Genomic DNA, 57,021 nt, shown 5'->3' with positions numbered 1-57,021 from the left:
AATCCTGCTGTGGCGTTACACCGTCGGGGCTGGTATGCAGGTGCGCGTGCACATCTATCAGGCCGGGTATAATGGTTTTGCCGGCCATATCGTAAACCTTAGCGTCGGCAGGTACGGCAACATCGGCAGCCTTACCTACCGCGGTTATTTTATTATTTACTACAATAAGGTTGCCTTTCGCAATTACCTCCTCACCCTTCATGGTAATAATGCGGGCATTGGTAAAGGCTATCTTTCCGGTTGGTAGATCGCCTTTCAGTTTCAGGCCGATATCGGCAGTCGCATTGGTATCAAGTGCCGGTGCCTTATCAGGATTGGCGTCTGAATACGGGAAAGCGTTTTTGATATCGCGGGCGTAATACTTTGGCCCTAACGTCCACATCAGTTTTTGGCTGTCCTTGCTCCAATGCAGGTAAGTACCTGCATCGCGGGTTAGTCTGTTCAACGGTAAAGCCTTGTTTCCTGCCGATAGATCCTGCGGACTACCGGTTTGCGTCATCGGTGTAATGTAGCAGTTAAACAGTTCAGTAAAGGCCATCCATTTACCATCAGGACTTGGATTGAACTGCGTGGCATAAGTTGAGGTATACAGCGTATGCTGATTACCGCCAAACAGATCCATCACCTTAAAGGCCTTTTTGCCGCCCTCGCTGCTTTGGTAATATATCTTTTGATCATCAGGCGAAAACTGCGGGCGGATACCATTATCCAACACCAGCCTTGGTGTACCACCGGCCGCTGCCATAACATATATACCGGGATTGATACCAAAGGCATATCCCAGATCCTGATTACCCTCGCCCTTGCGGAACACAATTACATCGCCTTTGTTATTAAACTTAGGCGAATAGTAAAAGCCCTTTTCAATGGTTAGGCGGGTAACTATTTTAGTAGCCAGATCAATTTTGTTGATGCCACCTTTCAATTCATCCGTCCAGCTTACATAAACCAAAGTTTTACCATCCGGGCTAAAACTGGGTTCATATTCCATATCAGCCGTAGTGGTTATGCGTTGCGGTTTTCCGCTTGGTAATTCCTTTATGTAGATGTGCCCCGCCGCGTTAAATGCCACCAGTTTTCCATCAGGCGATGTGGTGAGCTGGCGTATCATTTTGGCAGTGAACTCCTCCTGAAATACCTTTTGCGGAAAATGCAATGACTCCGATACTACCTGCTGCGTAGTTACCTCAAATGGTATCTGCACGGCGTTAAGCGTCGTCAGGTCAAGGTTCCATATTTTACCTTTGGCATAAAACACAATACCCTTACCATCAGGGGTAAAGCTAAAGCTGGGGTAAACGCCAAATATGGCCCATGTTTCCTGCTGATCGTGCGAGAGGCTATCATAAACCGGCCACTCCTCGCCTGTTTCCAGGTTACGCAGGTACAATACCGATTTTAAACGCACACGCTTAACAAAGGCCAGCAACTTACCATCGGGCGATAACTCCGGGCGACAAGCGCCACCTGCATCACCGGTAACGGTTTCAATGTCGCCGGTTTGGCGGTTAAGGCGTTTAATGGCGTATATACCCGGATATGGGTCTTTATTATACTGAAAGAACGGGCCGGGTGTAATATCCTCGCTCCAGTAAACATATTTACCATCGGGCGATATTACAGGTTCACCCGCATCCTGCTGGTCATTTTTACGTTTGGTAAGTTGTACACCCTCGCCACCTGTGCGGTAGTACAGCCACATTTCGCCCGCGCCTAATGACCGGCTTGCTGTAAAGTGCTTACGGGCTACCAAATAGTTACCATCAGGCGACCATGAAGCGTTATTCAATAATCTGAAATTCTCTTTGGTGATAGAATGCTTGTTATTGCCATCAGCATTCATTATCCATATGTTATCGCCCCCCTCCTTATCGCTGGTGTACGAAATAAAGTTACCATCCGGACTAAAGCGGGGTTGTACCTCCCAGGCTCTGCCACCGGCCAGTATGGTTGCACGGCCTCCGGTAATGGGCATGCTATAAATATCGCCTAATAAATCAAAAACTATAGTTTTGCCGTCGGGACTAATGTCAACATTCATCCAGGTACCTTCATCGGTGGTGATATTCACCTTTTTAGGCTGGCCCGATGTATTTTCAACGTTCCATTTTTGTGCGCTGGCCGATAGGTTTAACAGGATAAGCAGAAGAAAGGGGTAAACTTTTTTCATAAGGTCAAATTATTGAAGCCACGAATTTAATTATATTGAAACGATTTACTGTTTTTAGCTTTGCCATATTTGCATGACAATCCACACCATACTACAACAATACTGGAAACATGATACCTTTCGGCCTATGCAGGAGGATATCATCAATTCGGTAATGGCGGGTAATGATACGCTCGCGCTGTTGCCCACCGGTGGTGGTAAGTCGGTATGTTTCCAGGTGCCTGCTATGGCTATGGAGGGTATCTGCATTGTGGTATCGCCGCTGATAGCGCTGATGAAAGATCAGGTAGAGAACCTGAAGGCCAAAGGTATTGAAGCGGTGGCCATAGTATCGGGCATGGGTAAGCGGGAAATAGATATCGCGCTTGATAATTGTATTTACGGTAAGGTAAAGTTTCTATACCTATCGCCTGAAAGGCTGTTATCAGAGTTAGTTCGTGAGCGGGTATCGTACATGAAAGTGAACCTGATCGCTATTGACGAGGCGCACTGTATATCGCAATGGGGTTATGATTTTCGTCCGCCCTATTTGCACATTGCCGATCTGCGCGATATTAAACCCGAAGTACCCGTATTAGCCCTTACGGCAACAGCCACTGCCGATGTCAAGGACGATATAAAGGAACGCCTGCTTTTTAAACCCGGCTGCAAGGTATTTCAGCAAAGTTTTGAACGGCCCAACATCAGCTATGTGGTACAGCAAACTGAGGATAAGCTGCGCAAACTGCTCAGCATTGCCAATGGTGTTAATGGTACCGGTATTGTATACGTACGCAGCCGGAAGGAAACTGTTGAGCTTACCCGTTTTTTTAATGATAACGGTATATCTGCCGCTAACTACCATGCCGGTATGCCGATGGACCAGCGTGCTCTGCATCAGCAGGAATGGAAGGATAATCGCATACGTGTTATTGTTGCCACCAGCGCTTTCGGGATGGGTATTGATAAGCCCGATGTTAGGTTTGTAGTACACAAGGATGCACCCGAAAGCCTCGAAGCTTATTACCAGGAAGCCGGGCGTGCCGGGCGAGATGGACAAAAAGCCTACGGCGTGTTGCTCTACAATAATAACGACCGTTACAAGCAGGAGCGCAAGTTTGAAACCAGCTTTCCATCTGTTGATGAAATAAAGCTGGTTTATCATCAGTTAGCCAATCAGTACCAGATAGCTTACAGCGCGGGCGCGGGTTTAAGTTTTGATTTTGATATAACCGATTTTTGTAATCGCTTTAAGCTCGATATTTTTAAAACGCTTAATGCTCTTAAGTTTTTAGAGCAGGATGAATATATTTCATTCAACGAGAGTGTATACCTGCCCTCTCGCTACCGCTTTATTGTTGACCATAGCACGCTTTACAGTTTCCAGATAGCAAACCAGGGTTGGGATGCCTTTATAAAAACATTGCTCAGATCGTACGGTGGTTCGTTTGATAATTACGTGCGTGTAAAGGAGTTTGAAATGGCCCGCCGTACCAACATGAGTGTACAACAGGTTATTGAGGGCTTAAAGCAACTTCAGGAATACAAGATCATCAATTACCTGCAACAAACTGATCAGCCGCAAATAACTTATTTGAAGCCCCGCCTGCAAGCTGCCGAATTGTACATTAACCGCGCTTATATTGAGGAGCGTAAAAAGATATATCGTAATAAAGTAGAGGCTGTTTTAGCCTATGCCACCCACAAAAAATGCCGCAGCCAAATGTTGCTGGGTTATTTTGATGAGGATGATGCCCGCAAATGCGGCGTATGCGATGTATGCCTCGAAGAAAAACGTAAGCACGATAACGAAAACATTGGCGAAGTGCTTGCAGACGAGATATTACAACTGGTAAGTATTGAACCTCTGACCCTTAATACCCTAATATCATCCCTAAAAAAAGGAAACGATAACCAAAAGATAGGTGCCTTGCGCGAGTTGCTGGACTCCGGGCGTATTAAGGCAGACGGAGAACGGTATTACGTATAAAAAGTAAAGCCGGCTTATAGGCCGGCTTTACATATCTGTATTTAAAGTTATTAGCGTTTTTCAAGCTCAACAAAAGCTCTGTCGGTTTCGCCAACGTATATTTGGCGAGGGCGGCCGATAGGTTCTTTGTTCTCTTTCATTTCTTTCCACTGCGCTATCCATCCCGGTAAACGGCCAAGTGCGAATAATACAGTGAACATATCAGTAGGGAAACCTAATGCACGGTAGATGATGCCTGAGTAGAAATCCACATTCGGGTAAAGCTTACGCTCAACAAAGTATGGATCTTTCAAGGCTACTTCTTCCAGTTTCTTGGCAATTTCGAGCACCTCATCGTTAATACCCAGTTTCTCTAACAGATCGTCGCATGCTTTTTTGATGATCTTGGCGCGTGGGTCAAAGTTTTTGTACACACGGTGACCAAAACCCATCAAACGGAACGGATCGTTCTTATCTTTTGCCTTGGCTATCCATTTATCGGTATCGCCACCATCCTGTTGTATTTTTTCAAGCATCTCGATAACCGCCTGGTTAGCGCCACCATGCAGCGGGCCCCAAAGCGCGGAGATACCGGCTGAGATAGAAGCATAGATATTTGAATCTGACGAACCTACGATACGTACTGTTGATGTTGAACAGTTTTGCTCATGATCGGCATGCAGAATAAGCAGCTTGTTCATGGCGCTTACAATTACCGGATCGATCTCCACCTGTTCGGTACGCTGCCCGAAGGTCATGTGCAGGTAGTTGGTAACGTAATCGTATTTGTTTTGAGGATAGATATACGGATGGCCTAATGACTTTTTGTAGATCCATGATACCAGGGTTGACATTTTAGCCAGCATTTTAACAATGCTCAGGTTAACCTCCTCGGTAGTTTGATTTGATTTTAATGATTCAGGATAAAAAGCCGACATGGCGCATACCAATGATGACAATTGGCCCATTGGGTGCGAACGCTGAGGGAAGCCGTCAAAAAACTTCTTCATATCCTCGTGCACCAGTGTGTGGCGGCTTAGCTGATATTGAAAATCGTTAAGTTGAGTAGTAGTTGGCAACTCGCCGTATATCAACAGGTAAGCAACCTCAATAAAGGTTGATTTTTCGGCAAGTTCTTCAATTGAATAACCACGATATTTAAGTATCCCTTTCTCCCCATCTAAAAAAGTAATGGCGCTTTTTGTGGCGCCAGTGTTTTTATACCCAATATCAAGTGTTACATATCCGCTTTGATCGCGAAGCTTCGAGATATCGATTGCCTTCTCTCCTTCAGAGCCCGTTATTACCGGTAGGTCGTGCGTTTTATCGCCTATAATTAGTTGTGCTATTTCTGACATAGAAAAAAATGTAAGTGCAGCAAATGTAAATAAATCTGTGTATTATTATCGGCTATAAGGGTTATGTAATGTAATTTTTATGTTTAATTAACAAACTCATAAACCCGCATTTTATATTTTAAGTTTAAGTTTTTTACCCGTTAACTGACCAATGTCGCTCAATAGCAGGCTTGTATTATTGATACATAATGACAGGAGCATATACCGGCTTTTGTTGCTGGTTTTGTGCATTGCCAGCCCTGCCCTTTACTTCCTTTGTCATAAGGATTATGCTGACCCGCTGTATATCAGGATGATTGGCAGCGCGACCTGTATAGCCGCCATTGGACTATCCTTTGTTAAAAGCAAAATTTATTTCAGGCTGAGCCTTTACGTCACCATCATAACGCATTTAGTTGTCAATAATTATTTGTTGTTAAGTTCTACGCAGTTTAGTCCGTTATACATATTTGGTTCGCTGGTAATATTTATGGGGCTGGCCTTTTTGTGTATTAAGCAATACGAGTTTGTTGCCATTACAGCCATTAACCTCGCACTGGTACTTACGGCATACATTAACACGCCTAACCATAACATAACCACACTGTGGTTAAGCGGGTTACTGGCTATATTTACAGCATCGGGTTATATTATTTTCATCGTGCGGATGGTGTACCGCCTACGGTTTAAAAAGGCGGTTGATAATCTCACCAAAACCAATAACTCACTTAAATTAAGCGAACAAAAACTGCGCGATAGCCGCAACCAATTGCATTCGCTCATTAACTCCATTAACGATATTGTTTTTGAGATACACGAGGATGGCCACATGCTTAATGTATGGTACAACGAGCAAAAAACATTGCACTTTGACCCAAAAGTATTTTTTCAGAACAAGCTGACCGATGTGGTCAACAGTGAAAAGGCAGCCCCGCTGATAGAAGTTATAACACATGTGATCAATGATCATCAACCTAAAACCATTGAATTTCGATCGATATTTGGTGTTGATAAATGGTTTTCGGCCAAGATTACCCCGGTGCACGACAGGCAGGGAAAATACACCAAACGCGTATCGGTAGCGGTTACTGATATTACCAACCAAAAAAACTACGAACAGGCACTACAAAATAATCAGGATCTGCTTTTAGAGGCGCAGAGCATAGCCAAAATGGCCAACTGGTGGTTCGATGCCAACCTTAATGAAACCTATTGGTCGCCCAACGCATACAAAATGCTGGAGATAAAGGGCATTCCTGATGGTTTAACTCATGAGGAATACTATCAGTCACGTGTTCACCCTGATGATCTTACCATCACCAAAAACTTTATACAAAACCTGGGACTTGATGGCCGCAAAACCTTTGAGCATAAAATTGTAACCGCCAAGGGAAATTTAAAGTATATCAAGATAATTTGTGGCGAAACCAGTCTTAATGATGATGGCAGCCTTAAACGGGTATCAGGTATTATCCAGGATATTACGGAAATTCGCTTGTCCGAAAAATCGGCCAAGATAAGCCGTGCCGAACTGATAGAAGCACAAACCATAGCCAAAATTGGCAACTGGAAAAACGAGCAGGCCCTTGACCGTTTTTCATGGTCTGACGAGATAGCCAACATATACGAGATAGAGAAAAAGCACGTAGCGCTCAAAAACTTTGTACGGTTGTTCTTTAAACACGTACATCCTGATGATCGTGAGCTGCTTCACAAGCTTTTAAAAACACCGTCGTCGGCAGTTGGGCGCTCGTTTGAGTACCGCATAATTGGTACTGACGGCACTATTAAACACCTAAGCCTCATAATAGGTAAAGTAATGCGCCGCGATGGTGTCCTGCGTAAAATTATAGGCACTTTACAGGATGTAACCGAGCGTAAAAAGGCTGAACTTGAATTTGAACGCACTAAAAACAAGTATCAATTGGTGCTTGAGGGTATAAAACTGGTTGCATTAACTGTTGACAGAAATGGCATTGTTACTTTTTGTAACAGCCATTTGGCAGGCATACTGGGCTGTACCCCTGCCGATGTTGTTGGCCTTAACTGGATAAACACCTTTGTGCCCGAGCAATTCAGAAACACGCTGAACGTTTGGCTGGATGGTACCAATTACGAAAGCCATTATATTAACCCAATAATTTGTAAGGATGGTAAAGAAGCCATAATAAGCTGGCAAAACACCATGAGCTTTGATGAACATGGCGCATTGATAGAGATAACATCACTTGGTGAGGATATTACCGACAGGCAGAAAGCCACGCAGGAACTGATAACGGCCAAGGAAGATGCCGAACGTTCGTCAAAATTCCAGTCGGATTTCCTGTCGACCATGAGCCATGAGATACGCACACCGATGAATGCCGTGATAGGTATCACCAACCTGCTTTTGGCCGATAGCCCAAGGCCGGAACAATTGGAGTATCTGCACACGCTCAAATTTTCGGGCGATAACCTGCTGGCCATTATTAATGATATACTTGATTATAACAAGATAGAGGCCGGTAAATTCGAACTGATCAAACACCCGGTAAACTTAAAGCAACTTACACAAAACATCTGGCAAACCTTTTTACCAAGGGCGGCACAACAAGGCATCGAACTGAAGCTTATAACGGATAGTGAGATTCCCGGTCTTATTATGGCCGATCAGGTGCGTTTGAGCCAGATACTGAACAACCTGATAGGTAATAGTATAAAGTTCACCCATAAGGGTAACGTAACCATCAAAGTTGATAAAACTACTGAGGATGACAACACAACAGGCATCCGTTTTACCATAAGCGATACCGGTATTGGCATAGCCCCGAAAAGCCTGCCCGATATTTTCGATCCGTTTGTACAGGATATGCACCATCAAAATACTTTTGGCGGTACCGGCCTTGGCCTCGCTATTACCAAACGCCTGGTAAACCTGCATAACGGCAGTATTGATGTAGTGAGCGAACTTAACTCAGGCACTAAATTCACTATCGACATTGTATTTGAAGCGGTTGCTGATACCGGGCATGACGCACAAAACAAACCGGCTCCTGCCCCATCGCAGGATTTGAGCGATATACACATTTTGGTGGTTGACGATAACAAGATGAACCTGCTTATCGCCTCAAAATTCCTTAAAAAGTGGAAGGCTAATGTTGATGAGGCTATTAACGGCCAAATGGCGGTGGACCTGACAAACACCAAGGCCTACAGCATGATCATTATGGATTTGCAAATGCCGGTTATGGATGGCTTTGAGGCAACGCGTATTATTAAGCGTACGCATCCGCATATACCAATTATCGCGCTTACTGCCGATGCTATGCCCGATACATACAACAAAGCGTTTGAGGCCGGAATGGATGATTATTTAACCAAACCCTTCCTGCCCGAAACGCTTTTTGAAAAAGTATCAAAACACCGCAACATGCGCGGTGTAAGTAACTGATGTTATTTTAGTTCTTCTTTAACCTCGCCACACTCCAGCATATCATCGCCATAGTATGGGTTTTTGATCTCCTTAGCTTCTGATAGCCAATAGCCGCCTTTACCCTCATTAGCCATAGGGCAAAACGCCACGAATGATGGCTTACCGGTTTTGATGCCCTTCGCCAGTGTGATAACATCCTTACTCAATGTTAAAAATGCCTTACGCTGATCGGCTATCTTATCAGTAGCGGCAATATCGCCGGCCAGTGTCGCGGCCTCTGAGCAGCCTTTAACCTCAATAAGCTCCTGCTGCAACTTGGTCGCGCTTTTTTGGCTCGCGGCAGCATCCGATTTTACAAGGTCGTTTTTTAGAGCGATGTAGGAGGCCAGCACTTCGCTCACATTATTCTTATCCGGGTCGGTAGCATTTGCAGCTACGGCGGTAGTGTCGGTAGTTGTTGTTTCTTCGGTGCTTTTTGAGGCCGGTTGGTTACAGGCAGCAGCCATGAACATAGCAGCCACAGCGGCTGTAATAAAATATCTTTTCATTGGGGTTGAGTTTATCAGCCTTAAATTAGTTTGAACGTATGGCATCAACAGGGTTTAGCCTTGCCGCGCTCAGTGCTGGTACTATGCCCGATATTACACCGATAGCTAATGAGCCTAAAACTCCTATCAATATATTTTTCATACCGATCACCACTTCAAAACCAGTTAAGCCAACAAGTAACGATAGCAGATACACCAACATCAAACCTATTATACCCCCCATAAGGCAAAGGGCCAAGGCTTCAATTAAAAACTGCAATAATATGAAATAGTTTTTAGCACCCAATGATTTCTGTATGCCTATGATGTTGGTACGCTCTTTCACCGATACGAACATGATATTAGCGATACCAAATCCCCCTACTAAAATAGAAAAGCAACCAACAAATAAACCTACCTTGTTAAGCACACCAAAAAGCGAATCTAACTGGTTTGACAACAGGGTTGATTTATTAAGCGCGAAGTTATCCTCCTTACCCGGGGCTATACGCCTGATAGAACGCATCACCCCCTGAAGCTCGCTTTCTACCTCGGCCTCGGCTACACCTTCCTTGCCTTTTACCACGATCTGCGGTTGATATTTTTCGGCTTTGATATCAATCAGATTGCGCACCATATTCATGGGCAACAGCACCTCCTTATCTGCCGAGATACCCAGCATATCATCACCCTCTTTTTTAAATACCCCGATAACGGTAACATATCGCCCCATTATCTTGATCTTTTTACCCATGGCATCGCCTGCCGGAAATAAGTGGCTGGCTATCTCATACCCTATCACAGTAACCGGTGCACCGGAGCGTGATTCCATATCGGTAAAATATCGGCCATCCTGATATTCATAATTATACACCTGAGAGTGCTCGTGCGATACGGCGTACAATGTAGCCCCATCAACAGTGTTACTTTTATATTTTACTTTGCGACTGTCGATATATATTTCAAACGATACCGCGGCGGCGGTTTGGCTGCGTTTTTTCAGCTCCTCGTAATCGTTCATGTTAGGTACCGGGCGTTGAATGAACTTCCACCAGGGGTAATCATTACCAAATATCCATGGCCATTTTTGTATATATATACTATTGTTACCCAGTTTATTAACACTCTTTTGCAAATTATCGCGCAGGGTATCAACCGCCGAGAATACCGCGATAATAGTGAATATACCAATGGTTACCCCTAACAGGGATAATAAGGTGCGCAGTTTGTTTTGCGTAAGGGCATCATAAGCAAACAAAAAACTCTCGCGAAACAGTTTTAAAAATAGCATAATGGCGATAATTACTTTTTAGACATGAACACGGCTGTTTGGTTACAGTAAATTTAAATTAAATTATATACTCAGCTCACACAAAAGCACCTAAACATCTGTTAAACATTACTAATAAAATTTTTCGTACATTTGCGCCCTGAAAATCCAATAAGAATATTAATATGAAATTATCTCAGTTTAAATTCAATTTACCCGAATCATTAGTAGCACACAACCCATCGGAGAAGCGCGACGAGTCGCGATTGATGGTGCTGCACCGCGAAACAGGCAAAATTGAGCATAAGATATTCAAGGATGTATTGGATTATTTTGATGATCAGGACGTAATGATCCTGAACAATACCAAGGTATTCCCTGCCCGTCTATACGGCAACAAAGAAAAAACCGGCGCTACTATCGAGGTATTCCTGCTTCGCGAACTTAACAAGGAACTTCGCCTTTGGGATGTATTGGTTGATCCGGCCCGTAAAATCCGTGTAGGTAACAAACTTTACTTTGGTGATGACGATCTGCTGATTGCCGAAGTTGTTGACAATACTACTTCACGTGGCCGTACTATCCGCTTTTTGTTTGATGGTACCGATGAGGAATTCCGTCGTAATGTTGAAATTTTAGGCGAAACCCCACTTCCAAAATATATCAAACGTAAAGCTACAGCTGAGGATAAGGAGCGCTACCAAACCATATTCGCTAAAAACGAAGGTGCTGTTGCCGCCCCTACTGCCGGTTTACACTTTAGCCGCGAGTTGATGAAACGTCTTGAACTTAAAGGTGTTGAATTTGCCGAGGTTACCCTGCACGTTGGTTTAGGTACCTTCCGCCAGGTTGAGGTTGAGGACTTGACCAAGCACAAAATGGACTCGGAGCAATTCATTATCGAGCAAAAACAAGCTGATATAGTTAACCGTGGTATAGAGCGTAAAAAACGCATATGCGCCGTTGGTACTACCAGTATGCGTACCATTGAATCATCGGTATCGGCCAATAAAAGCTTAAAAGCGGCTAACGACTGGACAAGCAAATTCATTTTCCCTCCGTACGATTTTAGCATTGCTAACTCAATGATCACTAACTTCCACACACCGGAGTCGACCCTGTTGATGATGATATGTGCCTTTGGTGGTTACGAGCATGTAATGAATGCTTACGAAATAGCAGTTAAAGAGAAATACCGTTTTTACAGCTACGGCGATGCCATGCTGATCATATAATTTTCAATTTATTTGATAAAAAAGAGAGATGGCTTACCATCTCTCTTTTTTTGTTTACACATATTTGCATGGGCTTAGCCCGGTTTAAAATATGCCAGCAACAAACTACGCCATAATAGTAGCCGGAGGTTCGGGTACGCGAATGAAATCGGCCATGCCAAAGCAGTTTTTACCGCTTAACGGCAGGCCATTAATGTTTTATACTTTAGAGGCATTTTACAGCAGCAAGGCTCAGCCTAAACTGATCGTGGTTATGCACCCCGATTTTCATGAACATTGGGCTGAATTATGCAATGAACACCAATTCACCCTGCCGCACGCTTTGGTAGCCGGTGGCAGTACCCGTTTTCATTCGGTAAAAAATGGATTTGATACCATTAAGGATACCAACGCCGTAATTGCCGTGCACGACGCTGTAAGACCGCTTACAAGCGCCGATGTGATAGACAACGCCTACGAATACGCCTCACAACACGGTAACGCCGTAGTGGCCGTTAAGAGCCGTGATTCGGTGCGACGGGTTAAGGATGGCATATCGACAGCTTTGATACGTGATGAGATATACCTGGTACAAACTCCGCAAACATTTATCTATAAACAATTGCAGGAAGCTTATCAGCAACCATATAACGATGGTTTTACTGATGATGCCAGCGTGGTTGAAGCGGCCGGATATAAAATTAACCTGGTTGAAGGCAATGACACCAACATCAAAATCACCTTCCCTGATGATATTGCCATTGCCGAACTACTGTTAAGCAAAAAGCCATCCCTGTAACCAAGGATGGCTTTTAATTTATCTTTATAAATTCCTTAGAATTTATGCTCGCCTGATGATGCCTAATAATAACGCTATGATAGCGATTACTAAAAGCACGTGAATCAAACTACCTGCATGGTTAAAAAAGAAACCGAATATCCAGCCTATTACTAATATGACTGCGATAATGTATAATAAACCTCTCATGTTTATAAGTTTTAGTTGATAAATGTTTTGTTAATATATCAAACTAAAATAATTCCAAAAAGTGTTGATTTTTTTGAAATATTTATGAAAGGCTTAAGCTATACCTGATCAATATTAATATTCGTCTTCGTTAAAGAAGAAATCGTCTTTTGTAGGATAATCAGGCCATATTTCTTCAATGTTCTCATACGGCTCGCCGTCGTCTTCAAGTGCCTGTAAATTCTCGATCACTTCAACCGGGGCGCCCGAGCGTATAGCGTAATCAATCAATTCATCCTTTGTTGCCGGCCATGGTGCATCTTCCAGATGCGATGCAAGTTCAAGTGTCCAATACATATCTATATAGGTTTTTTAATGTTATTAACAATTTCGCAAAAGTATAATATTTTAAAATTGATTATCAATATTTTTTTTCACATTTTTCAACCCCTTGGCAACCACTGGCTTTCAGGCACCTGTGCGTCAAAACCAACCTTTCGGGCCAGGGTAAAAAGGTAATCGCTCAGCCTGTTCAGGTAAATTACAACCTTATCATCCACGTGGCTCTCATCAGCCAGGTGTACAACTACCCGCTCGGCACGGCGGCATACACAGCGCGCCAGGTGGCAAAATGATACCGCATTACTACCGCCGGGCAATATAAAATGTTTTAACGGCGGCAACTTTTCGTTCATGGTATCAATCTCAGTTTCTAATAATTCAACATCACCTTCCTCAATATCGGGCAGTACCATTTTCGATTTTTCCGGATCAGCAGCCAGCGATGCGCCGATGGTAAATAATCTGTCCTGCACGGTTTTGAGCACATCCTGATAATGAACATCTATAGCCTGATCTCGTATCAAACCAACGTACGAATTTAACTCGTCAACGGTTCCGTAACTTTCAATACGCAGGTGATGTTTTGGCACCCTTGTACCGCCAATTAGGGATGTATAGCCTTTATCGCCCGTTTTGGTATATATCTTCATAACAATAATGCAATTAAACAATTTACCCGCTGTTATTATTATCAATGTGAATAATTTGGCAAATGTTTACATTTAACCTGCTGATAAAGGCCGACAATGACACCAAAAACATCATATAAACCCTATATACTGATACCCATCCTGTTTATAGCATTTGGATTTAGCTGCGGCAACCGCACTGCGAAATCTGAGAATGAGCATATCAATTCGACTCCTGCCGCTATCATATCCGAGCAACAGTTTAACACATTGTTCCCTAATCGGGATAAATTCTATACTTACAAGGCATTTATACAGGCCATAAATGAAATGGCCGGCGTTAAAATAAAAATAACCAAGCGGGCATACCAGGCACTGCAAATGGTACGCACTGATAAAAAAACAGGTAAAAGCACTGTTGTAAGGCAGGATGAAGGTTTTAATGAAGATTGGGCGCGCTCAAAGCCGGATAGTGTTTACTACATTGATTACGGCCAGTTTTGCCACGAAACGGACGCGAACATAAACAAGCGCGAACTGGCCGCCTTTTTTGCGCACATAGCCCACGAAACCCGGCACGGTGTTAACGGTAAATTTGATGATGGCCTGATGCTAAAAACCGAAGCTGATACCAGTCAGCCATATGTGGTAGCTAACGATGAATACCCACCAGTTGCGGGTAAAAAGTACTATGGCCGCGGACCTTTACAGTTGAGCTATAATGGCAATTACGGTTATGCCTCGCATTGCATATTCGGCAATAAGGAAACTTTGTTAAACAAACCTGAGTTGATAGAGCAGAATGCCGTTTTAGCCTTTAAAACAGCCATCTATTTTTGGATGACACCACAATCATCAAAACCATCGGCACATGATGCCATAACCGGCAAATGGCAGCCCACAGCCGCCGAAAAAGCCAAAGGCCGGGTACCGGGGTTTGGCAGCACCATAAACATTATTAACGGTGCTGTAGAATGCGGCAAAGGTGATGACTTGCAAAATATGCAGGATCGTATCGGTTTTTACCAACACTTTTTAAAGCAACTGGGCGCTACCGATAATAACTGCGCATGCTCATGCGGAAAAATGCAGGCTTATGCTTACTGACCGGTTTCGCGTATAGTAATTGTTTTTCTGCGTGATACATACGCGCTGAAATAGCCTAACGCGTTGTTATTAACATTAGTTGGCGGATTGCCAGGGGTAACACCTCCCCCGGGACCATTCTGACTTTGATCGGCAATGGTTACCCAGTATTTATACATCGGTTCGTCAATACTTTGCATCTCAATTTCTACCGCATCGCCATCAACTATCTCTTTATTATCATCGTCACTGCTATAAAACAGCTCATCTTTAACATCATTACCATTGGTAAGCCTGTCGTTATTGGCATATACACGGCGGGTTTGTATGCCGTTAACCCACATTACAAATCGGTATTGATTAACAAATTCGGCCGGGTCTTTATAATGCACGGCCACTATCTTTCTGTCCTCACCACCAAAAGTAACTTCAGTAACGCTTAACGAGTCGAGCTCAACCGGGCGCGGCATGGTTGATTTAGCCGTGTAATCCTTCCCGTCAACCTTTACCAGCATATTATAGGTCACTGTGGGTTCGCCTTTGAACGAGCTAATGTATACACCGGGTAATCGTTCAACATAATTATGCTCAAAACCACGGCTATCGGTAACTACTACCTGCGCTCCGCTAACCGGCGGGTAAGTATTATCCTCGGTGTATGCTACCGAGCGCGAGAGTTTGATGGTTTGCATATCGGCATTATCAACAACGGTGCCCTCTATAACCAGTTGACTGGCCGAATCTTTTATATCTACATCGATCACCTTCTCGCACGAGGTAAGGCCAATGGCTGATAATATCAATGCTCCTAAAAAATGTATATATGTTGTTTTCATGGTATTAAAAGCTAAAATTCCAGGTTACTGATGGTATTATGCCGAATAACGATATCTGTACGGCTTCGGTACGGTTCGGGTCGTTTTGCTTATCGCGGAACTGGATAGCGTACGGATTTTTACGGTTAAGCGCGTTATACAAACTAAACGACCAGCTTGAACGGAAACGCTTGGTTTCCTTAGCCTTTAGCGTAGCGCTCAAATCGAGCCTTTCGGTATGCGGCATACGGTTAGCATTGCGCTGGGTATAGTAATAGGTTGTTAAGCCACCGACATTGTATTTACCTGCCGGATACGTAACCGCGTTACCCGTACTGTAAATGTAATTTGCCGATACGGACCAGCGTTTACTCAGGTTATAGATACCTACCAATGCCAGATCGTGCGTGCGATCCTGACGGGCCGGGAAATAGTTTCCGTTATTCAGTTCAGAGAATTTACGCTCGGTTTTTGATAGTGTGTAGCTTATCCAGCCGGTAAGCCTGCCTTTTGTTTTCTTGGTATAAAACTCTAAACCGTAAGCCCTGCCGCTACCATACAACAACTCCGATTCTACATTAGCATTGGCTATCAGTTGCGCGCCGTTTTTATACTCTATCTGGTTTTGCAGCCATTTGTAATACGTTTCAACCGAGAATTCAAAGGTGTTATCCTTAGCGTTCTTAAAGTAACCGATGGCCACCTGGTCGGCAATTTCGGGCTGAATGTTGTTGCTGCTCATCACATACTGATCGGTTGGCGAGCTGGTGCTTGCATTGGTGAGTATGTGTATATTTTGCGTATTACGATTATAAGCCGCTTTTAAGGAGTTCTCCTCGTTTAGACTGTAGCTGAGCGACAAACGGGGTTCAAGGTTAAAATAAGTTTTCACGAACTCGCCGCTGCCATATTTATAGGCTGATGATACCTCGCCATCAGCATCATAAGTATTAAAAGTACCGGGGCCTAATAACGAAAAGCTGCTTAACCTTAAACCGTACAACAGGTTGAATTTATCGGTCAGTTTCCACTCGTCGGATACGTAAGCCGCCATTTCTAACCCGTAACGGTTCTCGATAGAGAGCGGGTTAAAGCTGGAGTTACCATTAGTGGTGATCTCTGACGGTGCAATGCGGTGATGCGTTCCCTGAAAACCAAAACGGATGGTATGCTTATCGCTAAAATATTGTAGATCCTCCTTCAGGTTAAAATCACGTATCAGCGAGGTTACGTTGGCATTGTTATCATCATCCAACAAACTAATGCTGTAATTATATTTATTGAAGATAAAGCTGGTGTTTGAGAACAACCGGCTATTGAACACATGGTTCAAACGTATGGTGGCCGTGGTATTACCCCATTGATTAGCGAACAGATCTTTTATACCGATGTTATCGCGCCCAAAATAGCCGGATACGTACAGGGTATTCTTATCATCAAACCTGTAGTTCGCTTTGGCATTGATGTCGTAAAAGTTGAGGGTATTGCCTTTTACCGATGAATCGGGTGATGCCTGTAACAGTAAGTCGATATAGGTCCGGCGTGCACTGATCATAAATGAGCCACGATCTTTAACTATCGGCCCCTCGGCTTTTACACGCGAGGCTATTAAACCGATACCGCCCTCCATACCGAATTGCTTGTTATTACCATCCTGCATCACCACATCCAACACAGATGACAACCTGCCACCATATTGCGCGGGCATACCTCCTTTGTACAGGCTTACATCCTTAATAGCATCGGCATTAAAGGTGCTGAAGAAACCCAGCAGGTGCGATGAGTTGTATACCGTAGCCTCGTCAAGCAATATCAAATTCTGATCGGCAGCGCCACCACGAACAAAGAAACCCGTGGTACCCTCCCCGCCTGATTTTACTCCCGGCAGTAACTGGATGGTTTTGAGCACATCCTTCTCGCCAAATATTACGGGGATGTTATCCAGATCCTTCATATTCAGTTTATCCAAACCCATTTGCGGGCTGCGCACATTCTCATTCTTGCGGTCGGCAGCGCTGATCACTACCTCGGCAAGTTCGGCACCGCTATTAAGGTTGATGTTCAGCTTGGTATCGGCAGTAAGGTTAACCGTTTGCGTAACCTGCTGATAGCCGGTATACGTTATGGTAAACGTATAATTACCCGCGGCGTTGGTTAGCGAATAAAAACCGTAAGTGTTGGTAGCTGTTGCTGATTGCCCTGTTGCATTTTGTATGCGTACGGTGGCGCCTATCAATGTTTCGCCGGTTTGGGCATCGCGCACGGTGCCGCTAACGGTAAAGCGCTTTTGCGCCGAAGCGGATAGCACAGATAGCAGGCAAAAAAGGATTGTGAATTGGTAAATGTGTCGTTTTAACATGAACGGCAGTAAGGTAAGTTGATGTATTTTGCAGTATATAACGCAAGTATGCGCAGTTTTTTGATACCACGGTCAACTTTTTGTTACAAAACTTTTTCAATTAACTTACCGGCAGGTTTATTTAACCTTCACCTTACCATACCCTAACGTTATAATTACAGGGGTTGCCAAAGCTCTATTTTGTTCCCTTCGGGATCATATATCCAGGCGAATTTGCCGTATTCATCGTCCTGTTTATTTTCGTCGATACGTACACCTTTTTCTGCTAATTGAGCTAATAAAGCATCCATATCGCTCACCCTAAAATTGATCATGAATTGTTGCGACGGACTGCCAAAGTAAGTAGTATCCTGCTTAAAGGGCATAAACACGGTTGACCCGGCCTGCTGCTGCCACACCTCACCACTTTGCAGGGAATTGATGCCTAAATGCTCCTCGTACCATACGCTAAGCGCCGTTGCATCCTTAGCCCTGAAAAAGAATCCGCCGAAACCGGTAACCAGTTTTTCCATCGTTATCAAATTAATTTACAATGCGCTAAAGCTATTGGTTTATCATATTATAAACAAATGTTAAACAACAGGGATACAAGGCGCTAAAAAGCTGGCAATACTATTTCCTGAACCACACTTCCTCTGGCGAAGCATCAAATTTTTCCATGGCCGCCATCAAACCGTCAACATCAGCTGCCGAAAGTATCATTGTACGGTTAGCCGGTTTCAGGAATTTTTGCTCCACCATCAGATCGAGTTGTTTTAGCAACATATCATAAAAACCATTCAGGTTAAGTACCCCTACCGGGCTTTTATGCAAACCCAGTTGCAACCAGGTAAGTGCCTCGAACAATTCATCCAGCGTACCTAAACCACCCGGTAACGCTATAATGCCATCACTTAGCTCAACCATTAATTGCTTGCGCTCGTGCATGGTTTGTACCACATGCAGCTCGGTAAGGCCGGTATGCGCTACCTCTTTATCAGCTAAAAATTTCGGTATAACGCCAACTGCTTTGCCACCTTTGGCTAATACGGCATCGGCAATTAAACCCATCACGCCAACACGACCGCCGCCGAAAATCAGCGTAATATTATGGTCAACAAAGTATTGTGATAGGTTTTCAATAGCTTTTAACAGATCGGTATCGCCATTAAAGTTGGCGCCGCAATACACACAAACAGCCTTCATTTTATAACAAATTTTGATGCGAAGATAGCCAATTATAACACGTGGCTTATTAAACACATTGTTACTTTACCGCGTAACAGATTTTTGTACTTTTGCGGATGCCAAAAATTTCGCAAAAAGGGCTTCGTATGCCCGCCTCTCCTATTCGTAAATTAACGCCCTTTGCTGATAAAGCAAAGCTGGATGGTAAAAAAGTATATCACCTTAACATCGGTCAGCCGGATATTGAAACCCCGGCAGGCATGCTTGAGGCTGTTAAAAATATCGACTTTAATATTTGGGCCTACACGGCATCTGAAGGTACATTGAGCTACCGTAAAAAACTGACCGAATACTATAACAAATTAGGTTACAGCATCGATACGCAAAACCTGATCGTGACCACCGGTGGATCAGAAGCTATAACCATAGCCATGATGACCTGCCTTGACGCGGGCGACGAAGTGATCATTCCCGAGCCGTTTTATGCCAACTACAATGGCTTTGCCAGCCAGGGCGATGTGGTAGTGAAGCCCATATTATCATATATTGAGAATGATTTTGCCCTGCCGCCTATCAGCGAATTTGAGAAGCTGATAACTGATAAAACCAAGGCTATCATTATTTGTAACCCTAACAACCCTACCGGTTACTTATACACACGTGAGGAATTGGAGGCATTGAAAACGCTTTGTCTTAAGTACGACCTTTATTTGTTATGCGATGAGGCTTACCGTGAGTTTTGCTATGATGGCCGCGAGTTTATTTCGCCTATGCATCTTGAAGGTTTGGAGAATAACGTGATCGTACTGGATACTGTGAGCAAGCGTTACAGTGCCTGCGGTGCCCGTTTAGGCTGCCTGATCACCAAGAACAAAGAGGTATGGACCACAGCCCTGAAATTCGCACAAGCCCGCCTGAGCCCCGGCATGGTTGAACAGATTGCCGGTGAGGCCGCTGTTGATACCCCGAATAGCTATTTTGAAATGGTTAACGCTGAATACAGATCGCGTCGTGATACATTGGTGACTGCATTAAATAATATGGAAGGCGTCTATTGTCCTACTCCGGGCGGTGCGTTTTACATTGTTGCCCGCCTGCCAATAGATAATGCCGACAAGTTTTGCCAATGGCTGCTTGAAAGCTTTGAGTACAACAACCAAACCGTTATGCTTGCCCCCGCCACCGGCTTTTACAGCACCCCAGGCACCGGACTTAACGAAGTACGTTTAGCCTACGTGCTAAACAATGATGACCTGAAAGAGGCCATGGTTTGCTTGGAAGAAGCCCTGAAGGTTTACCCTGGCAGAACTAATTAAGTCACTTTGCGGTTGGCAGTATGCAGTTAAGCACTAAAACAATATTTGCAAACTGAATACTGCCAACTGCAAACTTTAATAACCTGCGGCACAAATAATGTGTATATTTGCAGGCTACAGCTGCATAATGCAATTTGCAACTTCAGTAAAATGGGGTCGACCGGAATTGACAGGATGGAGATAAGTAGGTAAGCATGCAGCGCGTTGTGTGAATTAGCGCTTTAATCTGAACGCTCAAACTTATAAATGGCGAAAATAACTACGCCTTAGCTGCCTAATTTAGAATTAGCATAGCTTTTGTCCCGCCGGTTTTCCGTTCTGTTGAATCGGCAATCGGGGCATCGAAAAACGGAACTGGCCAGCTTAGGGTGTGATAAGCAGGCGAGATAAAGCACCTACGGAAGACGGTACAGGTAAGCAACTGACCTTCCCCTTCCCGACAATTTAACAGAAGCTAAGCATGTAGAAAGCTTACCTTATACCATGTTTGGACGAGGGTTCGAATCCCTCCGGCTCCACCCGCGGGGATTTTCGCAAGAAAATCCCCTTTTTTTTCATAAATCAACAATCCTTTTTCTCTCATCTTCAAGTGGTTATGTGATAAAAATTCGATCATTGTAGGGGTTCGATAGACCCCTTTTTCATAGTACAAGTTGCTATCGAACCCCTGCTCTAAGAATTGCCTTTTTTGAAGTGTATCAGCCCGCATAAAAACGGATCTTAGATCTTTTAGTAAGTGCAGATGCTTAGTCAATATCTTAAATGCAGGTGAATGATCTTTATCCAGTTTTTGTATTTCCATTTTAAGGGAAATGATCTGGTTATCATAATTTCCCGACCATCTGTCATAGGTATCCCTTGAGATTTGGTCATGAATCCATTTCTCCTCAAGTGCTAACTTTTTATCCTGCAATTCATTTAGCTGCGTGTTTTTTTCCGATAGAAGCCTTTTGTTACCAGCGAGTTCATTGGTTATTAGTGTTTCAGCAGTTGCCTTAATAGTTTCTACTTGTCGTCCTGTTAGACTGATCAAATCGCAAATTTTCAAAAACTGTTCACGCGCAAAGTTGGCATTGATCGTATTATGTCCTGATATCTTACATTTATAGTAATAATAGTACCCTCCATGACGACCACGTGAAGCAGCCCCTGTTAATGGTAGACCACAATGGCATCTTAATATACCCTAAAGGGAATATTATCATTGATGATCGTTTTGGTACGCGTATTTTTCTTCATTTTGTTCTGAACAAATCGCCAGGTCACTGCATCTATGATGGGTTCATGTATGGCCGGAAACAAACCGCCAGGATGATCTTTGAATGCTTTCGCGTAAACCATACCGGCATAAGCCGGATTTTGCAACACCTTTTCTATCGCGGTATTCCCTTTTCGGTTGAACCCCATCGTGACAGCTTGCTCTTTGATCTTATAAAGCGGGACATTTCGTAAAAATGCTTCATAGACATACCGTATAACTAAAGCATCATCCCCTACAACTTCGAGTGTTCGCTTTTTACCTTCTCCAACTTTCCTGTAACCGAAAGGTGCCAGGTTACTTAGAAAGCGGCCTTCTTTCGCTCGAGAAGTATAGTTCCCTCCTCTTATCTTAATACTTCTGTTGATATTATCTTCCTCAGCCAAAAGCAATTGCAAACCTGCGCGAAAAAAGCTACCAGGTGTATCATAATCAAAGGTTATACCCTCGGTCACACTAACTATCTGAATGCTATACTTTCTCTGAAGCTGTTTCACCATGTTCATTGCTTCACCAGCGTCGCGACTGAACCGATCCATCTGATCTACAAGCAAATAATCAACGGTTTTGTAATGTTTCGCGATAAATTCCTGTAGTTTAATAAAATCAGGACGATCGAATGTTTTAGCGCTTTGGCCCCTATCGATAAAAGTATCGACCAACAATACTTTATGGTAATTATATACAAAGCTAACCACCGCGGTTAGCTTTTTTTGTGTTTAATATTCTCTGTTATTATATTTTCAAGCAGTACTTTAATAACTCAAAATATGCCTGTGTGTGAGTAAAAAGTTATGTCTATTTTTAAGACATGGATATTAAAAACATAGAAGATAATCTGAATAATTATGAGGCAGACCCGGACAAGGTCTTAAATCAGATATTAAATAATGTGGTGACGAATCAAGCTATATTGCGTGCGATTTTGGATACACAAATATTGCTCGTAAAAAAGATAGATCCTGAAATTGATGAAGATGAATTAGCAAATTCAATACGCGATAGAATGCTTACTTATTCAGCCGAGATTCAGGCTTTAATAGCGACGAAACTTCAATAATTTTAGGCTTGTGTATAAATAAATGAGAGTCTTTAATGGTTTCTTCCCAAGCAAGTTGTTGTTTGGATTTATTGTTACCAGTAGCCACATCAACAATGCTTTTAGCACGCTGGTTAACATCTATGGTTAGTTTTGTCTTTGACACAACACAAATTTATAGTAAAAAATAGCCTAAGTCCAAAATATTTTATTTCCAAACTGATACAATGGCCTATTTTGTTATGCCAAACTTATGCTGTAATTTTACTTTCGGCAACACTTAATGAATTTGATTAAATAACAATACTGTACTTCTTTCTTTTATTGCTGCTCGAATTACGACCTCAGCACCACGCAATATAAATGATAAAGTACGCCGTCATGGCGTAGCTGTGTCTTTATGCGTGGAGGGCGTCGTAACCCTGAGTAGCTGAAGAATTTGCAGTTACGCCATATTCTTTTACTCTAATTACGACACATGAAAAAACTATTCCTTATTACGATAGCTATGGCTTTTTTAGTCAGCTGTCACACTACGAAATTTACGATGGGTATGCAGGTGAATGAAGTTACCCGGCTTAACCCGAACGCCGATTTGGTAGCTGCACAAGCAGGCGGTAATTACATACACAGATGTAACACGCATAACAACCGGATCAACAAAAGCATGTTCTATTATTTCGTGAATAATGAGCTTACACAGGTTGACGAAGGACAACGTGCACCTGATATCATCATTCAAAATAAATAAGGCATGATGTACAATATTTGGTTAGCAATAGTTACATGTTGTGTTGCCATTGCTTTTTTTTCAGGTATATACATGATATGTAGTTCGCCATACGCAGTATACTTTGTACCTGCCAGTATGGTGTTATCATTTCATTGGTATTATATAACTCGTAAAAAAGAAGAAGAACTTAAAGAAGAAAGAAGATCTAATAACGCTTCAGAGCAGTAAAATTAATCTATCCTAATAATGAAACAAAGAATTCATCTTGAACTGATAAAGTTAATGGCAATTAATGGTGTTGGATCTAATTTTGATGTGGTTCCTTTCATAGCTAAAAATTTTGTTTTCGAATATAACGTTGCTAATAAATCAATACATTCTGGAAGAATAATGTTTTTTATTGATGATTTAGTTAACAGAGGTTTTATTGAAAATGATGATGGAAAAGATTATGGCGCATGGCGAAATGATGAAGTAAATGGAAAAATGATAATTTCATTTAGTAATGAGAAGTTGTTTTATAGGCTAACATCAAAGGGTTTAGATTATTTAGATGAAAGCGAAGCTTCTAAAATCTCAAAACTGGCAAATTATTCAATTATTGTTAGTTTGATAATAACACTAATATTTTCCATTTTCACTGGTGTTACAAGTTATCTTACTTTTGAAATATCAAACAAAACATACGCAATTGCCCAATCAAATTATTTATCTGATTCAGTTAATAGCATTAAGACCGAAAAGCGATTAGACACGCTACTACGAGAGCTACCGATCCTGCGGAAAACACTAACGTCAGCCATAAACAAAGGAACATCGCCCAAACAGGCATATCCAACTCAATAGAGATTTTATTAATGTATCTTGCTATCCACATGATTTTAAACATAAAAAGCCACTATCCTTTCGGTAGTGGCTTACGTTAATATAATTCTGTTATTTACTTACTTGGAGTAGGCTGAGGCCTGACTTTTAACATTCGGTCAATAGCATCATCAAATGCTTTGTCGCCGCTTGTTTGTTTAACCGGGGGTTGCTGCACCTGAGTAGGTGAAACTACTTTCTTTTTTGTTTTTTTCATAATGTGATGCTTTATGAATGTGTTGCCAATACGAAGTTACGGCAATATATCTTATCATGCAACCAAGTCTTTATACTTCAAACGACATTCCATATTTGCGATAACACAATCTATTTGCTGTTGTGACCCTAAATGCCTGTAGTTGTATCTGAATGCAAACTCCTGAACATACTTGTTAAGGTGCTTACGGCTTACCTGATGGTGCGTAGCGATGATCGTAAGTTTAAAGTGCTTCCACCCGCACTCCATGGCATTTGAGGTATAACCATTATCATTAACATATTGCCCTCTCCCGTGATCTACAACCTCGTGCTGGTAGGCATTTAAGACCTGTGTAAGCCGACCATTCATCGGACACAATGGTGCTGCCAGGTTTCACTACATTGCGTACAATGGGCTGTATAGTGCCTGTTTTAGTATTGGCAACGGTAAAGCATTTTAATCGCGCATGCTTATCAATTATTTTTTCTATAACTGTTCGGCCAGCTATCACTTTATGCTCACGCTTGATGTAGTGGCGCTGCTCTGTTTGCATTAAACCAAGTACGGGTGTTTTGTCTTTAAAGCTACGTCCTTGACTTTGTTTAACCTTTTTATCGTGGTGCCTGTTTTTGTTTTTCCCACCTACAAAAGTTTCGTCTGTTGCTATGGTGCCCTCCAGTTGTTCGGGTGCTTCATTACTGCAAGTTTCACGTATGCGTTGCAAGATAAACCACGCTGTTTTTTGCGTGGTGCCAATATCTTTAGACAGTTGTATGCTGCTAACTCCTTTCTTGTGCAGGACAAGGTACAGAGCAACAAACCATTTCATTGTAGATATTTTACTGGCTTCCATAAATGTACCTGTTTTAGCCGTGTACAAGCGTTTACAACACTTGCACTTATATCTTATGCCATCTGCGAATACATAAGCCTGTGTGCCATTGCAGCCATTGTGAGGGCAGTACATTACGCCATCACTCCAACGGCGAGAAGCTAAGTATTGATGACACGATTTTTCATTTGGAAACCGGGTAACTACATCAATGATAGTTTTAAATTCAGTAGCGGCTAACATGGTAGACAGTGTTAAAAGGTTAAACTAATCTACTCAATATTTAGGTTTTTATGGTTGGTTTTATTGTATATTGCTAATGGCAACACTTACTTTATCACAATGGAAAAAGATCTTAAATCATTAATAGACAAATCAATAAGATTTAGAGGCGAAATAATTGAGAAACTATCAGGAATCGAAGAAGCAATAAACATTTATTTAGTTACTCATTTCAGTGATGATGAAACCAAACAGGATGAATTAATGAAATTCTTTTTTGCTACTGATAGAATCAGTTTCGATACAAAAAGAGAAATATTAGATTATTTGTTAACAACATACCGCCCCGAGTTCTTATCTAAATATAAGGAGTTAAAAGGCGATTTAATATCCTTAATTAAGGATAGAAACGTTATCGCACATGCCAAGTTAGACACCAGCGAGGAAGCAATACTTAGCCAAGATCAGCAACTAACCTACATTAGGTTTAAGAACAAAGAAATTCGTATTGTTTATACCGAAAATTATGTACAAATGATGAGAATCAAAATAATTAAGTGTAAACTAAAACTGTTGATGGTTTTTGGATTTGAATCAGATTAGTATCATCCCGGCAGTTAACCAAAATAGCTAACCACCGAGATATACCGTCATCTTAAATATCTTTCAGCAAATCTAATCAATTTGGTGTACTCTGCATTATCAGGCTTGTAACTGTCATTGAATACCAATGGCTGCATTACACCGGACAGGTAATAACATACCGGACGCATGACCGCAAGCCGTTCTTTGTTATATCTGTTAATCGATCTCGCTATTTGCGTTCACCGTGGGACAGCTTTACCACGTGCCTTTAGGAGTTTTTAATACCTACGACATAGCTACTGCTATGTTTCGCCGCAACACGGCTCATCAGGTAGGCTAATGAATGTTATTTGGATTGGTTACGTTTGTATATAGTTGCCTACTTTATTATATTCTAACCATTGGTCAGTATACAACTCCTGTCGTTCAATGGATCCGGCACTTTGTCCTATACGACTGAACCGTAAATATCTAATCGCACGTTTCATAATATTCCTTCAGCGTAGATTTAACAATGATTTCTGCTATTAAATTTAGCATTTTTTCTTCTTTTTCCGTTTCGATGTTATCGATATCCTTGATTATTTTATCATTATTAACCGCTATATCCTTTTTTTCAACAAATTTCATAACTGAACGGCTATTTTCAAAGGCACTCTTGTACCCACATTATCTCTACACATCTCGTGATGTGTATTTATTTCGCGTTTCCCATTTTATCGGAAGTTTTTGTCGCGAATAGATTTGATTCCTAAATTATTGGAAGTATTATGCTAACGGTTTAAGTGAGGATGCGTTATAGTTGCATTACGTCTAAAGTGTTGATAAATGCTTTTTATCAACACTGTATAAGGCTGAAAACAAAATGGAGTATGTTTGGAATTATCAAAAATCCATGCCATCAGAAGAACTCATAGCACAGATAGAGAGTAAGATTGATCTTGCAGTATTAGTGTCAAAATACCTGCCGTTACAGGAAAGCCGAAGAGCCTTAAAAGGTAGTTGTCCTTTTCATGAAGATAGTGGTTTATCCCTGATGGTGCTGCCTGACAAAAATGCATTTAAATGCTTTGGATGCGGTAAAGAAGGTGGTCCTATAGCTTTCCTATCGATGATAGAGAACAAAACCTATCAGGAAACGGTAGCCACATTATCTACTTATCTTGGCTTGGCGGAAAGGCAGTCTGCATGACAAAACGCTGGAATAGAGAAATTTCGCTAAGAAAAAAGAATCTCGTAAATTTAATATACAATTTAGTTTTAAACGGGTAGTTAGTCCACCGTAATCTTAGTAGTTAAGATACCGATTTCTACACCGCAGTAGTTTTAATGGCAATCTTGTTTATGATTGCATGGAAATATACACGCTTTGTTAAGATTTCCAAAACGTTGACAACCATTACTTAACGGGACCGTCTGCCCCGCATAAATTCTCTAAATCTATACTCTTCGTAATACTTTTTTATCGCTGTTCTTTTTGTACGAACCCAACATCGCCATAAGTATAGTATCCATACACCAAAAGAAACGGCAAAAAATGGCCAGGGGTTAGTTTTGTTAGCTAACGCGCCGAACATAGCTAAAGTCGAAACAAGAAATACGAATAATATACCGACCAGACTTTTCATAAATCATTACTTCATAGCTAAAATACTAATATTTTTAGCTAATTGAAATTTAGGTTCTTCTACCTTTACACCAGACCTTGCAATATTTATCCTTTGCCGCAATACATCCACAACATCGCAAACCGGCAACCCTTTTAAAACAAATTTGGATCTACCATCTACTATGGTAAGTGTCAAATCCATAACGCCTAATGCGATCTGTAAATAAGTCTGAGTTTGTGAATACGTTTTCAGATCTTCAAGACAGATGTGTTTACGCTTTTTGAAATACACTCCTTCTGAGATAATGATCCTGTTGGAACCAATCTCGTATGTGATGTTTTTTATATATCGAAACCTATACCATAGTATTAATAATCAAAACGAGCAAAAACACAAGAATATCAGGTTAGAGAAAACTGCGAGTAACAGGAATAATATCGCAAGTATCAGTAAAGAAAGTACACGGGTGAATGCATAGCTACCCGTCGGTTTCAAAATAATTAAAGGAGCATCCATTATATTTTAATTTATCGAAAAATGTCACATCATTATTGGGCTTTCGCGTGCGCACTCCAGTGCGTATACCGGATATTTTTTCAAGGTGGTTCAAGCTGCAATCATAATCGTGGAGAAACCAAGTTGATCCTTTGGCGCTAACGGCAGTTATTTTATTTCGCCGGCGTAACTCGACATTTGTTCCTCTTAACTGCAGCGCGACGCTGATATCTGTGATTCTGCCGAGAAGACAATTGCCAAATACCAATGAAAACTTTCTGCCGCGAAAATCCCTTACCAGGCATTTCATTTGTAAATCACATGGCAGGTTGCCCACGGACACAAATGTAAACGCAAAGGGGTTCTTAAATCTCGTCCGGTTGCACACCAACCATGAAACAGCCTCCATCGCCGAATTGGTAATGACTACCTCCGGGGCATAGGGATTGCCGGAAACCCACAAATTTCTGGTTGTAGGTACATAATGAAAACCCGGACGGAATATTTCCTCATCCTCTCCATAATGAAAACTTAAATCCGGGGATTGGAAAAAGGCCAGTATCTCACTAGAGATACCGAGCCTATCAAGAAATCCATCCATTAGCGCGAACTTCCGTTTCGCATGTAAGTCCTCCGGGATTGTTCCAAGGCTTTTTCCTTAAGTTGATCTTCCATATCGGAAACGGCGTTGTAATAACCGGGACTTAATTCTTCCGCATCCTCCGGTATCCGGGATTGGTTGAACAGCGCATTGAGGCCCTTGTAAAGCACATAGGTAAGCCCTCCATCAATCAGTATGGAGGCCACTAATGCGATCTTATTGGACCGGATACCCTGAACATCTGCAGACGAAAATGCAAACCTGGTTTTATCCGAAAGTTCCAGCTCTTCCCCCCGCCTGTATTTGACTTTTTGGGCGCGGGTAAGAAATTCACTGTTTACCATATCAGGCGCCAGGATCTTTTCTGTGTCCGAAACTATAAATTCGCGGGTATCGGCATCGAACTCAACCAGGCGTTCTGTCTTATTCCCCCAATCATCAATCGTGGTACTTACTAAATTGCCAATTTCTCCGTTTTGGAGTTGTTGTGATTGATTCGCGTCCAAAAAATCAGGGGCTGACGCTTTACGATAAATAGGATGGATGAGTAGGTCTACCTTACCGTCATTACCCGAATACAATGAGATCTTCGCATTCAGCGACCTGATCCTGATTTTATCTGCTTCCAGATTTTTCAACTCCAGCAACCCTGTTCGTCTGCCGGACAGTAATGCCTTCAGGTCATCCATATTCAGCAACAGTTGCCCTCCAGCAGCGAGGCCAATAGCTTCCAGATCGCCCATAGGCAATTTATCTTCCTTAATACCTAATAGATTCATATCACCGGCTTATTTTAAAGGTTTCCTCCTGCTCTATATCTTCTGTTTCCGCCATTTCCCGTTCTCGTGGGTTAGTTTTGGCTTCAAGCAGTGAGCTGTACAGATTATCGCTTGGTTTAACGATCCTCCGCGAACCATCGGCATCTTCAACCCTAATGCTTTTATTTTTGTATGCCTCGAGTACTTTGTAGACCGTATCCATATAAGCGATCTCGTCACCCTTTTCAAATACCACGGCCTTTGGACTACTTTGTTTCTGCCCCCTGTCACGGCTTTCTCCCGTCAAAAGACCCACGATACGCTGCGCGTCCCTGGCTGCTTTTGCGATCTCAAATGGTTCTTCCTTCAATATTTTAGAAAAAGCGCCCATATAGGTTTTGTGCTGTCCAAAATCATGTCCAAGTTTAAGCTGTCCACCGATCATGATAGCGGCAATGGCGGCGCGCATTTCTTCCCTTGCATAATCCATTGACCCATACTTACCGTTCATAGGCCTGTTCAGCCTGCTTTCGTGACCGGACCAATGCGCGAGTTGATGAATCGCCGCCTGATAATACTTCTGCTCATTTTCAAACGCTGATTTTTCCGGTATGAAGATGGCATCCTTTAATTTGTCATAATAGGCTTCCTGGCCACCTTCGATGATGGTTGCACCACTATCAGCGATGAGTTTGGCGGCTTTTTCTACCGGGCTCATTTTTTCGCCTGTGTCCAATTTCGACAGGAACTCTTCCAGTGGTTCAACATCAGACATTTGGCTTGCATTGAAGAGAAAGGAACGCGCCTGTTGTGATGTTGAAAACTGATACATCATTTGACCGGTAAACCCCTTCGGATCTTTTGTTATAAACCTGCTCTGAGCGGTGTGGCCATGATCATTTCCCAATGTAGCAACAGGGGAACTATCTTTCCGGTTACGATCGTTTGAAAATGTGTAGAATTGCGGTGCGCTGTCAAAGCATTCTCGTCAATGTAGCTTTCAAAATAATATGATCGTATCCGGGTCAGTTTCACTTTGCTGAATATTGTAATGCAGATTGCCCTTCTCTTTGCGGCTCTCCGTTGCCGCCGCATCTAACAGATCTAATACTTGCCGGGTGAATCCCGCTTTAACCTGCCATTTAGCAAAAATATAGATAGGTAAAATGTCCATAACCGTATATTTAATCACTTTTAGATTACAGAATCGATATGATCTTCAAATACAATTTTAGCCGGAGCCAGATGCGCACCCGTTAACAGAAAGGCATCGGCAATGCTATAGTCTAATAAAAGATATTACCGGTTAAGGAAACCAGTATGAGTCAGTGACTGCTCTTACAGAATAGGTTGTAAGTGTTACAATTCTAGTTAAAAAAGCACCTGCATATCTGTGTTGCGAATCAATGCTACTTACATTAGATACATTGATCAAAATATTCGTTTTCATGACTGTAAGTTTCAAAGGTGAATATTTACAGTACAAATTTGCATCAGAAGTGAGGGCGGACGTGAGCCTTATCATAATTACATATTTACTATTTTTTGCCCGACCCAAGCTTGTGATAATTCATTAAATTTACTGCTTAATGGACAAACTACGCAAACATATTGAGCAGGTAATATCATTGACCGATGCTGAATTTGATCATGTTAAATCATTTTTCACCTTAAAAAAGGCACGCAAGAATCAGTACCTGCTAAATGAAGGTGATGAAGCTAAACACGAATTTCTGGTACTATCCGGTATTTATAAGGTTTTTTATGTGGATGCACAGGACAGGGAATACATTGTTCAATTCGCCAGGGAAAACTGGTGGATGTCTGACTATGAGGCCTTTTTCAGGCAAAAAGCTGCCGGCATGTACATAGAATGTATTTTACCCGGTGAAGTTTTATATTCGACCTTAGAAACACGAGAACGCCTGTCAAAAGAGCTGCACAAAATGGAGCATTTTTTCCGTGTTAAGCTAACCAACGGTTATGTGGCTCAGCAGCAGCGTATCAAACTCCTGTTATCAAGCACACCGCAGCAACGTTACGAGGAGTTCTCAAAGCTTTATCCTGACTTGCTCCAGCAGGTGCCCAAAAAACTGATCGCTGAATATCTGGGTGTGAGCCGCGAAACGCTCAGTCGTTTATATGCCGGTTAAAAGTGTGATTCAAATCACACGATAATAGTGATTTGCTTCCTCACGATAGCCCTCTTTTTCGATGCAAATTTGTACTGTAAATCACTTAACACAAAAACTTACAGTCATGAAAAAGAACATTTTAATTATCGTTTCAAACGCTAACGCCATTGGCCCTAATAACAGAAGGACAGGTACTTTTTTACCGGAGGTAGCACATCCATACGCGGTTTTTGAAGCAGCCGGTTATCAAACAGACTTTGCCAGCTTAAGCGGCGATACCCCTTACCTGGATGCGCTTAACCTGGCTGATGATCCGGAGAACCTGAAATTTCTGACAGGCAAAGGCTGGGCAGATATGCAAAAAGCGGTAAAACTGGATACGGTAGATGTGGCCAGGTATGACGCCGTATTTGTTCCCGGGGGGCTGGCACCAATGGTAGATATGCCGGAAGCTCCGTTGCTGAAAAAAGTTATCGCCGAAATGTATGAACGTGGTGCTATGGTTGGTGCGGTTTGTCATGGTCCGGTTTCCTTATTGAACGTTAAATTGAGCGATGGTTCTTTCCTGGTTAATGGCAAAAACATCGCGTCATTTACTACCGCTGAGGAGGACAATTATGCCAGACCCGACGTTCCTTTCGACCTGCAAACTGCATTAACAGCCCAGGGGGCGATATTTCATGAAGCCGAGCCGTGGTCTGTTAACAGCATTGCTGATGGTAAACTGGTAACCGGTCAAAACCCGGCATCAGCTAAAGGTGTTGGAGAGAAAATAGTAGCTATTCTTGAACCTGTAAAAGCTTAATTATTATGGACACAGCTATCATACACGTATTTGCAAAATGGAAGGTTAAAACCGAGCATATAGGAATTGTTTTGCAATTGCTCCCAGAACTTACGACTCAAAGTACGGCGGAAGAAGGTAACATTTACTATCACATCTATCAGGATCGTTCTGAGCCGGATGTAATTGTGCTTTCAGAAGCTTACAGGGATGAGGCAGCTATAACGGCGCATCGTGAATCGGCATACTATCAGGATATTGTAGTTAAGCAAATAGTGCCTTTGCTGGAAGACCGGCAGGTTACGCTGACACGACAAATATTATAAGACAGGAAAAGCAGGATTAAGGTAAAATTACGTCCGATCAATTCCGGCAACAGATAAGAGCGACATCAAAATCATCTTAGTTAGTAGAGGAGGAAACACTAAGTTATTGGTAAAAAACTCTTTTAAAGCCTCTCATTTTCATGAGAGGCTTTAGGGGGCGTAATAGTGCTTAATATGAACAAGCTGTAACTATATCGGATCAGGAGCCGACGGGTGAGCAGGATCATAAACAGCTACACAAACCCTTGAATCGGCTGCGCCGTAATACAGATACCATTTCTTTTTAAAATAGACCAGGCCTTCCAGAAACACCGTTCCGGCAGGGTATTGCCCACTTTTCTCAAATGAGGCCATAGGGCGCATAAACGGCACATCCAACCTTTCCTTAAATTTCAGCGGATCATTTTTGTCAAACAATGCCTGCCCGGCGCAGTAACTGTTCAGCGTGAAACGTGAATCACCGTCGCCATTGCTTTTATTTTTACCATTGTATAGCAACACTATACCCGTGTTTGTCAATACTGCCGGTGGGCCGCATTCGGTTAACTCACTGTCGAAATAACCTTTGCGTGGTGCAAACAGCGCTTTTAATGTACCGTCGCTGTTCAGCACGGGTGTCCAGTCGACCAGATTGGTTGATGTGGCGGCATACACGCTTAGCTCGCCCCAATACATCCAGTATTTACCGTTTATTTTGGCGATAACCTGTTTACCATTAACCAGTTTGGTTATTATAGATGCTGATTTGTGCGGGATGTTTACAAACTTACCCTTATAGGCATCCTCAAATATGGGTCCATGCTTAACCCACTTTTTCATATCTTTTGAGGTAGCTACTCCAAGCCTTGGTGTATGGCGGTTCCATTGCGTGTAAAAAACAACGTATGTACCATTTGCCGTTACAGCCACTCGCGGATCTTCGCAACCGCCCGGCCATTCATATTTTTTCTGGCTATCATTGCCCGGATAAAATACCGGCACCTTACTGCGTGTAAAATGCAAACCATCGGTACTGGCGGCATAACCCAACCTGGAGGTACGGTAGCCTATCCCAACGCCCGATTTATCTTCGGAACGGTAGAGCACCACAATTTTACCGTTGTGTACGGCTGCTCCCGGATTAAAGGTATCGTTCGATTCCCAACCTACCTGCTTTTTTAAAACCGGATCAAAGAACCTCGTAGTAGTATCGGGCGAGATGATGGGGTTGGTATTGGCAGGCCGCTCAAAACCGCCTAATGCCCAATCGGGCAGTCGGCTTTTTGTGGTTTGAGCAAAAGCATAGTTGCCTGCCAGCAGTAATAAAAATGCGAATTTTAGTTTGATATTGTTTTTCATTTATAAAAAGAATAATAAAGGATCAATCAGGTTTTTCCATAGTGTAAATTGATAAAACTTCGGCATCCGACAAAGCTTTGTTGTAAAAGCGTATATCATCCAGATCACCTTTAAAGTAGGCAGGCCCCCAATAATAGAATGGACTGCTTTGATCTGTAAAATTCAAAATGCCTTTGGGCAAACTTTGGCCGATAACGAGGTTAACCGGCGTGGTTAAAGTTACAGGTGTGCCGGTTACCTGCGCGGTTTTTACCAGTTTATCATTAACATAGAATTTCATGGCTCCGTTGGTGTAGGATACTGTGGCGAATGTCCATACATTTTCAGGGATAACTCCCGGATTGCTGTCAACATCCTTATAGCCATTATCGGCATGTATAGTTAAAAACAGGAAGTTGTTGCCCTGCAACTGAAACTTAAAGCCGTTATAGGTATTAAGCGAGAACATGTAGTTATCGTTAAATGTCACCCGCCTGCGTATCCATAAACTTATGGTAAAGGCCTTGGGATTCAGGTCGGCTGTGTAAGGCACTTCAACATAAGCGCCATTGTCAAACTCAAGTGCACTATTTTGCTCATTAAAACGGTCGGTTATCAGTTTAGGCATAGTTTTACCATCAACCGGCGCTGTACCGGGGCCTATTATACCGGTCATGAATGTACCGTTATGGCCATTGCCCGAGGCATCGCTGGCATCGCCGGTAAAGCGCCACTGCGCTATCAGGTTATCCGCCGAAACATCCTGTATAATGCGCGACTGAAAAGCTGTAATGGCACGCTCTAAACTGGCCACCGCATTATCTACCTCGCGCTGGTTGTAAGTACCGGCATTTTTTACGGCTGTCGCCAGATCTATCGATTTCTTAAAATCGGCTTTTGAGCCAACAGCGTAATTGCCTGCCATTTTGCCTTCAACAGCATTATCATAAAGCTCGGTAGCTGATGTTATGGTTGTGGTAATGCTGTTTACATTACCGGGAGTGGTATCTCTCTTGTCACTATCCTTTTTACAGGATGACAGCAGGGTAAGTAAAGCAATTACGTAAACAGCTATACTTAATTTATCTCTCAAAGTTTTCATTGTTTTCAAAATTATCTGCCTAACAATTTATTGGTTTGACGCTCGCTTTCAGGTATCGGGAAAAACTTATGCTGATCAAAGTTGAAGTTGGGTATATCACTCAAAGCGTTTGTGGCATAAGCGCTACCGTAGCGTATAATATCAAAGAAACGCCCGAATTCAAGCGCCAGTTCTGAACGGCGCTCCCTGCGGATGATTGCGCGCAGATCAGCCTGATCTGTAGTGGTAACATCAGGCAACAAACCTGTCGGTACCGTGCCGCTGCCTAAACTACTATCATTCAAATAGCTTTCCCTTGCGCGCTTGCGCACTTTGTTCAGAGGTACCAATGCCTGTGCGCTTTGGCCTGACTCGTTCAATGCTTCGGCCTTAATCAGCAATACATCGGCAAAGCGCAGCACTTCGGTATTCAGGTCAGCGTCGCCTTTTGTAGCAACCGGAATTTCAGATAGGGGCTGTATTTGTTTCCTGGTAAGATACCCGGTGGCCGTCCAGCCCGGATCAAATGTGGAATCAAAATAAGTGTGCCCTTCTCGCGCAACGGTATAGTCGAGTCGTGGGTCAACAACACCATCAGGCGACCGTTCAAAATTATCAACCAAACTTTGCGTCGGCTGAAAAAAGCCATAACCATTTAATGCCCCGCGTGGCGCGAAAGCCTGATTCAGACCACTCCCCTGTTTAGGACTCAAACCGGCAACATGCTGTACCGCGAAGATCACCTCGGTATTATTCTCGGTTTTCGCGTTAAAGTTATCGGTAAATAATGGCGTTAGCTGGTAACCAAGCGCTTCAACTTGCGCGGCAGTAGTAGCGGCCTCGGTGTACTTTTTCTCGAACAAATAGGTTTTGGCTAATAAGGCCAGCGCGGCCCCCTTGGTTGCACGTCCCTGGTCCAATCCTGTCCAGGTTTCGGGCAGGGCTTCGGCAGCCTCCTTGCAATCCTTTTCGATTTGGGCATATATTTGCGCTTGCGGAACGGCGGGAGATTGCAGATTATCCGCAGTGGCTACCTCTAAACGTAACGGAATATCGCCGTAACAATTGGTCAATATAAAGTAATAGTACGCCCTTAAAAACTTGGCCTGGCCTATAACAGTTGTTTTATCAGCATCAGACACTGCCTGATTATCAGCTGTAAGACCCTGCGTCACAAAATTCGCCTTTGATATACCATCGTAATATCGGCTCCACACACCCTCAACCGCCGCATTGCTGGTGAGGATGTTAAAATTATTGATGTTATCAATATCTGCCTGATCGCCAGCCAGGCCACCTTTCACGGCATCGTCTGACGCGACATCGCCCAAAACCCATAATTGATTGGCGAAAGCGTCACCAAAATTAAGTGGTACGTATGCCGCGTTAACAGCAGCCTTGGCATTACCTACCGAATTAAAATATTTACCGGCTTCGTACGTGCCTAAAATGGGTTGATCGAGCACTTTATTACAACCCGCGGCAGGCAACAACAATCCACCTGCTAATGCTATGTATATATATTTCTTAAACATGATTGTTACTGATTAAAAGTTAGCGTTGATACCCACAGTAAAGGTGCGTGCAGACGGATAGGTACCCCAGTCAATACCCACAGCCCTTACCCCATCACCCTGCGAATTACTGTTAGTGTATATTTCAGGATCGATACCGGTGTATTTGGTAACTGTAAACACGTTTTGCGCACTTACAAATACCTTGAATGATGATAACCGGATGCTTTTCAAAACACGATCGTTAAAAGAATACCCTAACTGGACGTTTTTTAAACGCAGGTACGAACCACTTTCCAAAAAACGTGTTGAGGGGCGCTTATTGTTGGTTGCCCCCTCCCATGATAAACGGGGGAATTCATTGGTTGAGCCCTCCCCGCTCCAGCTTTGTGTAGCTACACGCTCGGTAATGTTAAAGGCACGATAAAATCCTTCAATATCTGTATTGATCTGGTTATAAAGCTTGTTACCCTGAACACCCTGAAAAAATAAGCTCAGATCAAAACCGCTGTATGATAAGTTGGCGGTTAAACCATAAGTAATCTTAGGGATCGGGCTGCCTGCATAAGTACGGTCGTACTCATCAATAATACCATCGGGCGTACCGTTGGGGCCGCTGATGTCTTTAAACTTTACATCTCCCGGTTGTATACCCGGCCCCTGATAGGCATGTGTAAATACTTCCTGCTCGTTTTGAAAGATGCCCTCTTGCTGTAACAGGTAAAATGATCCTACCGGATGACCTACAGCAGTACGGGTAGCATAATAATTATTATCAATACGACCACCTACTAATGGCGAACCATCAGCTAATGATGTTACCTCATTCTTATTAGTAGTAAGGTTACCGATCAGCTCATACCTGAATTTTTGCTTGGCCGGGCTACGATAGCTCAGTTCAAACTCAAAACCCTGATTGCGCATTTTGCCTGCATTTACAAAGGCGCTGGCCGCGCCGCCCGCGCTGGTTGGTTGCGCCGGTTGCAACAACATACCCGAAGTGTTTTTCACATAGTAGTCGGCAGTGATGTTCAACGCGTTATCAAACAAGCCCAAATCAATACCGGCATCTGTTTGGGTGCTGTTTTCCCAGCGTACATTGGGGTTACCTAATGTGTTTATAGAGTAACCTGCATTGCCGGCGCCTCCAAAGGGATAATAGCCCGATGTGTTGACCAAAGTGGCATAACTGAAGTTACCTATCTCCTGGTTACCCAGTTGCCCGATACCTGCTCTTAATTTTAAAGCGCTTATTGGCCCGGCGTTCTTCATAAATTCTTCCTGATCAATACGCCAGCCTAATGATCCTCCGTAGAAATTACCATAACGGTTTGATGGATCTAACCTGGACGAGCCGTCACGACGGAAGTTAAAGGTAGCCAGGTACTTGTTATCATACGTATAATTAACCCGGCCAAATACAGAAAGCAACGCCCAATGGGTTTGATTGCCACCATTTTGCTGAATACCTAAGCCATTATCAAGATATTGAAACGTTTCGCCCTGATCGGAAAACAAGGTTCGCGAAGCGCCTAAAACCCTTGTATCGCTTTTAACCAGTTCGGTACCTGCTAAAAAGTTAAATACATGTTTATTGAGCGTAAGGTCGTAGGTAGCGGTATTTGTCCAGTTATAATCAAACTGATTGGTGTTTGATTGCGCCAGGCTATTCGGTGTATTTAAAAACCGATCAACACCCCATGTAGCAAAAAACTGTTTGTAATCGGTGATCAGGAAGTTGGTACCGAAGTCTGTTCTCAGCTTCAGGTTTTTTATCGGTTTTACTTCTAAAAACACATTACCTAAAACAGAGTAATCATAAAAGTTACGATTAAAGTTGTCGGCAAAACCTACCGGGTTCAGGCCATCGCCAAAAAACTCCGGATGCTCGGGTATATCAACAAACTGCCCATCGGCACGGTAAACAGGTGTGGCCGGTGTGCGGAAAAGCGCGTAGCGCAAAACACTCGCCCCAGGGTTGCCTGCACCAAAACCATCGCCGGAAGTACCAACCTGCCTGTTTTTTGAATATCCAAGGTTGATATTTGTACCCAGGGTTACATAATTTGATAAATTACTGTTGATGCTTGTACGAAGGTTAAGGCGATCAAACGCTGAGTTTTTGATCAAACCATTCTGCTTAAAATAATTGGCAGATACGATGTATGTAGAATTTTCGCCGCCGCCGCTTACAGATGCCTGAATATTACTTATCGGAGCAGGCCTTAATACTTCTTTTTGCCAGTCTACATCGGGCAGGCCGTCAATAATATTTTGAGATATTGGTGTACGGCCATCAGCAGTGGCTGCTGTGTTATATGCGGCTACATATTGGCTGGTGTTGGCCATTTTAATTAAATGCTGCGAAGTTTGTACACCGGTGTAGGCATTTACGTTAACCCTGGGCTTTCCGCTTTTGCCTTTTTTTGTTGTAACTATCACCACGCCGTTTGATGCACGCGCGCCATAAATGGCGGCGGATGATGCATCCTTAAGTACGCTGATGGATTCAATATCATTTGGGGATATCTGGTTTATCCCATCCTTGGTAGGTATACCATCAATTACATACAGTGGGTTATTATCATTAATGGTACCTATACCACGTATACGCACGTTAATACCATCACCCGGCGCACCGGTTGATTGTGTAACGGTAACACCGGCCGCTTTACCCTGCAATATCTGATCGGCACCGCCTACAGGAAGGTTAGCGATATCACTGCTTTTGATGCTCGATACTGCGCCCGTCAGGTCAGCCTTTTTTTGCGTGGCATAGCCCACAACCAATACTTCAGTTAGCGCACTGCTTGCCGGTTGCAGTTTTATCACCAGGGCTTGCCCGGCTGTTACAGTAACGGTTTGCGGTGTGTAACCAACACTTTTGATCTCGAGCTCGGCACCGGCAGCAACCGATAGTTTGAACTTGCCATCAATATCGGTAGCAACACCTGTAGTAGTGCCCTTAACCTGTACTGTTGCCCCTACCAGGGTTTCACCGGTATTGGCATCACTCACCGTTCCGGTAACGGGAGTATTTTGCGCATACCCCGACAAGTATGTACAAAACAGCAGGATCAGGCTGCATAACACAGCCCTCCGCCGGATGATAATTGTAAAGTTAGTAATCATAGGTTTATTATTTTTTTGGTTTGAATTGCGGCTTTTAATTCCACGATATGTAGAATTTTAATAGAATTTGTGTTTCATAGGCAAAAAAATTAACAGTTAAACAACTGATAATGAAAAGCTATCAACAATTTAAGTTAGCGGTTAACAGGGGAAGAATGGAAACGGTTAATAATGGTGTATCAAATCTATTAAAACTAAACGGGTTTAGCAAATATTTTTATAATTTTGTTTATGCTACATTATATTTGCACACAAGCTATAAACCTTTAATTAAAGGCATTTATGAGAAAGAGGTTATCAATGGACGATATTGCGAGAGATCTTAACATCTCTAAATCAACCATTTCCTTTATTATTAATGGTAAAGCCAAAGAAATGCGTATAAGTGATACCTTGGCTAACCGGGTGCTTGATTATGTGAAAGAAAAGAATTACAACCGTAACACCCTTGCTCAAAACCTTCGTACCGGAAAATCAAATATTATTTGTTTAATAGTGGAGGATATAGCCGACGCATTTTTTTCGGGCGTTGCCAGGTTAATTGAAGAACGGGCTTATAAAAAAGGCTACAAGATAATTTATTGCAGTACCGAAGACGACGCTGAGAAAACGGCCGAATTGATAAATATGTTTAAAAGCCGGCATGTTGATGGTTATATTATTACCGCGCCAAAAGGAATTGATAATGAGGTAGTATCGCTGTTAAATGAAGAAACTCCCTTTGTTTTGTTTGACCGTTATCTGCCTGAAATAGATGCTGATTATGTAGGCATCGATAATTACCAGGGAGCCCGGATTGCCATTGAACATTTTGCCGGTCAGGGTTTCAGGGAGATCGCCTTTGTTACGCTTGATTCTGATCAAACACAAATGACAGAACGGCTGCACGGTTATCAATCGGCAATATCCGAGACATCCCTCCCATCGTATGTGCTCAGAATACCATTTTCGTTATCACCGGCGCAGGTGGTTCAGAGCATTAAAAAGTTTTTAAGACAAAATCCGTCGGTAGATGCGATACTCTTTGCCACTAATTACCTGGCTTTGCAGGGTTTTGAAGCATTAAATAAGTTGAAATTACGCATCCCCGACGATGTAGCCGTGATCGGTTTTGATGACCATACTTTTTTCAAAGTTTTTAACCCACCCGTTACGGCTGTTGCCCAACCAATGAAAGCGCTATCTGAAAAGCTGATCAGCGTATTGTTTAAGCGCATGAATGATGAGGATCGTAAACGAACTCAGAATTTTCGTGAAATATTAAAACCTGAACTTATAATCAGGGAATCATCTATAAAGATCTCATCAAACAAGCCTGGATAGATTTGATACCGGTAAACGGGCTGCTACTTGTATATTACTGATGATAATGAATTCTTCTTGTCTTTTGTTAAGAATTAAAATGTGCGTGCCGGTATTTTATCTTTTTGATCCTGGTAGGTTTTTAACCTGACGCCTGTATGCCTCTTAAAGAATTTGTTGATATGACTTCCGTCGGCAAAACCAAATTCTTCGGCAATCTCGGTAATCCATTTATTGCTAAAACGAAGCCTGTGTTCAATCAGCCTCACCCTGTAGGGCAGGCGGAAAGGCTTTTCATCCTTCCCCCCCCTGCTCCTTCTGACACTGATACGGATGTGATCGAAAGAGGTCAGGTCGATTCCATCATTTGGCTTTAAAAGACGTTCGCCCGCAAAAAATTGTAGTAGCTTCCACCTATGGAGCTCAAAAGAATGAACCCTATATGATCTCGGTGTCTTATATGATCTTGAACAGGAATCAAAGCAATTGGATACACCGCTGGCCATCCTTCGCAGCGGTTACTACATGACTAACTTTGATCAGGCCGTACCGTGTGCAGTAGAAACAGGAAAGTTGCTGATGGTATTTCTACTTTTGCTAACTAACCCGCTTAGTATTATATGCAACGCGCCAATCCTGCTCATTGCACATGGGGCAGTTGACAGCATCATTTAATATAGTTACATAACCGCAATTACTACATGCGCATATTGTAACCGCGTTTTTAAGAAGTTCTCCCTCACCGGGAAAAATAGGCAAACCCAATTTTACATCATCCTTTTCATAAAATAATACACTTAGCTCACCGGAAGTTTCCAGCACCACTGTTCTTACCTGACCCAGATGTTCCACATTTAACAGCCTTAATTCGGCGAACAGCTCTTCCCGGGACAGATTTGAGCGCTCCAGTTCTTTTACCAGCAAGTTTCCATCTTTCATAAGGTATGCCGGCTCTCCTTCAAGCAGTTTTTCTGCCCACCTTACTTTATCAGTGATCTTGGTAACCAGTACATATAGCAAAATCACCATAGCGAACACCACGAATGCCGGTAATAGCCCCACGTCTTCATAGAACATCGGATCACCGGCTGCTGAGCCCAAGCCGATGATCAGTACCAATTCAAACACGGATAGTTGCTTGATTCCCCGTTTACCCGACACACGTAAAGTAATCAGGATAACGACAAACATAACAAAGGTCCGCAATGCAACTTCCAGCAGAAAGTGCAGCGGCAAGTCGTTCATCAGCATCCGGTTTAAATCGAAACTTTCCATAAATAAATCGTTATACAAGAATATCTCTCTGCTGGCAACAGTCTAAAGCTAAAAATTGTTCCGTAGCAGGAAACTTAATGCTATGAAATGGAGTTACGAATAGCTCCTGTCAAATATTTAAACAGGGAACTTCCGGTTCATTGCCGAACCATCTATTATTCCATACGCTTGATAATGGCATTGTCGCCTTCTTCGGGCACCTCTCCGGCCTGACTATCGTCAGCATTTTGTTTGGCGAACAATAATTGTTTTTTGATGATCTCCAACTCCGAATCACCCTCGATCAAACCAATTAAGGCATTCAATTGCTTCCAGCTTACTTCTATTTCTACTTTCATACTGTGGTTTGAGCAAAGCACAAGCCAAATTCAATGTTAATCAATATATGATAGTAAGTAAGCCGGGCAAAGTAGAGGCTATGGAACGGTGTTTGCACATTCATCTGCATGAAAACATCAACCATTGAAAATACTGCCCGCATAGCTTTAGGTGCTAACCTGATCCTGGCCGGTATCGGTCACCTTACGTTTGCACGAAAAGCGTTTCGGGCCCAGGTGCCAAACTGGGTGCCGTTAAAAAAGGATGATACCGTAGTTTATTCAGGCATCGCCGAAATAGCCCTGGGTAGCACGCTCATTTTAGCTCCAAAAAAATACCGTAAAACGGTGGGTAAGATAGCTGCCGGCTTTTTTACCGCGGTATTTCCCGGCAATATTGCTCAATACACCCACCACCGTGATGCCTTTGGATTGGATAGCGATAGCAAGCGTCTTGCCCGTTTATTTTTTCAGCCGCTGTTGGTGCTTTGGGCACTAAAAGGCACATCGCATAAAGTAATCAGCCATAAAATATAACTCATCTATTCCCTCTACCTATAAATACTACTACCTATGAATGATCAAGATAAATTATTCCGACGAAAATTGATCGGGGGCATTGGGGCGGGTCTTGCCGCCGCGACTATATTGCCGGTGATACCTGTTTCGGCAACAGGTACTAATGCCAATGCGATAAGCAGTGCATTAGAAAACCCCGCCACAAAATACCCGAAACCACCATTTAAAAATCAGGTACAACCCTGGCCTGCTTTAGCCGGTAAAATGGACCCGGTGCCTGATTATGGCGAAAAAAGCTACAAGGGCTCCGGTCGTTTAGCCGGCCGCAAAGCGCTCATCACCGGCGGCGACTCCGGTATGGGCAGAGCGGCGGCCATCGCTTATGCCCGCGAGGGCGCTGATGTCGCTATTAACTATTTACCTGCCGAAGAACCGGACGCACGCGAAGTGGTGGAGCTGATAAAAGCAGCGGGTAGAAAAGCCGTAGCTATTCCGGGTGATCTGCGTGACGAAAACTTCTGCAAAAAGTTGGTTGACGATGCCGTGAAACAACTTGGCGGGCTGGACATTCTGGTAAGCAATGCTGCAAGGCAACAGATTCATGATTCGGTTGCTGATATCCCCAGCGAACAATTTGACTGGACTATTAAAACTAATATATACGCGCCATTTTGGTTGATCAAAGCTGCTTTGCCACACCTGCAACCGGGAGCTTCAATTATTGGTACCGCGTCGGTACAGGGATATGATCCTTCGCCCGACCTGTTCGATTATGCGCTTACCAAGGCGGCAACAGTTAACATGGTTAAATCGCTTGCCAAACAGTTAGGCCCCAAAGGTATTCGCGTAAACGCGGTGGCTCCAGGCCCTATCTGGACGCCTTTACAGGTACAGGAAGGTGGCGCATCGCCTGAAAAGCAAAAGAATTTTGGTGGTGAAACACCATTGGGCAGACCAGGTCAACCAGCCGAACTGGCTTCAATTTATGTGCAGCTTGCCGCAAACGATGCCAGTTATTCCACCGGTCAGGTTTATGGGGCGGCTGGTGGTGGTGGGCAGCCGTAAATGCTTTTCAACAAATCACATAGAACAAAAAAACAAGGCAAATAAATCAACATGAAAGCACTGATCATTAACTGCACGCTTAAAAGGAAACCCGAATTCTCAAACACCGGCGCTATGGCGCTAAAAACAGCCGCATTATTCAACGAACTTGATGTGGAAACAGAAATCATCCGGCTGAATGATTACAATGTACTTACGGGTAACAGCTCAGATGAAGGCGATGGCGACGAATGGCCGTTGATATTGGAAAAGATCAAAAGCTGTAACATCTTTATTATCGCCACGCCTGTTTGGATGGGGCACCTGGCCTCTACTTCACAAAAGGTGATTGAACGGTTGGACGCTATATTTCGGGATGAAACACTTATTGATCCGAACAACGGTCAGTTTATGCCTTATAATAAAGTAGCCGGATGTTTAATAACAGGCAATGAGGATGGCGCACATAGTTGCGCGGCTCAGGTGTTATGGGCCATGCAGGAAATAGGGTTTACCATCCCTCCTAACGTGAACGCTTACTGGGTAGGTATGGCAGGCGGCGAGAAAGATTATGTGGAAGCGGGCGGCGAAAGGTATTTGTATACCAACAAAACATTAAGATATATGACAGCTAACCTGGCCTGGTTCGCTGATCTGCTTACGAAAAATCCGATCCCAGTAAATTTGGTTGAGGCAAGCGAAAAGGCTAAAAGTGAGAGTGAGTAATTGCGTATTCTATAAAGGTATCTCGTTTGATTAATTTAATTATGGCAAAAACAAATAATTGATTTACGACATAGCCTCATATTAGATCAACTCATCCTCATTAATAAGTTGATGTTTAAGCGCGAAAACGATCAAACCGGCTAAATTTTTCACTTTGATCTTTTCAAGCAGTTTGATGCGATAACCTTCAATGGTTCGTCTGCTTAAATATACCTTATCGGCTATCTCCTGAGATGTATTTTGCAGGCATATCATTTTTATAATGGTCTTGTCGCGCTCGCTTAAATCAATATTTGTTTCGGTAGCTGTACCTTTAAATTTACTCCTTACTATCATGCCTGCCAGTGCCGATGTAGTTTGCGCGCAATAGTAATTCTTGTTCTCGTATACGCTTACCACTGCTTCGGTGATCTCATTTTTATGGGCATTTTTAAGTACATATCCCTTCGCCCCTGCTTCCAGCATTTCAATGATCAGGTTTTCCTCATTAAACATGGACAGGGCTATCACCTTTAAGAATGGTTGCACCTGCATCATTAACCGTGTACTTGCTATGCCATCCAAAACAGGCATTTTAATATCGGTCAGTACTACATCAGGCTTAACTTCGGTAACTGTTTCCAGTAACTGTTGCCCGTTTATAGCGCGGCCAACTATGTTAAATCCTTTTTGCCGGGACAGCATCATGGCTAACCCATCTAAAAAAATTTCATGATCGTCAGCGATCACTATATCAATGTTATGATACATCGGTGTTGGTGTGTTATTATTTATAATATCAAAAAGGCACTTTAATTACATAGCTACAACCCTGATCAACAGCCGAATTAACCGAGAGTTGGGCATTCAATATCTCACACCTACTCTTAATACTACTTAACCCCAACCCTCTTTTGTTCTTCTCAACATTTTGGGCGTCAAAGCCGATACCATTGTCTGTTGATCGTAACGTAACTTGGTTAACTGTTGATGCAATAATGAGTTTTAGCTTCGTTGCCCGGGCATGTTTCATGGTATTGTTAACTATTTCCTGGATGATCCTGAAAAGGTGTATCTCAATATCTTTCGGCAACATCCCGTCGTCATCAGAGTTAAAATCAATTTCAAGCAAACGGTCACTGTTTATCCTGGATAAATATTCGCTTGTCGCTTTTACCAAGCCATTTCTGCTTAAACTTTCGGGCGATAAATTATAAGATATTTGCCGCAAGCCATTAATGGTTTCATCAATATGGGTATTGGCAATATCAAGTAAGGCTTCGTTATCCTCGCCGATATCTTCCAAACTCTGCATATACAATTTTACAGATGAGAGCAAAGGCCCTAAACTATCGTGCAAGTCATTCGCTATGCGTTTGCGTTCAAGCTCCTGCATGGTTATCTCGGCACGTATCATATCCTTTTGCAGGCTGATGTATCGCCTGTGATACCTGATTACAGACACCACAAAAAACACGATGATCAAGGCAAGGATAATGGATGTACTTACTACAGTATATAATAATCTATCTTCCATTATATTCTCCTGTAATTACTATTGTTTTGCTAACAACCATATGGCTACAGCGTAAACCACATTTATAAGCACGTTTACATAGGCAAATAAAGTAATGATCTGGTTAGCTACTAAATACTTATCCGCACCTACAAAAAATGAAGCCTCGTATATAATTTGATAAGTAAAAAACACGATGAACGCCAGGCATACCAAAAAAACAGGGTTACGCAATAGTGCGCTTCGTTGATTTACCATAAGTACATTGATCAGGTTTATACTTAACAGCACAATAATAAATGCATAAAATACCCTGAAATACGGTACAAAATTGTACAGATTTTGTAGGAGGATATTCTCCACCAACCAAACTAATACACATATTATAGTTAATGCTAAACAGAACGATCCATACCGTTTATTTTGCCACAGGTAAAATTGATAAACGATTAAGCAACACTCGCATAAACTATAAATTTTGATGACCGGCGCATTGCTGATGTTCAGATATTTTATAATGCAAAAACTGCTTACCTCTGCTATAAATGCGAGCATCAGCATTAAAAAAAAGGGCAACCAGTTGCGCTTTAGTTTTCTCGCCATCAGTAAAGCGGTAGCAATTGGTATTAAAACCGATTCGCTGAGCACAAAGGTGAACACCGTATTCATGGCCAGTATAATTTATTTGATTGGCCCGGTGGCGCTGCACATGGTTGGGCACCGTTGTCCGGCCTCTAATACCATGGCCGACTTAACCGCCCCATCAGGAGTTGACCCTTCACTATTTGTTATGTCATTACCTTTATCATCAACCCCAACCAGCACCAGGCGGATCAGTCCTTTATCATCCTGCCCAAGATATATACGTACACCTTTAGTACCTTTTTGATTAAGCAATAACGCTATCGCGTCACGGTTAAAGAGCTCAGCATCGGGGAGGTTGAAATTTTGATCAAGATAGTCAGACCCGCCGAGTTGTCTGATCAATTTCATTTTTCCCAAACGGTAGCCCGCTGTTAATTGCGCCGCTTTGCGTACAGAGATCACGTGTTTTGATGCGTTACGTTCGTCATAAGGAATTGTACCGGAGTCGGGAGTTGGTGTGTTGCAGCCTGTGAACATTAATGTTGCAGAAAATGCCAGGCATAAAAAAGCGATTGAGGTTTTAATGGTGATCATTATTTATGGTGTGTTTAGATGTTTATAATTTAGACGGCCGATGTTATCTATGGGGTACTATTCTTATCTAATTTATCCCAAACACAGGCAATCACTTAGCGTAGCCTTACGCAAAATATATACGTAGTTCTACGCATCACATTCCGTAGCCATACTGCTTATTTTCCAGCCAATTAGCTTCAATTTTGGATTGTTGGTTCGCTGATAAAGAATTAATTAATCTACAAAAAAACAAACTATTAAAAACACCAAAATCATGAAAATTTTTTTCTCAGTATTATGCTTAAGCGCACTGTTATTCACCGCCTGCAAAAAAAACAATGATGTTCAACCAGCCAGCGCCGATGCGGCTAATGAAAACAGCAAATTAGCTGTTGATGCTACGTATGCGTCTTACAAAGTAATAGCTGGGGCTTCAGGTCAATCCGGCTTCCAAAACGGCAATGGCAATAAGGCGCGTTTTAATTCTCCGCGGGGGATTTGGGTAAACAAGGACGGTTCATTGCTGGTTGCGGATCACAGCAATGACGCGATCAGGAAATTAACATCTGACACCGTTGTCACCACTTTAAACGTACCCAAAACCAGTAACAACGAATCACTTTCGGGTCCGGATGGAATCGCTGCATTAAATGACGGTACCGTTGGAATGACCGATGGCAACGGGATATGGTTCTATAAACCCAACAACAACACCCTAAGCCATTACATCACTAACTTTCATGAATCAATTACCGACATTGATGCTAACCCGGATGGATCGTATTTTTGGTTCACTAATAATTACAAATTGGGCTACACTCAAGGAAACAATGTGTGGGAAGCAAAATATAGTGTTAATGACACTGACTATGACCCGCTTTACTCTGTTTCCGCTTGCGCTAATGGCAGAAAATATACAATCGGCTACGAAAACATTTATGCGCTGAATGCGGATGGAAGCCACTCTACATTGTTCCCCTATCTTACCTTCAAAGGCTTAGGTGATATTGTGGTTTCAAAAGATGGCAGTAAAATATATTTTATTGAGAATGGTGATATTAAAATGATTGAGAACTGTTACCGCTGCCAGATAAAAAAGACCACTTTGGCCATCCGTACCAAAGCGTCATACCTTGCTTTAGCAAACAGCGGCAGGTTCCTTTACTTTACCAGCAGTTATTATAATACCGTTAATAAACTTACGCTATAAATCACAATTGGGTTATCTTTTATCACAAAGCACCTTCAATAAGCATTTGGGGGTGCTTTGTATCTAAATCTCATTTTATAAAATTGTTGTCCGTGTAAGTTGCTTACAGATTATATCGGCATTCATTAATCATCCTCAACCTGTTCCTGAAGTGCTTTTTCCAGAACCGTTCTGTTATCCTCGCCCCATGTTTCAAGTGTAACGATAATGGGAACCAGGCTTTGCCCCAATTCGGTGAGTACATACTCCACTTTGGGGACCTTTGTATCGAAGACTTTCTTGTCGACAAACCCGTGCCTGACCAATTCATTCAGCTGGTTCGTCAACACACGCCTGTCCGCAGTGCCTATCTTTCGTTGTAACTCACCTGGCCGTTTGAGCCCCGCTGAAATGTAATAGATCAGCATAAGTTTCCATTTACCATTCAATAATTCTTTGAACAGGTGAAGGCCACAATCTAACCTAAGCGGGATCTTTTTTTCATACATAATTCCCTGTGTTATATCCCCTGATCAGCATAGTGATTAATTTGTGCTTACTTGACCCTGAAGCTGAGTTGCGATAGTTTTGCCTTAAAAAAACAAAGATATGATCAAATTTTCATTTTTAATTACAAGGCTGCCAGGGATGAGTCTGGACGCATTTGTCGATCATCACAAAAACAAGCATGCCCCGTTATTCTCCTCTATACCTGAAACGCAGCAATACGTTCTTAGGTATGTCGTAAGCCACCCGATCATTGAACCGGGTTTTCCGGAACCTTCTTACGACGCGATGACAGATATCTACTTCGACTCCTTTAAGGACTATCACCAGTTTTTTTCCTCAGAGAATTTCCTGAAAACTGTTCAACCGGATCACGCTAATTTTTTTGATGAAAGCAAAGTTGTTATGTTGGTCACGAAAGAAACTACCGTTATATAATCAAAAAGGGTTGCGTGGATCTAACGGAGGAAGCGGTATTTCATCTGATCTGATAATCAGATCAGATGAAATGACTTTAAAATTGCTTTCTTCGTTAACCCTCCATAGCAACGAACGGGTCTAATGACGCAAGTCAATTGAAAGATGCCCTGAACTCCAGCGGCGACAGTTTGGTCTTACTTTTAAATAATTTACTGAATGACTGGGAATGTTCAAAGCCTAAACTATAGGCGATCTCGCTCACTGATAGTTCGGTGGTGGAAAGCTTCTCTTTGGCTTTCTCGATCAGCTTTTTATGAATCATCTGCTGTGTGGTTTGCCCGGTAAGTTGTTTCAACAAACTACTCAGGTATTTAGAGGAGATATTCAGTGTATCAGCAAGATATTGCACTGTAGGTACTCCCTTAAAAAGCAAAGCTTCATCATTGAGGTACCCGGTCAATACTTCCTCTAACCGGTCCAGTATCTTACTGTTCGTTATCTTGCGGGTAATGAACTGGCGTTGGTAAAAACGTTCGGCATAGTTCAGCAGTGTTTCCAGATTCGAAATAATAATATCCTGACTGAATTTATCGATGTTGGAATGATACTCATTTCTGATGTTCCTGATAATGTCATTGATAACGGTTTCTTCTTTATCAGATAAAAAAAGTGCTTCATTAGTGGCATAACCAAAATAATCGTATTTCCTGATCTTGGATGCAAGCGATGTGTTCCATAGAAAATCCGGGTGAATAAAAAGCATCCAGCCTTCCAGGTTTGGCGGCACGCCGTTCTCCTCACCACGCAGGATCTGGCCCGGAGCCATGAACCCCATTAAACCTTCATCAAAATCATATTTCTGCTGCCCGTAAAAAAGATTGTCGCAGCCCCGTTTCATAGATATCACATACAGGTCGAATATCACGGCATCGATGTCGTGGTCATTTTTAAATCCTTCGAGGTCAACAATGCTGATCAGCGGATGGTGAGGCTTGGGCAGCCCCATTAAACGGTGGATCTCTGTTATCGAACTTATTCTATTTGGCGTAGCCTTGGACATGTGGCAATTTAGTTAATTTTTAAAGGGATATTTCAGCCAGGTCATGATCAGCGGCATGGCTAAGAACGGGATCTCGATCAATGCGATCCGGTAATTACCCGCGTGTAAAGCCAGTCCCATGATCATGACAATAGACATGGCATTCAGCATGTTCCCCAAAAAGAATGTTTTTGGGATAAGCAAAAGTATGCCAACGGCCACCGTCAAAAACACAAAGACAGGAACAGCGGACCTGTTGATACCCAAGCTGGTCATCATGGTAAGCGATGCCGGATTACTCTGATAATGCGCGGTATCCCACGCATGTTTAAAGCTGAGCGATACGGAAACCACCAGCAATGCTAAAGAGATAATATTTTTGACCATGATCATTTCAGGATATGTGTATTGATGATATAACCCATTATTAATGCCAGCGGTATACCGATCATGGCACTGGTTAATGCTCTTTTTGCTTTGTTGGGATATTGCTTCCTGTGTTTAAAGTACAGGAAAAAACCTACAGGTGGTATGGCATTACAAACCATGAACCAAAACCTCGACAGCTTGTCGTCGTGTATATCTTTCATATCGTTGTCTTTTAGGTTTCTTATTGTACACGTTTCCATTTGAATGTCTTTCCCAGCATAGGTACACCTTTATACCCCCGCGTTTCCTGGTCGTTAATACCATTTAATTTTCCTTTCAGGCTGTAGGTATTACCATCCTGAACACTATATAGCTTGCCGTCCACGTACGCTCCATCCTTATAAACGAGATCGGTAATGTGGGTCAGGCCTTCTACCGGTCTGCTTCTTAACTTTTCGTTGGGGTTTTTTATATCTTTTTTAGATGTTTTCCCGTCGGCCTCGAACATCTCATTTGACCATAGGAGTTTGGCTGAATAGGTGCTACCGGCCTTATACACCTCGATCTTGTAGTCGCTGCATTGCCAGGTGCCCAATATCTGATCGGCGGGTAATTTTTGAGCGAACGATACCATCGTTGAAAGCAGCAGCATAGCCGCAAAAATTGTTCTTTTCATGTTAGTTAGAGTTTGAGTTATTATTTAATCGCTTGAATTTTTCAAATTCTTTGTGCCCGAAGTTGATCAGGGTGCCAGGGATGATCCGGCTTACCCATTTGATGACGCCGATCAGGAATGGCCTGAGTTCGGGCTTGTCTTTTTGTAACCCTTTGATGGCGACGCTTACCATTTTGTTGACATCCATCATCATGGACGGGTTGGTGGGTAATACCCAATCGTTTTGTAGGTTGGTGTTCACACCCGGCGGTATCATTTCAAAGACTTTTACGTTTGTACCCTTTAATTGCAAACGCAAAGCCTGTGTGTACGCACGTACCCCTGCTTTGGAGGCGCTGTAGACCGGAGCTACAGAGTATGGCATAAAAGCGATGCCGGAGGAAACATTCACGATGGCTGCCGAATGCTTTTTGATCAGATGTGGTAAGAATTGATGCACCATTTGGATGGTTCCTGAAAGATTGATATCTATCTCGCGGGTCATGCTCTCGATGCTCTTTTCAGCTTCCTGCAGATCCAGCAGCCGCATTTCGCCTGCATTGTTGATGATGATATTCAAATCGGGGAATTGCAGTATAGCATTATAATAAAGCTGCCTGATATTTTCCGGATCGCTGACATCACTTTGAAAGATATTGACCTTCGGGAATCGCTTCTGAACAGCGAGCAGTTTATCAAGATCGCGGCCGGTAATGATAATATTGGCCCCGAGTTCAGTAAGCTGCCTTACCAATTCTAAACCGATCCCGCTGGTCCCGCCGGTAATCAGGACGGTGCTGTTTTGTAGATCCATATTTGCTGTTTTTTGTTACAGCAAAGTTGCAGCATGGCGTGCGGCGGGATGTGTGCAAAAGTCGTAAGGTTGTAGCCGAAAGGCGAATGCCCGGTCAAAAACAACAAATACAACACCTTCTGATTAATTATTCGGCAGCAAGGTCAACTTTATTAGTTTTGATAAGCAGCTGCGTTATCTCACCTGAAACATTTTCAACCGGTAAAATTTCGATTTGCCACCAGCACTCCGCCATGTGGCCGGAATTATCCAGCGGAATATTATACTGGAATACTTTGGTGGATAGTCGATTTTTAGTCGACAGTGCGGTATCAAGTGCTTCGATGAGGATAGCAGCGCCGTCGCCACCGGCAAAATTAGGGTTAAAGGCCTCCCACAGATACCACCCCGTGATGTCCCTGAAATGGGTATAGGTAGCTTCTTTATAGGCATTATTATAAGCCAAGATAGTAAAATTTGGAGCGTCGGCACGAAGCAATATCACCGGCTGAGGTGATTTGAAGCAATCTACTATCGTGGCATCATTAAACTTCATTTTATTTCCCCTCTCCTATTCCTCTATTAACTTAGCCTTTTCAGGTACGATGTCCGGCTTCTCCGGAGATCATCTGCAATGTCTTCAGATCCGGGTCGCCACCGAAATATTTGCGTAGAACTTGTAAAAACACGGGATCAGCACTCTGTACAGCGCTGAACAAAGTCATACTTGATCTTAACTTCATATCATCAGGGCTTCCGAAAATCAGGGTTGCATTTGTGCTATCAAGCTTTATTAATTCCTGGCAGATATGTACAACTCTATAACCCAACACAGGGTCGTCCAAATAAGCTTTTGCTTCTTCCATATCTTTAATCCCGTAATATTGCGATGTGGTACTAACCCCTAAGCCTTTCAGTTGCGGGAAGATATACCACATCCAGTGTGTGCGCTTCCTGCCTTTACGAACTTCTTCCAGTGCAATGGCATAGTCACTTTGTTGTGCCTCCATAAAGCGTTGAAGTGGGGCTGTTCCCATGATTAAACAATTCACTTTTTGATCATCCTGAAATGCTTTATACCGCATCGGATTTAATTTATAATTGACTTACTTTCTTAACAATATATAAAAGCAAAGGTTTTATAACGATAGTGATGTGTTACCGTGTTGGCTTAGTGCGTTGCCGATTCGGTTTATGCCTGTCTGTAGAATTATTCGGATTCCGGCTAACCCAACGATAACATAGATACTCACAAAATATGTTATTCATAAATAATTCTGAAAGCGGGCATTTCGGGGCGATGGAACAACCGCAATTATTGGCCGATGATCTGCGAAACTTCGTAAAATATTTAAGCAAGCTTTAGCACGACTTGAATGATTGCGAAAGCCGCAATTAACAAAAGCCTCAAAAAACTCGTTGTGTGGGGCTTTCAATTATACCTTATAAACTTCAAATAAATTTTTAGTGCTTAATTGTTACCTAAATGTGTAAACCTACTTAAAGCGTATGCGTATACAACGTAATAAACATTGAGGTTGTTGATTATGAAGGACGAGTTTGCGATAGCCATACCTGTAGATGATTTGCGGAGATTAAGTGATTCAGATTTTGAACCCAAAGACTTAATCAGAAGTTTGTTTGAGGACGAAGAAAATGACGAGGTATTGAAGACCAATTGTCTTTATTATCATTGCAACAATATTGGGTTTGTAACGATTAAAAATTTCGATTTAGAATTTACTAATTTCGATAGGACTTCGTTAGCCGGGAATCTCATCTGCAATTTTACGATTGATCATTATTTCCATTCCAATAATTGCCATTTAAGAAATGAGGAAACCATACGATGGGAATACCAGATTTGTGTAGATAAACAAATGGTTAGATTTTGGGCCCAGGAATTGGCTAATACAGCATGATTGCTGATTAAATAAAATCACTTTGGCCTTATAATATAAATTTATAGGATACTTAGTTTGTTTTTATCAAAGTCGAAGCAACCTATAGTCGTTTTAAACTTCTTTCAATCAGGGATAATAGCTCATGACGCAACTCTGGGTCACCCTTTTCCATCGAGATGACGAGCTTCTGTTTTCTCCGCAAATATGCGCATGCCTTATGCCGTTGATAAAGCATTACCCAATGAATATTATAAATCAGATCTGCATACTTAACTGTTTGCGCATCGGCACTTATTGCAGACAGCCTTTGCGATTCTAATTTCTTGCGTTCTTTTTTACCAATATTCGGAAATGCCTGCTTAGTAAAAACATCCGTTAATTCATTTACACAGCCCGTAATATGTACTGCCTGAAAACGAGTATATCCAAAGGCGAGTAATTGTGTATGTAATTCTTCTGATGAAACGTTTGTTTTCTCAAGTAAGTCATGACAAAGGCCGATCTCATATCCCAAAGGCACGATCGCACCTGCCCTTTCAGCCACAAACATCAGATGTTCTTCATAAGGCCGATCTGTACCCCGAACCATTTGCCTTTGATGTTTGCACTTAATCCAATGCAGTAATTGTTCACGCATTATGGGCACTGTTTTGTCTATTGGCTGAGCAGACGTGTTTTATGTCTTGTAGCCCTCTATTTCCCATTAAGATATACATCACCTCTCCAATGATCGGCTCATTTTCAATTACCAGTACTGTTCTTTTCATGACCATAGCAAAACAATTTTCACGCCATGGTAAATAAAACCACCAACATTTTTGCGTGTTTAGTATACATGGAATTAACAGGTTTTGGAGGAAGCTGCCATTGGTGTACCGAAGCTATTTTTCGCTCCCTGCGCGGGGTAGAGAAGGTAGAACAAGGGTGGATTGCCACTGATGGTGATGGTAAAGACTTTTCAGAAGCTGTTATTGTTCATTACGAGCCAGCCATTATATCGCTCCCGACATTGATCGAGGTGCATTTATATACCCATAGCTGTACCGCTCAGCATTCTATGAGAGATAAATACCGCTCAGCCATTTACACATTTAATGACACCCAAAGTGTTACAGCCAAAAAAGCTATCAATGATCTGCAAGCAGAATTTAAAGAACCGATCATCACGAAAGTAATTCCATTCGGTGAATTTAAACTGAACGAGGAACAGTACCTGGACTATTATTACCGAGACCCGGACAAACCATTCTGCCGCAACATCATTTATCCCAAACTTCAATTACTGCTCCGGCAATTCGGCGATCGGATTGGGCCTGGAATTCGTTAATCTATAATACAATATTTAGACCTTGTACGGTAATGATTTGGTGCTGATATATTTACCAATATCTGTAAGCAACGCACAGCCACTATTCCATCTTTTAACCTGATTTATCCGTTTTATATCCGGTCTGTTTTTGATCTCGAGATCGGGCTGATAGTAATCCGTCATTACGGCTTTCATCGCATTATGGATATCAGATGTAGTTCCTTCTAATATCACATGATGGTTGGATACTACAAGATCAACCAATGCATTTGCCATGCTCGCTACATAATACGGACAGTCCCAATCATGGCGATAAGGAGCATCCCCTTTAATATTTACTTTTTGCAACGGGTGCGACAGATCTTCAATTATCTCAGCTATTGCATCCCCAAATACATTCGAATACTCGGCAATAAAATGGTTCCACCATCGTGGGTGTTGCGGCAGTTCTTTTAGCAGGGTATCGCACACCAGAACACGCGTAGGAAAATCGGGGTTTACCGGGTCCATAATTACCAGGGAAGCCCCAAAATGCCCCTCATGAGCCGAGTGCCTGCTATATATCACAAAAAATTGAAGGTCGGTTTTACCTTGATCCTTTAAGCCAGCCATTAATAGCTTAATTTCACACAAACGTTCTTCCAAAAATCCCCGTTTAAAAAGCACGTGTAAATTACCGTTAACTTCGGTTGTACAACGCCTGCTGTTTTCGTCAAAAACATTTCCGTTGGCCGGCCTGCTCACAAAATAATTACCACTGTTATATCTTACCAACTCAGAATCGGCCGGATAGGTGCTAATATCTGCAATATCCCCTGCTTCGGTTTGTTTATTGGGTTGAACGGAGCGAAAAGGGACATGCGTCAGTTCACTTTCCATTCTGCGTGCGAGATTATATATGCGCTGCTCCACCCGAGCCAATAACGGCTCGCCATTTATCGGATCGAAATAAA

63 protein-coding genes and 1 other RNA gene (2 of these 64 cut by a window edge) are annotated in these 57,021 nt (G+C 42.6%); 23 read left to right on the top strand and 41 right to left on the bottom strand.

Annotated elements, in window-relative coordinates; all coding sequences use genetic code 11:
• On the bottom strand, positions 1–2,170 hold the 5' portion of the coding sequence (locus IM792_RS03050; protein WP_194100187.1) for an amidohydrolase family protein. 1,070 nt of this gene lie to the left of the window's left edge; 2,170 of the gene's 3,240 nt are visible here — the first part of the coding sequence; its start codon is at positions 2,168–2,170; its stop codon lies off the left edge, out of view.
• 73 nt (positions 2,171–2,243) lie between these two features.
• Between IM792_RS03050 and IM792_RS03045 the strand changes: the two genes are divergently transcribed.
• Positions 2,244–4,139, top strand: coding sequence for an ATP-dependent DNA helicase RecQ (locus IM792_RS03045; RefSeq protein WP_194100186.1), 1,896 nt, complete (start codon positions 2,244–2,246; stop codon positions 4,137–4,139).
• A gap of 50 nt (positions 4,140–4,189) precedes the next feature.
• Here IM792_RS03045 and IM792_RS03040 read toward each other — a convergent pair whose 3' ends face one another.
• Positions 4,190–5,476: a citrate synthase gene (locus tag IM792_RS03040; protein ID WP_194100184.1), complete on the bottom strand. Its 1,287-nt coding sequence runs from the start codon at positions 5,474–5,476 to the stop codon at positions 4,190–4,192.
• Positions 5,477–5,627: 151 nt separating this feature from the next.
• On the opposite strand from IM792_RS03040, the gene IM792_RS03035 reads away from it, so the two are divergent.
• Positions 5,628–8,885 carry a PAS domain-containing hybrid sensor histidine kinase/response regulator gene (locus IM792_RS03035; protein WP_194100182.1) on the top strand — a complete coding sequence of 1,086 codons (3,258 nt, stop codon included), beginning with the start codon at positions 5,628–5,630 and terminating at the stop codon, positions 8,883–8,885.
• Between the two features lie 2 nt (positions 8,886–8,887).
• Here the strand turns inward: IM792_RS03035 and IM792_RS03030 are convergent, their stop codons facing one another.
• Complete coding sequence (locus IM792_RS03030) at positions 8,888–9,415, bottom strand: DUF3347 domain-containing protein (protein ID WP_194100181.1); 528 nt, start codon at positions 9,413–9,415, stop codon at positions 8,888–8,890.
• Positions 9,416–9,440: 25 nt separating this feature from the next.
• The gene (locus tag IM792_RS03025; RefSeq protein ID WP_194100180.1) at positions 9,441–10,685 is read right to left on the bottom strand and encodes an ABC transporter permease; all 1,245 of its coding nucleotides are present in this window, start codon (positions 10,683–10,685) and stop codon (positions 9,441–9,443) included.
• A 164-nt stretch (positions 10,686–10,849) separates the two neighbouring features.
• Here IM792_RS03025 and queA point away from each other — a divergent pair, with 164 nt between their 5' ends.
• Entirely contained in the window at positions 10,850–11,899 is a 1,050-nt protein-coding gene (queA, locus tag IM792_RS03020; RefSeq protein WP_194100179.1) for a tRNA preQ1(34) S-adenosylmethionine ribosyltransferase-isomerase QueA, read from the top strand.
• A 91-nt stretch (positions 11,900–11,990) separates the two neighbouring features.
• On the top strand, positions 11,991–12,677 hold the full coding sequence (locus tag IM792_RS03015) for a 2-C-methyl-D-erythritol 4-phosphate cytidylyltransferase (RefSeq protein WP_194100178.1): 687 nt from the start codon (positions 11,991–11,993) through the stop codon (positions 12,675–12,677).
• Between the two features lie 42 nt (positions 12,678–12,719).
• On the opposite strand, the gene IM792_RS03010 is transcribed toward IM792_RS03015, so the two are convergent.
• From IM792_RS03010 to IM792_RS03000, 3 genes are all read right to left on the bottom strand, one after another.
• Positions 12,720–12,866: a lmo0937 family membrane protein gene (locus IM792_RS03010; RefSeq protein ID WP_194100177.1), complete on the bottom strand. Its 147-nt coding sequence runs from the start codon at positions 12,864–12,866 to the stop codon at positions 12,720–12,722.
• Between the two features lie 114 nt (positions 12,867–12,980).
• Positions 12,981–13,202: a DUF2795 domain-containing protein gene (locus IM792_RS03005; RefSeq protein ID WP_002996718.1), complete on the bottom strand. Its 222-nt coding sequence runs from the start codon at positions 13,200–13,202 to the stop codon at positions 12,981–12,983.
• A gap of 86 nt (positions 13,203–13,288) precedes the next feature.
• Positions 13,289–13,837 (bottom strand): cob(I)yrinic acid a,c-diamide adenosyltransferase, encoded by a 549-nt coding sequence (locus IM792_RS03000; protein ID WP_194100176.1) that lies wholly within the window; start codon positions 13,835–13,837, stop codon positions 13,289–13,291.
• Positions 13,838–13,933: 96 nt separating this feature from the next.
• On the opposite strand from IM792_RS03000, the gene IM792_RS02995 reads away from it, so the two are divergent.
• The gene (locus IM792_RS02995; RefSeq protein ID WP_194100175.1) at positions 13,934–14,923 is read left to right on the top strand and encodes a chitinase; all 990 of its coding nucleotides are present in this window, start codon (positions 13,934–13,936) and stop codon (positions 14,921–14,923) included.
• Here IM792_RS02995 and IM792_RS02990 read toward each other — a convergent pair.
• The 4 genes from IM792_RS02990 to IM792_RS02975 all read right to left on the bottom strand — a co-directional run bounded on the left by IM792_RS02990 (position 14,917) and on the right by IM792_RS02975 (position 19,261).
• Entirely contained in the window at positions 14,917–15,738 is an 822-nt protein-coding gene (locus tag IM792_RS02990) for a DUF4249 domain-containing protein (protein WP_194100174.1), read from the bottom strand. The two genes, IM792_RS02995 and IM792_RS02990, sit on opposite strands and share 7 nt — an antisense overlap.
• A 4-nt stretch (positions 15,739–15,742) precedes the next feature.
• Complete coding sequence (locus IM792_RS02985) at positions 15,743–18,076, bottom strand: TonB-dependent receptor (RefSeq protein WP_194100173.1); 2,334 nt, start codon at positions 18,074–18,076, stop codon at positions 15,743–15,745.
• Positions 18,077–18,231: 155 nt separating this feature from the next.
• Positions 18,232–18,588: a VOC family protein gene (locus IM792_RS02980; protein ID WP_194100172.1), complete on the bottom strand. Its 357-nt coding sequence runs from the start codon at positions 18,586–18,588 to the stop codon at positions 18,232–18,234.
• A 100-nt stretch (positions 18,589–18,688) separates the two neighbouring features.
• Positions 18,689–19,261, bottom strand: coding sequence for a TIGR00730 family Rossman fold protein (locus IM792_RS02975; protein ID WP_194100171.1), 573 nt, complete (start codon positions 19,259–19,261; stop codon positions 18,689–18,691).
• Between the two features lie 98 nt (positions 19,262–19,359).
• Here IM792_RS02975 and IM792_RS02970 point away from each other — a divergent pair, with 98 nt between their 5' ends.
• Both IM792_RS02970 and ssrA read left to right on the top strand, forming a co-directional pair.
• Complete coding sequence (locus IM792_RS02970; protein WP_194100170.1) at positions 19,360–20,559, top strand: pyridoxal phosphate-dependent aminotransferase; 1,200 nt, start codon at positions 19,360–19,362, stop codon at positions 20,557–20,559.
• Positions 20,560–20,711: 152 nt separating this feature from the next.
• Positions 20,712–21,080: a transfer-messenger RNA gene (gene ssrA, locus IM792_RS02965) on the top strand.
• Between the two features lie 655 nt (positions 21,081–21,735).
• Here ssrA and IM792_RS02960 read toward each other — a convergent pair.
• Positions 21,736–22,479: a recombinase family protein gene (locus tag IM792_RS02960; protein WP_194100169.1), complete on the bottom strand. Its 744-nt coding sequence runs from the start codon at positions 22,477–22,479 to the stop codon at positions 21,736–21,738.
• 149 nt (positions 22,480–22,628) lie between these two features.
• Here IM792_RS02960 and IM792_RS02955 point away from each other — a divergent pair, with 149 nt between their 5' ends.
• The 3 genes from IM792_RS02955 (at position 22,629) to IM792_RS02945 (ending at position 24,435) form a co-directional block, all read left to right on the top strand.
• Complete coding sequence (locus IM792_RS02955) at positions 22,629–22,877, top strand: hypothetical protein (RefSeq protein WP_194100168.1); 249 nt, start codon at positions 22,629–22,631, stop codon at positions 22,875–22,877.
• A gap of 457 nt (positions 22,878–23,334) precedes the next feature.
• Positions 23,335–23,607, top strand: coding sequence for a hypothetical protein (locus IM792_RS02950; protein WP_194100167.1), 273 nt, complete (start codon positions 23,335–23,337; stop codon positions 23,605–23,607).
• A gap of 228 nt (positions 23,608–23,835) precedes the next feature.
• Complete coding sequence (locus IM792_RS02945) at positions 23,836–24,435, top strand: hypothetical protein (protein ID WP_194100166.1); 600 nt, start codon at positions 23,836–23,838, stop codon at positions 24,433–24,435.
• A gap of 94 nt (positions 24,436–24,529) precedes the next feature.
• On the opposite strand, the gene IM792_RS02940 is transcribed toward IM792_RS02945, so the two are convergent.
• On the bottom strand, positions 24,530–24,670 hold the full coding sequence (locus IM792_RS02940) for a hypothetical protein (RefSeq protein ID WP_194100165.1): 141 nt from the start codon (positions 24,668–24,670) through the stop codon (positions 24,530–24,532).
• 132 nt (positions 24,671–24,802) lie between these two features.
• On the opposite strand from IM792_RS02940, the gene IM792_RS21375 reads away from it, so the two are divergent.
• Positions 24,803–24,928 (top strand): hypothetical protein, encoded by a 126-nt coding sequence (locus tag IM792_RS21375; protein WP_255521434.1) that lies wholly within the window; start codon positions 24,803–24,805, stop codon positions 24,926–24,928.
• 16 nt (positions 24,929–24,944) lie between these two features.
• On the opposite strand, the gene IM792_RS02930 is transcribed toward IM792_RS21375, so the two are convergent.
• Positions 24,945–25,727, bottom strand: coding sequence for an IS1595 family transposase (locus IM792_RS02930; RefSeq protein WP_194100163.1), 783 nt, complete (start codon positions 25,725–25,727; stop codon positions 24,945–24,947).
• 99 nt (positions 25,728–25,826) lie between these two features.
• Here IM792_RS02930 and IM792_RS02925 point away from each other — a divergent pair, with 99 nt between their 5' ends.
• Entirely contained in the window at positions 25,827–26,309 is a 483-nt protein-coding gene (locus IM792_RS02925) for a hypothetical protein (protein ID WP_194100162.1), read from the top strand.
• 453 nt (positions 26,310–26,762) lie between these two features.
• Here the strand turns inward: IM792_RS02925 and IM792_RS02920 are convergent, their stop codons facing one another.
• Positions 26,763–26,921 (bottom strand): hypothetical protein, encoded by a 159-nt coding sequence (locus IM792_RS02920; RefSeq protein ID WP_194100161.1) that lies wholly within the window; start codon positions 26,919–26,921, stop codon positions 26,763–26,765.
• A gap of 265 nt (positions 26,922–27,186) precedes the next feature.
• Here IM792_RS02920 and IM792_RS02915 point away from each other — a divergent pair, with 265 nt between their 5' ends.
• Positions 27,187–27,483, top strand: a complete 297-nt coding sequence (locus IM792_RS02915; RefSeq protein ID WP_194100160.1) for a CHC2 zinc finger domain-containing protein — start codon at positions 27,187–27,189, stop codon at positions 27,481–27,483.
• 442 nt (positions 27,484–27,925) lie between these two features.
• Here IM792_RS02915 and IM792_RS02910 read toward each other — a convergent pair whose 3' ends face one another.
• From IM792_RS02910 to IM792_RS21245, 5 genes are all read right to left on the bottom strand, one after another.
• The gene (locus IM792_RS02910) at positions 27,926–28,237 is read right to left on the bottom strand and encodes a PH domain-containing protein (RefSeq protein ID WP_347343797.1); all 312 of its coding nucleotides are present in this window, start codon (positions 28,235–28,237) and stop codon (positions 27,926–27,928) included.
• Positions 28,238–28,379: 142 nt separating this feature from the next.
• The gene (locus tag IM792_RS02905) at positions 28,380–28,997 is read right to left on the bottom strand and encodes a hypothetical protein (RefSeq protein ID WP_194100159.1); all 618 of its coding nucleotides are present in this window, start codon (positions 28,995–28,997) and stop codon (positions 28,380–28,382) included.
• On the bottom strand, positions 28,997–29,776 hold the full coding sequence (locus tag IM792_RS02900) for a DUF4099 domain-containing protein (RefSeq protein ID WP_194100158.1): 780 nt from the start codon (positions 29,774–29,776) through the stop codon (positions 28,997–28,999). Before IM792_RS02900 ends, IM792_RS02905 begins: the two co-directional genes overlap by 1 nt.
• 1 nt (position 29,777) lies before the next feature.
• A complete protein-coding gene (locus IM792_RS02895) occupies positions 29,778–30,662 on the bottom strand; it encodes a zincin-like metallopeptidase domain-containing protein (RefSeq protein WP_228084910.1) in 885 nt (294 codons plus the stop codon).
• Positions 30,663–30,755: 93 nt separating this feature from the next.
• A complete protein-coding gene (locus IM792_RS21245; protein WP_228084909.1) occupies positions 30,756–30,929 on the bottom strand; it encodes an antibiotic biosynthesis monooxygenase family protein in 174 nt (57 codons plus the stop codon).
• Positions 30,930–31,344: 415 nt separating this feature from the next.
• On the opposite strand from IM792_RS21245, the gene IM792_RS02885 reads away from it, so the two are divergent.
• From IM792_RS02885 to IM792_RS02875, 3 genes are all read left to right on the top strand, one after another.
• On the top strand, positions 31,345–31,908 hold the full coding sequence (locus tag IM792_RS02885) for a Crp/Fnr family transcriptional regulator (protein ID WP_194100156.1): 564 nt from the start codon (positions 31,345–31,347) through the stop codon (positions 31,906–31,908).
• 106 nt (positions 31,909–32,014) lie between these two features.
• The gene (locus tag IM792_RS02880; RefSeq protein ID WP_194100155.1) at positions 32,015–32,695 is read left to right on the top strand and encodes a type 1 glutamine amidotransferase domain-containing protein; all 681 of its coding nucleotides are present in this window, start codon (positions 32,015–32,017) and stop codon (positions 32,693–32,695) included.
• 5 nt (positions 32,696–32,700) lie between these two features.
• Complete coding sequence (locus tag IM792_RS02875; protein ID WP_194100154.1) at positions 32,701–33,000, top strand: putative quinol monooxygenase; 300 nt, start codon at positions 32,701–32,703, stop codon at positions 32,998–33,000.
• A gap of 189 nt (positions 33,001–33,189) precedes the next feature.
• On the opposite strand, the gene IM792_RS02870 is transcribed toward IM792_RS02875, so the two are convergent.
• The 4 genes from IM792_RS02870 to IM792_RS02855 are packed head-to-tail and all read right to left on the bottom strand — an operon-like array spanning position 33,190 to position 40,044.
• Complete coding sequence (locus tag IM792_RS02870) at positions 33,190–34,338, bottom strand: glycoside hydrolase family 130 protein (protein WP_194100153.1); 1,149 nt, start codon at positions 34,336–34,338, stop codon at positions 33,190–33,192.
• 22 nt (positions 34,339–34,360) lie between these two features.
• Entirely contained in the window at positions 34,361–35,419 is a 1,059-nt protein-coding gene (locus IM792_RS02865) for a LamG domain-containing protein (protein ID WP_194100152.1), read from the bottom strand.
• Positions 35,420–35,430: 11 nt separating this feature from the next.
• Positions 35,431–36,933: a RagB/SusD family nutrient uptake outer membrane protein gene (locus tag IM792_RS02860; protein ID WP_194100151.1), complete on the bottom strand. Its 1,503-nt coding sequence runs from the start codon at positions 36,931–36,933 to the stop codon at positions 35,431–35,433.
• Positions 36,934–36,945: 12 nt separating this feature from the next.
• Positions 36,946–40,044, bottom strand: coding sequence for a TonB-dependent receptor (locus tag IM792_RS02855; RefSeq protein ID WP_194100150.1), 3,099 nt, complete (start codon positions 40,042–40,044; stop codon positions 36,946–36,948).
• A 282-nt stretch (positions 40,045–40,326) separates the two neighbouring features.
• On the opposite strand from IM792_RS02855, the gene IM792_RS02850 reads away from it, so the two are divergent.
• The gene (locus tag IM792_RS02850; RefSeq protein ID WP_194100149.1) at positions 40,327–41,367 is read left to right on the top strand and encodes a substrate-binding domain-containing protein; all 1,041 of its coding nucleotides are present in this window, start codon (positions 40,327–40,329) and stop codon (positions 41,365–41,367) included.
• Positions 41,368–41,441: 74 nt separating this feature from the next.
• Here IM792_RS02850 and IM792_RS21465 read toward each other — a convergent pair whose 3' ends face one another.
• The 3 genes from IM792_RS21465 to IM792_RS02835 all read right to left on the bottom strand — a co-directional run bounded on the left by IM792_RS21465 (position 41,442) and on the right by IM792_RS02835 (position 42,959).
• Positions 41,442–41,852, bottom strand: a complete 411-nt coding sequence (locus IM792_RS21465) for a helix-turn-helix domain-containing protein (protein ID WP_347343788.1) — start codon at positions 41,850–41,852, stop codon at positions 41,442–41,444.
• Positions 41,853–41,943: 91 nt separating this feature from the next.
• Entirely contained in the window at positions 41,944–42,621 is a 678-nt protein-coding gene (locus tag IM792_RS02840) for a YetF domain-containing protein (protein WP_194100148.1), read from the bottom strand.
• A 155-nt stretch (positions 42,622–42,776) separates the two neighbouring features.
• Positions 42,777–42,959 (bottom strand): hypothetical protein, encoded by a 183-nt coding sequence (locus IM792_RS02835; RefSeq protein WP_194100147.1) that lies wholly within the window; start codon positions 42,957–42,959, stop codon positions 42,777–42,779.
• Positions 42,960–43,067: 108 nt separating this feature from the next.
• On the opposite strand from IM792_RS02835, the gene IM792_RS02830 reads away from it, so the two are divergent.
• From IM792_RS02830 to IM792_RS02820, 3 genes are read left to right on the top strand one after another with little or no spacing between them, the layout of a single operon-like run.
• Positions 43,068–43,475: a hypothetical protein gene (locus IM792_RS02830; RefSeq protein ID WP_194100146.1), complete on the top strand. Its 408-nt coding sequence runs from the start codon at positions 43,068–43,070 to the stop codon at positions 43,473–43,475.
• A gap of 36 nt (positions 43,476–43,511) precedes the next feature.
• Positions 43,512–44,522, top strand: a complete 1,011-nt coding sequence (locus IM792_RS02825) for an SDR family oxidoreductase (protein ID WP_194100145.1) — start codon at positions 43,512–43,514, stop codon at positions 44,520–44,522.
• Positions 44,523–44,573: 51 nt separating this feature from the next.
• Positions 44,574–45,227 (top strand): flavodoxin family protein, encoded by a 654-nt coding sequence (locus tag IM792_RS02820; RefSeq protein WP_228084907.1) that lies wholly within the window; start codon positions 44,574–44,576, stop codon positions 45,225–45,227.
• Positions 45,228–45,308: 81 nt separating this feature from the next.
• Here the strand turns inward: IM792_RS02820 and IM792_RS02815 are convergent, their stop codons facing one another.
• The 4 genes from IM792_RS02815 to IM792_RS02800 form a co-directional block, all read right to left on the bottom strand.
• Positions 45,309–45,977 (bottom strand): response regulator transcription factor, encoded by a 669-nt coding sequence (locus IM792_RS02815; protein ID WP_194100144.1) that lies wholly within the window; start codon positions 45,975–45,977, stop codon positions 45,309–45,311.
• Positions 45,978–46,005: 28 nt separating this feature from the next.
• Positions 46,006–46,743, bottom strand: a complete 738-nt coding sequence (locus IM792_RS02810; RefSeq protein ID WP_194100143.1) for an ATP-binding protein — start codon at positions 46,741–46,743, stop codon at positions 46,006–46,008.
• A gap of 18 nt (positions 46,744–46,761) precedes the next feature.
• Complete coding sequence (locus IM792_RS02805) at positions 46,762–46,980, bottom strand: hypothetical protein (RefSeq protein ID WP_194100142.1); 219 nt, start codon at positions 46,978–46,980, stop codon at positions 46,762–46,764.
• Positions 46,981–47,403: 423 nt separating this feature from the next.
• Positions 47,404–47,901: a hypothetical protein gene (locus IM792_RS02800; RefSeq protein ID WP_194100141.1), complete on the bottom strand. Its 498-nt coding sequence runs from the start codon at positions 47,899–47,901 to the stop codon at positions 47,404–47,406.
• Positions 47,902–48,157: 256 nt separating this feature from the next.
• On the opposite strand from IM792_RS02800, the gene IM792_RS02795 reads away from it, so the two are divergent.
• Positions 48,158–49,093, top strand: coding sequence for a hypothetical protein (locus IM792_RS02795; RefSeq protein WP_194100140.1), 936 nt, complete (start codon positions 48,158–48,160; stop codon positions 49,091–49,093).
• Between the two features lie 125 nt (positions 49,094–49,218).
• Here the strand turns inward: IM792_RS02795 and IM792_RS02790 are convergent, their stop codons facing one another.
• Complete coding sequence (locus IM792_RS02790; RefSeq protein WP_194100139.1) at positions 49,219–49,581, bottom strand: helix-turn-helix domain-containing protein; 363 nt, start codon at positions 49,579–49,581, stop codon at positions 49,219–49,221.
• A 100-nt stretch (positions 49,582–49,681) separates the two neighbouring features.
• On the opposite strand from IM792_RS02790, the gene IM792_RS02785 reads away from it, so the two are divergent.
• The gene (locus IM792_RS02785; protein WP_194100138.1) at positions 49,682–50,017 is read left to right on the top strand and encodes an EthD domain-containing protein; all 336 of its coding nucleotides are present in this window, start codon (positions 49,682–49,684) and stop codon (positions 50,015–50,017) included.
• A gap of 133 nt (positions 50,018–50,150) precedes the next feature.
• On the opposite strand, the gene IM792_RS02780 is transcribed toward IM792_RS02785, so the two are convergent.
• The 8 genes from IM792_RS02780 to IM792_RS02745 all read right to left on the bottom strand — a co-directional run bounded on the left by IM792_RS02780 (position 50,151) and on the right by IM792_RS02745 (position 55,396).
• The gene (locus IM792_RS02780) at positions 50,151–51,059 is read right to left on the bottom strand and encodes a helix-turn-helix transcriptional regulator (RefSeq protein WP_194100137.1); all 909 of its coding nucleotides are present in this window, start codon (positions 51,057–51,059) and stop codon (positions 50,151–50,153) included.
• A gap of 12 nt (positions 51,060–51,071) precedes the next feature.
• Entirely contained in the window at positions 51,072–51,425 is a 354-nt protein-coding gene (locus IM792_RS02775) for a hypothetical protein (protein WP_194100136.1), read from the bottom strand.
• A 2-nt stretch (positions 51,426–51,427) separates the two neighbouring features.
• Positions 51,428–51,628 (bottom strand): hypothetical protein, encoded by a 201-nt coding sequence (locus IM792_RS02770; RefSeq protein ID WP_194100135.1) that lies wholly within the window; start codon positions 51,626–51,628, stop codon positions 51,428–51,430.
• Between the two features lie 20 nt (positions 51,629–51,648).
• Entirely contained in the window at positions 51,649–52,083 is a 435-nt protein-coding gene (locus IM792_RS02765; RefSeq protein ID WP_194100134.1) for a DUF2147 domain-containing protein, read from the bottom strand.
• A gap of 1 nt (position 52,084) precedes the next feature.
• Complete coding sequence (locus IM792_RS02760; RefSeq protein WP_194100133.1) at positions 52,085–52,876, bottom strand: SDR family NAD(P)-dependent oxidoreductase; 792 nt, start codon at positions 52,874–52,876, stop codon at positions 52,085–52,087.
• A 127-nt stretch (positions 52,877–53,003) separates the two neighbouring features.
• Positions 53,004–53,411: a PAS domain-containing protein gene (locus tag IM792_RS02755; protein ID WP_194100132.1), complete on the bottom strand. Its 408-nt coding sequence runs from the start codon at positions 53,409–53,411 to the stop codon at positions 53,004–53,006.
• 40 nt (positions 53,412–53,451) lie between these two features.
• On the bottom strand, positions 53,452–53,940 hold the full coding sequence (locus IM792_RS02750) for a DUF1810 domain-containing protein (protein ID WP_228084906.1): 489 nt from the start codon (positions 53,938–53,940) through the stop codon (positions 53,452–53,454).
• 919 nt (positions 53,941–54,859) lie between these two features.
• Positions 54,860–55,396, bottom strand: coding sequence for a hypothetical protein (locus IM792_RS02745; protein WP_194100131.1), 537 nt, complete (start codon positions 55,394–55,396; stop codon positions 54,860–54,862).
• A gap of 156 nt (positions 55,397–55,552) precedes the next feature.
• Here IM792_RS02745 and IM792_RS02740 point away from each other — a divergent pair, with 156 nt between their 5' ends.
• Complete coding sequence (locus IM792_RS02740) at positions 55,553–56,086, top strand: peptide-methionine (S)-S-oxide reductase (protein WP_228084905.1); 534 nt, start codon at positions 55,553–55,555, stop codon at positions 56,084–56,086.
• 15 nt (positions 56,087–56,101) lie between these two features.
• Here the strand turns inward: IM792_RS02740 and IM792_RS02735 are convergent, their stop codons facing one another.
• Positions 56,102–57,021, bottom strand: partial view of a hypothetical protein gene (locus IM792_RS02735; protein WP_228084904.1) — the 3' portion only. Its footprint extends 142 nt past the window's final position; only the last 920 of its 1,062 coding nucleotides appear in the window; the start codon falls outside the window, past its right edge; it ends in the stop codon at positions 56,102–56,104.

This window comes from Mucilaginibacter sp. JRF (assembly GCF_015223065.1).
Classification (GTDB): Bacteria; Bacteroidota; Bacteroidia; order Sphingobacteriales; family Sphingobacteriaceae; genus Mucilaginibacter.
This window is presented reverse-complemented; position numbering and strand designations above follow the sequence as displayed.

Coding starts and splice junctions, on each gene's coding strand:
- IM792_RS02830 (WP_194100146.1), top strand. CDS start 43,068: ATGAAAACATCAACCATTGAAAATACTGCCCGCATAGCTTTAGGTGCT.
- IM792_RS02745 (WP_194100131.1), bottom strand. CDS start 55,396: ATGCGTGAACAATTACTGCATTGGATTAAGTGCAAACATCAAAGGCAA.
- IM792_RS02800 (WP_194100141.1), bottom strand. CDS start 47,901: ATGATCACCATTAAAACCTCAATCGCTTTTTTATGCCTGGCATTTTCT.
- IM792_RS02950 (WP_194100167.1), top strand. CDS start 23,335: ATGAAAAAACTATTCCTTATTACGATAGCTATGGCTTTTTTAGTCAGC.
- IM792_RS02760 (WP_194100133.1), bottom strand. CDS start 52,876: ATGGATCTACAAAACAGCACCGTCCTGATTACCGGCGGGACCAGCGGG.
- IM792_RS03015 (WP_194100178.1), top strand. CDS start 11,991: ATGCCAGCAACAAACTACGCCATAATAGTAGCCGGAGGTTCGGGTACG.
- IM792_RS21465 (WP_347343788.1), bottom strand. CDS start 41,852: ATGGCCAGCGGTGTATCCAATTGCTTTGATTCCTGTTCAAGATCATAT.
- IM792_RS02835 (WP_194100147.1), bottom strand. CDS start 42,959: ATGAAAGTAGAAATAGAAGTAAGCTGGAAGCAATTGAATGCCTTAATT.
- IM792_RS02870 (WP_194100153.1), bottom strand. CDS start 34,338: ATGAAAAACAATATCAAACTAAAATTCGCATTTTTATTACTGCTGGCA.
- IM792_RS02985 (WP_194100173.1), bottom strand. CDS start 18,076: ATGTTAAAACGACACATTTACCAATTCACAATCCTTTTTTGCCTGCTA.
- IM792_RS02850 (WP_194100149.1), top strand. CDS start 40,327: ATGAGAAAGAGGTTATCAATGGACGATATTGCGAGAGATCTTAACATC.
- IM792_RS02905 (WP_194100159.1), bottom strand. CDS start 28,997: ATGGATGGATTTCTTGATAGGCTCGGTATCTCTAGTGAGATACTGGCC.
- IM792_RS21245 (WP_228084909.1), bottom strand. CDS start 30,929: ATGGACATTTTACCTATCTATATTTTTGCTAAATGGCAGGTTAAAGCG.
- IM792_RS02900 (WP_194100158.1), bottom strand. CDS start 29,776: ATGAATCTATTAGGTATTAAGGAAGATAAATTGCCTATGGGCGATCTG.
- IM792_RS02795 (WP_194100140.1), top strand. CDS start 48,158: ATGAAAATTTTTTTCTCAGTATTATGCTTAAGCGCACTGTTATTCACC.
- IM792_RS02940 (WP_194100165.1), bottom strand. CDS start 24,670: ATGAAAAAAACAAAAAAGAAAGTAGTTTCACCTACTCAGGTGCAGCAA.
- IM792_RS02865 (WP_194100152.1), bottom strand. CDS start 35,419: ATGAAAACTTTGAGAGATAAATTAAGTATAGCTGTTTACGTAATTGCT.
- IM792_RS02915 (WP_194100160.1), top strand. CDS start 27,187: ATGCCATCAGAAGAACTCATAGCACAGATAGAGAGTAAGATTGATCTT.
- IM792_RS02780 (WP_194100137.1), bottom strand. CDS start 51,059: ATGTCCAAGGCTACGCCAAATAGAATAAGTTCGATAACAGAGATCCAC.
- IM792_RS02840 (WP_194100148.1), bottom strand. CDS start 42,621: ATGGAAAGTTTCGATTTAAACCGGATGCTGATGAACGACTTGCCGCTG.
- IM792_RS02875 (WP_194100154.1), top strand. CDS start 32,701: ATGGACACAGCTATCATACACGTATTTGCAAAATGGAAGGTTAAAACC.
- IM792_RS02815 (WP_194100144.1), bottom strand. CDS start 45,977: ATGTATCATAACATTGATATAGTGATCGCTGACGATCATGAAATTTTT.
- IM792_RS02740 (WP_228084905.1), top strand. CDS start 55,553: ATGGTAAATAAAACCACCAACATTTTTGCGTGTTTAGTATACATGGAA.
- IM792_RS02855 (WP_194100150.1), bottom strand. CDS start 40,044: ATGATTACTAACTTTACAATTATCATCCGGCGGAGGGCTGTGTTATGC.
- IM792_RS03005 (WP_002996718.1), bottom strand. CDS start 13,202: ATGTATTGGACACTTGAACTTGCATCGCATCTGGAAGATGCACCATGG.
- IM792_RS02820 (WP_228084907.1), top strand. CDS start 44,574: ATGAAAGCACTGATCATTAACTGCACGCTTAAAAGGAAACCCGAATTC.
- IM792_RS02805 (WP_194100142.1), bottom strand. CDS start 46,980: ATGGTAAATCAACGAAGCGCACTATTGCGTAACCCTGTTTTTTTGGTA.
- IM792_RS02930 (WP_194100163.1), bottom strand. CDS start 25,727: ATGTTAGCCGCTACTGAATTTAAAACTATCATTGATGTAGTTACCCGG.
- IM792_RS02925 (WP_194100162.1), top strand. CDS start 25,827: ATGGAAAAAGATCTTAAATCATTAATAGACAAATCAATAAGATTTAGA.
- IM792_RS03045 (WP_194100186.1), top strand. CDS start 2,244: ATGACAATCCACACCATACTACAACAATACTGGAAACATGATACCTTT.
- IM792_RS02785 (WP_194100138.1), top strand. CDS start 49,682: ATGATCAAATTTTCATTTTTAATTACAAGGCTGCCAGGGATGAGTCTG.
- IM792_RS03025 (WP_194100180.1), bottom strand. CDS start 10,685: ATGCTATTTTTAAAACTGTTTCGCGAGAGTTTTTTGTTTGCTTATGAT.
- IM792_RS02880 (WP_194100155.1), top strand. CDS start 32,015: ATGAAAAAGAACATTTTAATTATCGTTTCAAACGCTAACGCCATTGGC.
- IM792_RS03040 (WP_194100184.1), bottom strand. CDS start 5,476: ATGTCAGAAATAGCACAACTAATTATAGGCGATAAAACGCACGACCTA.
- IM792_RS21375 (WP_255521434.1), top strand. CDS start 24,803: ATGCCTGTAGTTGTATCTGAATGCAAACTCCTGAACATACTTGTTAAG.
- IM792_RS02945 (WP_194100166.1), top strand. CDS start 23,836: ATGAAACAAAGAATTCATCTTGAACTGATAAAGTTAATGGCAATTAAT.
- IM792_RS02990 (WP_194100174.1), bottom strand. CDS start 15,738: ATGAAAACAACATATATACATTTTTTAGGAGCATTGATATTATCAGCC.
- IM792_RS02885 (WP_194100156.1), top strand. CDS start 31,345: ATGGACAAACTACGCAAACATATTGAGCAGGTAATATCATTGACCGAT.
- IM792_RS02810 (WP_194100143.1), bottom strand. CDS start 46,743: ATGGAAGATAGATTATTATATACTGTAGTAAGTACATCCATTATCCTT.
- IM792_RS02920 (WP_194100161.1), bottom strand. CDS start 26,921: ATGAAATTTGTTGAAAAAAAGGATATAGCGGTTAATAATGATAAAATA.
- IM792_RS02860 (WP_194100151.1), bottom strand. CDS start 36,933: ATGTTTAAGAAATATATATACATAGCATTAGCAGGTGGATTGTTGTTG.
- IM792_RS02975 (WP_194100171.1), bottom strand. CDS start 19,261: ATGAAGGCTGTTTGTGTGTATTGCGGCGCCAACTTTAATGGCGATACC.
- IM792_RS02765 (WP_194100134.1), bottom strand. CDS start 52,083: ATGAAAAGAACAATTTTTGCGGCTATGCTGCTGCTTTCAACGATGGTA.
- IM792_RS03000 (WP_194100176.1), bottom strand. CDS start 13,837: ATGAAGATATATACCAAAACGGGCGATAAAGGCTATACATCCCTAATT.
- IM792_RS02955 (WP_194100168.1), top strand. CDS start 22,629: ATGGATATTAAAAACATAGAAGATAATCTGAATAATTATGAGGCAGAC.
- IM792_RS02790 (WP_194100139.1), bottom strand. CDS start 49,581: ATGTATGAAAAAAAGATCCCGCTTAGGTTAGATTGTGGCCTTCACCTG.
- IM792_RS02825 (WP_194100145.1), top strand. CDS start 43,512: ATGAATGATCAAGATAAATTATTCCGACGAAAATTGATCGGGGGCATT.
- IM792_RS02970 (WP_194100170.1), top strand. CDS start 19,360: ATGCCAAAAATTTCGCAAAAAGGGCTTCGTATGCCCGCCTCTCCTATT.
- IM792_RS03030 (WP_194100181.1), bottom strand. CDS start 9,415: ATGAAAAGATATTTTATTACAGCCGCTGTGGCTGCTATGTTCATGGCT.
- IM792_RS03035 (WP_194100182.1), top strand. CDS start 5,628: ATGTCGCTCAATAGCAGGCTTGTATTATTGATACATAATGACAGGAGC.
- IM792_RS02775 (WP_194100136.1), bottom strand. CDS start 51,425: ATGGTCAAAAATATTATCTCTTTAGCATTGCTGGTGGTTTCCGTATCG.
- IM792_RS02770 (WP_194100135.1), bottom strand. CDS start 51,628: ATGAAAGATATACACGACGACAAGCTGTCGAGGTTTTGGTTCATGGTT.
- IM792_RS02980 (WP_194100172.1), bottom strand. CDS start 18,588: ATGGAAAAACTGGTTACCGGTTTCGGCGGATTCTTTTTCAGGGCTAAG.
- queA (WP_194100179.1), top strand. CDS start 10,850: ATGAAATTATCTCAGTTTAAATTCAATTTACCCGAATCATTAGTAGCA.
- IM792_RS02750 (WP_228084906.1), bottom strand. CDS start 53,940: ATGCGGTATAAAGCATTTCAGGATGATCAAAAAGTGAATTGTTTAATC.
- IM792_RS03010 (WP_194100177.1), bottom strand. CDS start 12,866: ATGAGAGGTTTATTATACATTATCGCAGTCATATTAGTAATAGGCTGG.
- IM792_RS02755 (WP_194100132.1), bottom strand. CDS start 53,411: ATGAAGTTTAATGATGCCACGATAGTAGATTGCTTCAAATCACCTCAG.
- IM792_RS02995 (WP_194100175.1), top strand. CDS start 13,934: ATGACACCAAAAACATCATATAAACCCTATATACTGATACCCATCCTG.